Genomic DNA, 57,671 nt, shown 5'->3' on the forward strand with positions numbered 1-57,671 from the left:
GAAGACGGCCGGGGCGATCAACCCGCGGCCCGTGATCGAGCGGGCCGTTCGAGCATCGATATCCTCCTCGAGATATCCCGCTCGTGTGGCGTACGTCCAGAGTCCGACCAGGGTGACGCCGACCAGGACGATGTTGACGGCGTACAGGGTCCACGCGAACCGCGTCCCGTACAGGCCGAGCATCTCCGTCGGGTACGGGAGGAACGACACCGTGAGCAAAAAGAGGAGGTTCAGCCACAGCAGTACCCGATCGTGGCGAACGATATGCCGGAAGAGGTTGTGGTGGCCGATCCAGTAGAGACCGACGACGACGAAGCTCAACAGGTAGCTGAACACCAGCGTGTCCTGCTCGATCACCGCTGCCGGTAGCTCGTCGGGCGCGACCGACGGGACCTCGAACTGCAGGATCAACAGGGTGAGCACGATCGCGAACAATCCGTCGCTCAACGCGTCCATGCGGTCCGTATCCCGCCCGCCGACCGTTTCGATCATAGCAGTACGACGCGCCGGGGAGCCGAATAACCCACCGGCCGCGAGGGGCGAGGCGCGTCGGTTCATCGCGACCGCACCCGAGAGCCTCGAACGAGCGGCCACGGCCCTCGTCGATCTGTGGTCTCCTGTTGCTACCGCTAACGGAGGACGAACGGCTCGCACGTAGATTCAGCGATGGTTCGTCGAACGTCGACCGGGGAGCACGCCGGTTCCGGTCACCGAAGCACCTCCCGTGGGTTTTCGAACACGACTTGTCGGATCGTCTCCACATCGATCCCCATCCGATACATCTCGAAGATCGTCCGTTTGTAGGCGAAGACGTCGCTCCGAAGGATCCCCGCGCTGTCGGTCTCGACCAGAATCCGATCGGGCCCGTACTCGGCGACGACCTCGGCGACGTGGTGTGGTTCGACCCCGAGGAGCCACGGATAGCTGACGGTGAAACTGCAGTAACAGTCCGTGTTCTCGAGGACGTAGGGGGCGATCCTCGGATCGGCGTGCGAGAGCACCAGTCGGTCGTCCGGCAGGCCCGCCTCGTCTTTCAGTTCGAGATCGATCTCGACGGCGTCGCGTTTCGGGTACTCGCCGGAGAGCACGGGCTCTCGCTGGAGGGAGAGGTCCAGCTCGTAGCCGGGGATCGAGCCGTGGACCCGATCCGGGAACTCGACATCCCTGAGATCCGCGGGCGTGTGCAGGATCGCCGGCAGGTCGTGATCGGCGGCGACCTCGAGCTGGCGTCGGGTCACGTCCTTCTGTCCTTCGAGGTCCCAGCCGGCGACGTGCTGTGATTCGGTGATGCCGATCTCGCCGACGGCGGCCACCTCGTCGAGTTCGCAGTACTCGGGCATGACCTCGAGCAGGTCCTCGTAGTCCTCGACGCGAGCCCCGGTGTGGATCCCGATTCCGACCGCGGCGTCGAAGGGGTGTGCCTCCCGGATCGGGGCGAGGCGGTTGAGCGCGTCGTCCCAGAGATAGCGGACGTCCGCGGCCGCGACGGGTTTGTACGGCGTCCAGTAGTAGGCGGCGGCCATCATCACCATCGAGTGACAGCCGCTCAGCGCGAACTTCTCGCGGTCGTTCCACGAGAGCGTGTGCGCGTGGTTGTGGACGTCGATCCACGGGATGGTCGTCAGCTCTGCTGGAAGGTCGACTGGCGCATCGCCCTCGCGGTGGTCGAGGTCAGTCGGGCGCCGTGTCGGGTATCGGTGGGCCATGGGGGTGTACTCGTCAGGCGTGCCGGCAGGTGTTGTGTAGCTCGCCGATGCCCTCGATGCCGACCGTCACGGCGTCGCCGTCGTCGAGGAGGACCCGTGGATCGCGGAAGTAGCCGACCCCGTCGGGCGTTCCAGTGTAAATGAGATCCCCCGGTTCGAGGGTGAACGCCCGGCTACAGAACGCGACGAGTTCGGCGAGGTCGAAGATCAGCTGGCGGGTGTTCGACTCCTGGAGGCGCTCGCCGTTGACCTCGGTCCAGATGTCGAGATCGCCACTATCGTCGACCTCCTCGGGCGTCACGACGTGCGGGCCGATCGGGCCGAACGTATCGAGGCTCTTCCCGCGAACCCACTGTTCGTCGGCCATCTGGAGGTCCCGCGCCGAGACGTCGTTGCCGATCGTGTAGCCGGCGACGTACTCCAAGGCCTCGCTCTCGTCGACGTTCCGGGCCCGGTCGCCCATCACGACGACGAGTTCGCCCTCGTAATCCACTTCGGAGGTCAGCGCGGGGTCCCACTCGATCGTCTCGTCCGGTCCGATGAGCGACTGGGGGAACTTCGAGAACAGCACGGGCTCGTCCGGGGCGTCGAACCCGCCCTCGTCGGCGTGATCACGGTAGTTCAGGCCGACGCAAATGACCTTCTGGGGGTCCGTTATCGGCTCACGCCGGGTGAGATCCGCCGGGTCGTAGAGCCCGACACCCGTTTCCCGCGCGTACGTCGCGGCGAGTTCGACCTTCTCACGCCACTCCCACTCGGCGGTGATCGAACGCAGGTCCCGTGGGAGGGCGATCCCCGCCGCATCGGCCGCTGCGTGGAGATGAACGACCTCCTCGCCGTCGATGAGGCCCCCCCACGTGCCGTCCGTCGTCTCGGATTCGAACTGTCCGAGCCTCATGCGCGTCGCTCACTCCTGGGACTCTGTCTCATTGTTCTCCGTACAGTGTGTCGTATGGGTCCATATTCTTTACCATGTGGTAGAACGCCGACGAACGGCCGTCAGCGCGTCCAGCGACGGGGAAGGAGACTGCACGGGTCGTTCGTCGGGGTCCGACGGTCGAGCGGACGGGTAGTATAAACCGTTGAGCCGCTAGTTACGCTACATGGCTGGCTCGGAGAAGCGTTCCTCGTCGGAAGGGACACGGGAGGCGATCATGGAGGCGACCTTTCGCGCCCTCAGCAAACACGGCTATACGGACCTCCGGATGCGGGACATCGGCGACGAGTTCGAACTGACGCGACCCGTGATCCACTACCACTACAACAGCAAACACGAGCTGATCTCGTCGTTCCTCGAGTATCTCATCGCACAGTACAAGGACGACGTCACGCTCGACGACAGCGAGGACCAGTGGAAGCGACTGGAGATCCGGATCGATCAGTGTATGTTCGGGCCCGACATCGACGGGTTCGACCACTGGGAGCGGATGAAGGTCTACCACGAACTCTTCTCTCAGGCCCAGCACAACGACGCGCACCGCGAACTGTTCAACGAGCACTACGAGCAGATGGTCATCGGGCTCGCCGACGTGATCCAGGCGGGGATCGAGCAGGGGACGTTCGCCGACGTCGACGCGATGGAACTCTCACAGCTCCTGACGGACGTCATCCACTCGGCGCGGGCCCGTCGGATCTCGCTGGGCCAGAAGGACGCGCCCGAGCGGGCACGTGCCGCGATCGATGCGTTCGTGCTTCCGAGCCTCGTCCCGAACGTCCACGTCGAGATCCCCGCGACCGACCCCTGAGAGCCGGACCGAATCGAATCGGAAGAGGGATCGGTTCACTCGACGGTGATGTCGGGGAGCTGTTCGTCGATGTACTCGATATCGACGTCGAGCCAGTCGGGAACGCGGAGATTCTCGCCGAGTTCCGAGACGTCCTCGTCGAGGGTGACGCCCGGACCGGTGGTGGCGAACTCGAAGATCGAGCCGCCGGGTTCGGTGAAGTACATCGACCAGAAGTAGTCGCGGTCCTTCCGCGAGGTCGTGATCAGGCCGGCATCGCGGAACCGATCGCTCCACTCCTTTTGTTCCCACTTCTCGCCGGCGTCGAACGCGATGTGGAGGAACGTGCCCGTCCCCATGACGCCCTGGGGGGCGTTCGGCCGGATGAGCACGTCGACGAACTCAGCGCCCGTTCCGTCGCCGGGCGCCTGATAGCGCACGCGGTCGCCCGCCTGTGGCTCGTCGTGTCGGCCGACCCGGTTCCAGTCCATCGTCTCCAGCGCTCTGAACGTCCCGGCGGGGTCGTTCGAGTGAACGGTGACGCTGTGGAGCCCTCGAACGCCGTGTTCGGCGGGAACGGTGCCGCCGTCCCACGCCTCGATGTCCGATTCGCCGGTGACGAGTTCGAACGGCGTCCCGTCGGGGTCGCCAAAGCGGATCGCGGTCTCGTCGAAGCGTTCCTCGACGGTGTGTTCGACGTCGTGGTCGGTCAATCGCTCCGTCCAGTACTCGACCGACCCCTCGGGGATGACGAGTCCGGTCGCACTGAGCTGTCCCTTGCCGAGACTCCCCTCCGGCATGTCCTCGATCGGAAAGAACGTCACGATCGAGCCCGCCGTCCCCGCCTCGTCGCCGTAGTAGAAGTGGTAGATCTTCTCGGGGATGTCGAACCGAACGGTCCGTTTGACGAATCGCAGTCCCAGTACTTTCCGGAAGAAATCCAGGTTCGCCTGTGCGTCGCTCGCGAACGCGGTCACGTGATGGAGGCCGGTGATCTGTCCCATGATATCACGGTCTTACCAAGTGGTAAATCTATAAATACCTACCGCACGGAGGGAGGGTATGAGTGGTACACGGACCACGGGATCCGGGACGGCGGGGCGCGACCCCCCCGCGTTGCTCGGCCGGCTGTTGTTCGGCGGCATGTTGGCGGCTGCAGCGATCAACAGTTTCCGGGGATTGGAGGGACAGATCGCCTACGCGGAGTCGAAAAACATCGAATACGCGGAATATCTGGTCCCGTTCTCGAGCGGCATGCTCGCGTTCGGGAGCCTCGGGATCGTCCTCTGGCGGTTCCCGAGACTCGCGACGGGGGCCGTCGTGACGTTCTTCGCGGCGGTGACCCCGACGATGCACGATTTCTGGACCGCATCGGGCCAGGAGAGGCAGAACGAACTGAACCACTTCATCAAGAACGGTGCGATGCTGGGGGCGGCGCTCGCGTTCCTGCGGCGTGCGTCCCGCCAGTCGTAGCGAGAACCGAGCCGATCAGGCCGTTTTCGATCGGTGCCACTCCCGAGCGAACAGGTCGAACGAGATCTTCGCCGTACCGAGGATGACGGGTCCGATGAACAGACCGATGGGACCGAGGACCGCGATACCGCCGAAGATTCCGACGACGATCACCGCGGAGCTGAGTTCCCCGCTCTTGCCGATGACCGCGGGTCGGAGATACGTGTCCGACATGCTCACGAGCGTCCCGTACCCGACCAGCATCAGGGCCGCCACCGGCCGGCCAACGACGAGGAGATATATCGTGAGGGGGACCCAGGTTCCGAACACGCCGATGAGGGGAAGCAACGCGAGCACGAACGTCGCGACCGTGAGAAAGACGACGCCCGGCACCTCCAGCACCCAGAACCCGATCCCGAGCAGTATCGCCTGAATGGCCGAGACGATGACGTTCCCGATGACCGACGCCCACATGAGACGATCGAGCCTCGTGAACAGCTCGTTTTTCACGCCGTCACTGATGGGGACGATCGTCTGGAGCCACGCGACCAGTCGATCGCCGTCGCGAAGCAGGCCGAAGACGACGAACAGCGTCACGGTGATGCCGATCGCGATCGAGGGAATGCTGCCGATGATCTCGACCGCTCCCGAGAGCATCCCACCCACCCCGTTATCGACCTGTTGCTGGTTTTCCTCGTACGCCCGAAGCACGTCGCTCGAGTCGATCGAATAGCCGCTGCTCGCGAGGCGCTGCTGAATCGCCGAGGTGCTCAGCCCCTGTTGGATCAGGGTCTCCGTGAGCTCCGACGCCTGTTGAACCGCGACAAGGAGGACGTAGAGCACCGGAAGGATGAGCGTCAGAAGCGATGCGACGATGAGCGTCAGCGCCGATGCGGTCGAGCCGACGGCGCGCTTGAGCACGTTGTGGAGCGGCGCGAGCGCGTAGGCGAGCACCACGGCGAGCAGGATATACTGGAGGTACGGTAACATGAGCAGCACCGCGAGAATGCCGCTCGCGAGCGCGATGAGCCCGAGTGCAGACCGTTCGGTGAGTCCGTGGCTCGTTCCGGTCATACTAGAGCGGTGCCCGTCCTCGGTAAAGAGCGTATGTCGTACATCGCTCGATAGGTTATCTAGTCGACATCCTTCTCGAAGCCACCGACGGGGCGGTAGACGGAGCGGTGAGTCACTGACGGGAACGATACTGCGCGACGACGGCGTCGAGGTCGAGTCGCTCGTGGAGCCAGACGGCGAGTGCGAACGTCCCGACGCCGATCCCGACGCCGACGAGGGTATCCGAGAAGTAGTGTGTCCCGAGATAGATCCGGGAGACGGCTATCGCTACCGCCAGGACGGCGACGGCGCCGAAGGGTAACACGGAGGAGCGACGAGCGGTCATCGCGTAGATCGCACCGGCGGCCGCGTGTCCGGACGGTAACGACGAGGTGACCGTTTCGGCCCCGCCGGTCACACAGACCGGGCCCGGGGGGAACGGCCGCTGGATCGTCCACATCATCGTTCCGACGACGACGCCGGCGAGTGCGAGCGCGAGCGTGGCCGAGCGGAGTTCGTCGGTCCACCCGGCGAGATAGCAGATCCCGAGGAACACGAGCGCCGCGGTGGCCGACCCGAGGCCCGTGACCGACGTCATCGCCTCCGTCAGGAGCGGGGTTCGCACCGCCAGCGTCAGCTCGACGATCCGGTGGTCGATCCAGACGACGAACTCCAGCAGTTCGGCAAGGACAGCGTCCATGCCCCGACGCTACGGGCCGTACCGGATTAGTCTCACTGATCGGCGCATCAATGCGACAGCGGGCCGAACCGGCGCGTTACTCGGGCCCATAGAGATGTGGAGGTCCAAACGCGCGGTCACGGCTATCGGCGCAACAGGACCACCAACACGGCGAGGAGGACGACCTGCGCGACCTTGTCGACGGCGTCCAGCGTGCCCATGTCGGCGGGAAAGGACTTTCCCATTCCCACGAAGTTGACCCAGTACCAGAGGACGATCTGGACCAGTACGAACGGGATGCCGACGGCGTAGACCGCTCTCCGGTGGAAGTCGACGAGCACGAGGGCGACGGCCCCGACGAAGCCGAGGCCGGCGAGGACGAAACTGATACCGAGCGTCGACGGGAAGAACCACGCCCCGATCAGGAGGTGCACGCCCGCCGAGACGAGGGCGCAGAGGATGCCGAGCCAGTGGAGGCCGTCTAGCGTGTCGATGCCGAGCGCCATCCCGCGGGTCTCTGTCGTGCTCATACCCCCCACCACGGGATGGGGCCACATAGGTACTGTCAACGTACCGCTCGACGTCGGGATCGTGTACCGAGGCACTGCGCTCACGGTCACGGTCGGAGAATCGACCATTCATTCGGTAGTTTCGCGTGCTCGTACCACCGTCGTTCACGCCGTGACCGTGCGGGTACACCGGCCCGGACGTCCGCCGGATCTCGCGACACACCCATCCCCTCGGTCATCGACGGCTACCTAGACCGTACGCTTAATCACGATCTCCGTGTAGCGGACGCCGTGGACGACAACGACCGCTCCATCGTCGGCTTCGTCATGATCGGCCACATGATGGTGCACACCTACGAGCTATCGATCCCGATTCTCATGACGATCTGGCTGCTGGAGTTCGGAACGACGGCGGCGGTGCTGGGCGTCGCGGTCGCCGTCGGGTACGGGCTCTTCGGGATCGGCGCCCTGCCGGGTGGCCTTCTCGTCGACCGGTTTGGCTCACGGATCCTCATCAGCGCGTGTCTCGCCGGGATGGGACTCGCATTTCTCGCGTTGAGCGTCGCGCCGGGTGTCGGTGGGATCACGATCGCGCTGGCGCTCTGGGGCACCGCGGCGAGCGTCTATCATCCCGCAGGGCTCACGCTCATCAGCAACGGGGTCGAAGCACGCGGGCAGGGGTTCGCCTATCACGGCATGGCCGGCAACGTCGGCATCGCTGGCGGCCCGCTCGTGACCGCGGTCTGTCTGCTCGCGTTCGACTGGCGAATCGTGACGGCCGCCCTCGCGCTTCCAGCGGTCGTCGCTGCGGTCGTCGGGATGATCATCGAGTTCGATTCGACCGCCGCGGTCGACCTGACCGCTGACGCGGACACGCGGGGGCTCCCGACGTCGGTCGGCGAGTTCGTCGGCGAGACACGGCGCCTCTTCACCTTCGGGTTCCTCCTGCTGTTCATCATCGTGTCGCTCAACGGCCTGTACTACCGCGGGGTCCTCACCTTCCTACCGAACCTCCTCGGTGAGTTCCTGACGACGGCGATCGGTGACGTCCGACCCGGGCTGTTCGCCCCCGACAGCCCACTCGCCGAGGAGTTCGACCTCTCCCAGTACCTTTACGCCGGCCTGCTCACGGTCGGCATCGGGGGCCAGTATCTGGGCGGTCGCCTCACGGATCTGATCGAGCCGGATCGAGGGTTGGCCATTATGGCGCCCGTCTTGGCCGGTATCGCGGTGCTGTTCGTGCCAGCTGCTCAAACGGATCTCTGGGGGTTGCTGGTCGTCAGTTTCGTCCTCGGGTTCGCCTTGTTCGCGGTGCAGCCACTCACGCAGGCGACGATCGCGAAGTACTCCCGGCCGGAATCGAGGGGGCTTTCCTTCGGGTATACGTATCTCGCCATCTTCGGGATCGGGGCCCTCGGAGCGGCGATCGTCGGAACGGTCCTCACGTACGCGTCCGTCTCGGTGATGTTCCTCGTGCTTGCAGGGTTTACGGCGACCAGCGGTGGGATCGCCATCTGGCTCGTAACCCGCCAGTAGGACCCGAGCGATCCCTCGAGAACGGCCGGCCCATTGCAACCCTGATCGAGCCCGCTGCGATCCGCCGGTGAACAGCGGGCCTCACGCGTTTCGGTTTCGTGTAGCGGTGTAGCGAACGGTCACGAGCGGCAGTCCGAGAACGTAGATCCGCTGGTCCGCGAGGACGGCAGCCTCGTTTCGATCGCCATCGTCTGCGGGCGTGTCGCGGTGTGCCGGTGACACGCGAAAGCGCTGGCTGGCCGGGAGCCTGAACGCCCCCACGCCCGTGTGAAGATACAGCCCCCCGTCGGGACAGTCGGTCGTCAGTGCAACCCCGTCTCCGTAGTGGTCCAGTCGGAGGACGGTCGCGAGGTTCGCACCCGGAAGCGGAACCGCAATATTGACGAATCGCTCGTCGTCTTCCACGTAGCTAGCGTAGATAGCCACGAACACCCCCTCCCCGGTATCGTCGTCGGTTCGAACCCACACTCGTGGCTCGTCCCGTGGATCGGTCGACGCCGCCGGCTCGGCCAGCGCGAACAGCTCGCTAGAGACACGCTTCGCATCGCCGCCGGGACCCGGGAGGTTCAGTTGTTCGATTCGACTCGTCCACCGACTAGCGACGCGCGCACCGAGCGAGTAGGGGAAATGCCACGTCGCGGTGACCGTCATCTCGAAGGCGGCCGTCTGCTCGTAGAGGGCGCGGACGTCGGGGTGAACGACCTCGGGGTCGAACCCGGGGCGGGCGTAGCTCTCGAGCGACGCCATTTCGCCGTCGACGCGGTCGCCACGGACCCCGTTGCGCTCCGGCCACGTCGGATCGATATGCCGATCGCCGCGAAGGGACGAAAGCGGGATAGCACGGGCGCGACGGTGCGCCGATCGAAGCGCATGACCAGCAGCGAGACCGAGGCACCCGAGACCGAACGCCACGGCCCGAACCGACGGCTTGGACACGGTCATAGTACCACCTATTCGGAGTTAAGCCCCTGGTTTCCGGGGCTCGTCGAGGGTTCCAAACCGGTTCCGATCGCACGTTCACGGACGGCGAGAACTCAGCTGACGAACTCCGGACGGAGGCGCAAAAACGGCCCTCGACGAGGACGGACCCGGAATGTACGCCGAAGCGGATCTCCTTCTCGCACTCGTCAGGGACGACGATTGGCGTGGCGATGCCACCGAGGCGGTCTCTCGAGAGCAGCGGGACGGACTGTGGACATCGCGGTTCGCACTTATTGAACGGTTCTCGGTCGCGTATCGCGAGGATCAAGCCGTGCGTGGAGTGAATCGCCGAGCGATACGACTCGTTTCCGCGGTCGCGATCAACGATCAATCGACGTGCCCAGACGGCGGCTGAGGCCGCTGATCTCCACGGGCGGGTGTATCCGCATTGTCGACGAGCGACGGCCGCCAGTTACCACGCCTACCAGGGCGGTGCACCCGTACTACTCCAATCGCTGATGGGGCGGAGCGATCTCGCCACGGCACAAAGGTATCCCCGGATCTCGGGGACAGCCACAACTGACGCGCTCCTGGAGACGCGTCATCTAACTCCTCGCCACCGGACTGACTAGCGAGTAGGTGATTGATAGTACGCGATATGTGGCTGATTCCGGCGTTCACGTGGGGAGGAGCCGTGGTCAATACGACGGTTGCTGCGTCGCCGTCCGCGGGTGTTGATAACTCGGTCGGGGAACGAGGTGAGCGGAGATACCGACTTGCAGACACCGCAAGGACGTCAATGGCTGCAAGACCGTCACTACATAGCTATCTAACCTTTCGTGCCGCATTCTGGTCTGGGTGAGATCGATGGCAATCGAAGATCCACTAAACAAAACGGAATACGAAACGCTCTCCCAGGGAATCCACGGCGGGGTACTCCGGCCTGGAGGCGACGGCTATGACGACGCCCGGACGATCTGGAACGCGATGATTGACCGGAAGCCAGCCATCATCGTCCGTCCTACTGGGGCGGCCGATGTGATCACTGCGGTCGATTTCGCCCGCGAACACGACCTCCCCCTCGCTGTCAAAGGTGGTGGCCACAACGTCGCCGGCAGCGCCGTCTGTGACGATGGCCTCATGATCGACCTGTCGCCGATGTCGTCGGTGCGGGTCGATCCCGCAGCACAAATCGCCCGTGTCGGGCCCGGGGCGACGATGGCCGACCTCGACCACGAAGCGCAGGCCTTCGGCCTCGCCACGCCCGGCGGCGTCATCTCGACTACGGGTGTCGCTGGAATCACGCTTGGAGGTGGACTCGGTTGGCTCAGCCGCAAATACGGCTTGACGGTCGACAATCTCCGATCGGTCGATGTCGTCACTGTAGACGGGGAAGTAATAACCGCAAGCGAAGACGAGAATGTGGACCTCTTCTGGGCGATCCGCGGTGGGGGCGGTAACTTCGGGATCGTCACGTCGTTCGAGTTCGACCTCCACGAGATCGGCCGGAACGTGCTCTTCGGTCCGATCGTCTACCCGTACGAGGATGCCCCTGACGTCCTCGCCCACTACCAGGAATTCACCCGGGACGCACCGCGGGACTGCTGCGTCTGGGCGAACAGTGTGGCGGCACCGCCGCTCCCGTTCCTTCCGGACGACGTCCACGGCACCACGGTCCTGATACTCGTCCTGTTTTACACTGGCGACCTCGAAAAGGGCAAGACAGTACTCGAACCGCTCCGTGAGTACGGCGATCCCATCGCCGACGCCGTGGCGCCGACTCGCTATACGGAGGCCCAACGCATGCTGGATGACCTGTACGTAGAGGGGGCTCGGAACTACTGGAAGGCGCCTAATTTCACGGAATGCACCGAGAAGACGATCGACACCATCACCGAATACGCGGACCGATTCCCGACACCGTACTCCGAAATCCTCATCCACCAGGTCGGAGGCGCCGTCAACGACGTCAAGTCGGATGCGACCGCATATCCGCATCGGGACACGGAATTCATCGTGACTGTTGCCGCGCGCTGGGAGGATCCGGCGAGAGACGACGAATGTATCGCATGGGTACGGGAGTGCCACGATGCTCTTGCCGACGGTGCGACCGGCGGGACATACGCGAACTTCGAGGGCGATCGCGAAGGCCGTGAGCAGAACGCCTACGGCGAGAACTACGATCGGCTCGCCGAGCTGAAAAGCAAGTACGACCCGAAGAACGTCTTCCGGCTGAATCAAAACGTGAAACCAGCAGACTAGAAGGGAACTGGTAGAGATCTACGCTCTATCTGCACGTCGATTCTGTCGGAATTTGTGCTACCCACTCCGTAGATGAAGCGATGAACTCGGGAAATGCGGCCTGAAGCCCACTAAGAATTCGGGCGTCATCGAGAGACCGCTCTCATACACCCTGTTCGAACACCTCGTCGAGACCCTTCGGATGCTCACAGTCGACTACCTCGTCTTCGTCGAGTGTCTCGTTCCCTTGATCGTCGATCTCCGGCGGCAGAGGGTGAATTTCGGTCTCCTCCAAGGCCCCGTCGTATTGGATTCGAATCCGTCGTGGTGGCTGGTTCTCGAGCAGTCAACACGTGCTGGATCCACCTCCGTATTTAGCACACCATCTCTGACACTAATTCATAGGGATATTGTAGAAGTTCATAGATTTCCTCACTCGGAATCAAGGGATTGAGTCGGTCGATGGACCACAGGAGTTTCCGATTGGCTACGATAATCCCTATCAGTAGTTCGATCTGAATCCGACGAATACACGGCGCGTATCGTCACCGTTCTGGATGCACGAAAACGGTGAGCGGAGTCGTTACGATACTGTGATGTACGTCTTCGTAGTCCCGACACCCTCGATTTCTTGAAGCTGCGACGTGATTGTCGGGAGCAGATCGGAGAGTTCCTCCGTTTCGACTTCGACGATGACGTCATATTCACCGGCGATGGCGTGTGCTTCGATTACACCGTCGATCTTGGTGGCCTCCGGGAGAATAGCCGGAGTGGTCCCCGCTGCGGTGATCACCATGACGTATGCCTTGACCATGGATGATATATGTTCCCAATCCACATCAATAGTGAACCGAATGCGACGAATCCGATCGATCAGTTCTCTGCAGTCAGCAGACCGTTCTCGACTATACGACTAGGTTGTACTCCGGCAGGGTACAATCATCTCTGACCTTCTCACCTCGTGGACCGTCTCTGTGCCCCGAAGTCGCAGAACTGCGCGATACGACACACGGTATCAGGACCTCCACGGTGCTGCGGCAACGACGTTCTCGGTGCTCGCGATCACTACACGATCGGTCTACGGCTTGGGCTGGCGGTCGAATGTCAGTCCTGACTCCGTGACACGGTGCGTGTTCCTCTCAACGCGGGAATGGAGTGATGCGTCAGGGCGGTGGGATAGTCCGCCCGCCTGCTCGCGTTTCGCGGTCACATGGATCTCTGATCTCTGGCGTGGTCGTCTCGACCCTATGAGCATTCGCAGGACGCCTCGAAGCCCGCCGAGCACGAATTCCCGCTTGTAGCCCCAAATCGACTGCGGCCTTGCCGACGTGGTACTGGCGATCGGTTAACGCTCCGAGCGTTCCCGGTACGCACGTTTGGTAGTTACCGACAGAGCGAACCCCGGTTGGAGCTTCCTCCGAAAGCCCCGAGGGAACGCCTTCAACAGCGGGATCGGGCCGACGATTTCAGACACTGATCTGTTTTCACTCGGTGACTATATCACGTGGCACGTTATCATATATCGTAGTGTTCACCAATGACACGAGAATGGACCATCAAGGGGGACTACGTCGAGGCCTGCAACTGCGACGTCGCATGCCAGTGCGTATGGCTAGAGCCGCCGGACGACGACGTCTGTAACGTCTCGTTAGCGTGGCACATCGAGGAGGGGAACTACGGCGACGTCGATCTGAACGGACTGGACGTCGGTATGCTCATCTCGACCGAGGAGGGCGTCATGTTCGGCCCCGAAACGGAGTGGGACGTCGTGCTACTCGTCGACGAGACGGCCGACGACGACCAGCACGCGGCTATCGAGGACATCTACTTCGGCCGCGCCGGCGGGATCTGGGCGCCCGTCGCCGACACGCACGTCAGGTCCGCCGACGTCGCGACCGTTCCGATCAGCTTCTCGCGGGACGGATCGGACTTCTCCGTCGAGATCGGGGACGTCCTCCAAATGGACGCGAGCGGCGCGGTCGGGTTCAACGAGGAGGTCGGCACGATCTCACCCCACCCGCTGACGAAGAGCCACGAGGTCCAGACCGGCAAGTCGACGACGGCCACCGTCTCCTACGACGACCGGTTCACGTGGGACGTCTCGGGGAACAACGCCTACCTCGGCGACTTCGAGCTGGCGAACGCCTGACGACGGAACACCGATTCAGACGATCAGAGATGAACACGTATGACTCGTTTCGGGACCGAATCGATCCGCGGCGCGTCCCCATCGTCGTGCTCGTCACCTACGTGATCGCGTTACTCGCATGGGCGGCACTCATCGGTCGCTGGCTCCCGATGCCCGGCGGGGAGATGAACGCACGGATGCACACGTCCGATCCGGGGGTGCCGGAGGCGATGGCGCTCTCGAACGGGATGACCGGTATCGTCCTGTACCTGCTCATGTGGGGCGTGATGATGATCGCGATGATGTACCCCTCGTCGGTCCCGCTCTTCCGGCTGTACTCCACAACGCTCGCGGGGACGACGACCGCGGGCAAAACGGCGCGGATCGGAGCGTTCATCGGAACGTACGCGCTCGTCTGGACGCTGACCGGCATCGTGCCACTCGCCCTCAATCGGGTGGTGTCTGTCGCGACTCTCACGAATGCCCACGGCGGACTCCTGATGGGAGGGACGCTCCTACTCCTGTCGGGATACCAGCTCTCCCCGTACAAATACCGGTGTCTACGGTACTGCCGGTCGCCGCTCGGGTTCCTGATGGGGCACCACCGGCCGGGGGTCCGTGGTGCCGTCCGGATGAGCTGGCGGTTCAGCGTCTTCTGCGTCGGGTGCTGTTGGGCGCTGTTCGCGTTCATGGTGGTCGTGGGTTCGATGAACCTCATCTGGATGGCGCTCATTGCGGTGGCGCTCTCGCTCGAACGGACCGTCGCGTGGGGTGAGCAACTGGCACGTGCGGTCGGTGTCCTCGCTGGCACGGCTGGGATCGCTCTCATCGCGATCTCGACGATATAGAGCCGTTCTTCAACTAAATACGCGCCCTGTATACGGTACGTCACTTCCCTCGATCGCCGACGATTCCACCGAGACGTATCGTCCCGCTCTCCTCGACAATCCAAGCACGCCGGGTGTGGTATCTCTTCAGACGAGCGCGTGATTTAAAATGACACATGGGGATTCGGTAAAAACGGTACGCGAGAGGTCACATCGGGATCGGAGTCCGACGATCACCTGCTCGTTACTCTCGGTACGCCTCGTGCTCTGGACCCCACTCGCTTCGCGGGAGCTCCTTCCAGAAGTAATCGCCGCGGGGTGGGATGTCGTCGGCGTCAGCCGGGTCGACCTCGTAGAGGTCACCGGACGCAAGACCCTCCAGAATCTCGGTCATGACGTTGTTGATTACGGTGACGAGCCTCCCGTTCGATGCGTTGCCGAGCTGGGACGCCTGCCCGCGGAACTCGAAGAGGACGCTGCCACGTCCCCGGACGCCGTGTGCATTCCGTGCGATGTTCGCAGTGGTCCCGCCGGGGTAGAGGTCCCACGTCGTATGACCGTAGCCCTCGGTTTGCTGGTAGGCGTACGCGGAGATCTGTCGCGAGAGATTCACCGCGTCCTCAGGGGCTGCCTCGTTGAGCGGCCACCGGGTTGACGCGTTGACCATCTCGCAGTCCTCGTTGCGGTAGGTGAACTGGTGGTGCCAGTCGGTGACGATGTCGGCGCCGACCTCATCCGCCTTGTCGAGCACCGCTTGGGTCTCCGGCGACGGGTTCTCGTCCGGAATCAGGTCGGGGTCGATGCCGTCGATATCGGCGAGGAGATCCGGATCGATGCCGAAGTAGTGCTGCCGGTTCGGGTCGACCGACCCACACTGATCCGGTCCGAAGTACGGACCATCATGGCAGACGTCCTCTGGCCGTGCGTTCGCCCGTGTAGGCGTCTCGTTGTCGTCTGCCGGTGCCCAGCCATCGGGGTTGTGTCGCGGGACGACGTGGAGCGTCAGTTCGTCGAGGACGTCATCGGTGCGGCGCCCGCCGGCGGCGAGCCACTGGAGAAGCCGCAGGACGGCCTCGGTCACGTGCTGCTCGTCGCCGTGTTGCTGGGTGACGTAGAAGACGTCGGTGTCGCCATCACCGGCGCGCATGTAGGGGATATCGCGGCCCTGCCACGTTTCGCCGATCGGCTCGTACTCGAGGTCGCTCCGGGCGTCGAGTTGCTCGAGCGTCCCGTACAGCTCGTCGTTGCTCGTGAAAGCGTTGTAATTGATGGTCGCTGTTTCTGGGACGAACGGCCCACCTGGCTTGATGAAGTCGTCCGGACACTCCTGTGCTGCTACTCGCCCGGATGCGGCGATTCCCACTGCCGTAGCCCCGCCGATGCTTTTCAGTACTTGTCGTTGTTTCATTATTCAAATTAACTCATATAGATAATGAATATTAGCTCTTATCATTGAAATAGCTGATAACGATCCGGGCAACGAATAGTCGAGTGGGCGTTCTACGTTTCGTCAGCGACGTACGTAACGAACAAACCACTACTCGTCAGCATCTACCTCGACGGCCCATTCGACGCTTTGTCACTCGCAGGGGGTTTCACCACGACCGTTCGTTCCACTTCCCTAGATAATTGCTATGACCGCAGATCTTCGCTGCCGGAGGTGATCGCGCACCAGTCCGGTCGGTTCCGGCGACGATCGACCGGAAGCGATTTCGGCTTCGCAGACACATACACTCATAATTCGCCTGGATCCCATTCAACAAACGCACCAATGTCACGCTACGATGATCTCTTCGACGATGTGGCCGCGAATGACTCAGTGTTCGCCGACAAGAGCGTCCTCGATCCCTTATCGGAGCCGGACGAGATCGTTCCTCGGACCGACCAGGAACGGGCGTTAGCGACGACTCTAACGGGTGTCACCGAGGGCTATCTCCCGACGACCGTCTCGATCTACGGCCCGCCAGGGACCGGGAAGACGATCACGACGCGACGGCTCTGCCGGGAGTTCGCCACCCGACAGAGCGACGTCGGTGTGGAGTACGTTAATCTCAAGGAGTGTCGGACGATCTTCAGCGCGGCCAACGAGATCCTGTTTGTCCTCGGCGGCGAGAAACGGGGTTCGTACGCCGGATTGGACGGCGTGTTCGAGGCGATCTGGGAACGGCTCGAGGCGTACCCCGAGTGGACGATCCTGATTCTCGACGAGATCGACCACATCCAGCACGACGCGAACTACGATCCCAGCGACTTCTTCTATCGCTTGCTTCGGGGGGAGGGCAAGCTCACGCGGGATCTCAACCTCTCGGTGTTCCTGATCAGCAACGAGCTGTTGACGGTGGATCTGCGCCTCGACAGTCGGGTCGAGAGCGCGATGGGCGGCGAGGAGGTGTTCTTCCCACCCTATACCGAGGAAGAGTTACGCGCGATCGTCGGCGCCCGGATCGACCGGGCGTTCGTCGACGGTGTGTTGAGCGAGGCGGCGTTCGAGCGCGGTATTGAGGAGGCCGCCCAACGATGGGGTGACGCCCGGAAGACGCTCCGGCTGTTCCGCCAGGCCGGCGAGCGGGCGAACGAGCGCGGCCTTGAGCAGGTGACCGTCGACTGTCTCGTCGACAGCCTCGAGGGGACCGAACGCGAGACGACGGTGGCAAAACTGCAGAGCCTGCCGCTGCGCCATCTGGTCGTGTTGGCGGCGGCCGTGGGGACACGGGATTCCGAGGGGACGATCATCCAGCCGGTTCGGACCAGCCGGATCCACGACCGCCTGAACCAGGAATCGACGGCCGAGCGGTTCCGCTTGGGTGAAAGGGCGATCCAGGGGCTCGTCGGCGACCTCAAGACCATGGGGCTCGTCGAGACGTGGGTCGAGTCCAACGGGCGGGACGGGCGCGCGATGTACGTCGAGATGACGTTCGATCCCGAGTGGGTCGACGAGGCCCAGACTGCGGTCGCAAATGAACTGGTGTCGGCGAAGGAGCGATGATAGCTGGATCGCCCAGTGAAGTCCGATATCGATCGTGGTCGCCATACGAAAACGGAGACTCGAGTTCGAGCGCGTATGCCACGAGGACAACTGTTCGTCGAGTCGCGTTCCATCCCTTGTCGTTGATCACCCATAGAACAGCAGCAGCGCAGACACGAGACCACTCGACTCGTTCGAGTTCGAGTGTCGACGATTCGACGCGAAGTATCCATCGTCATTCATCACCAACCTGCCTGGACGCGTCTGTGGCTTGCCGCGCGGTAGCGAGGGTGGTCCCGGACGGACGATCGCATGCGGGTGCGAGCCCACGAGGACAGTCTCCCGGCGAATCGGTGCGGTCGTGGCTCGGTCAGCCGGACGACAACTCGAAGAGCGGATCGCTTCGAACCGATGCAGCCTCCGAACCCGTACCTCGGGCTGGATTCGGCGTTCATGACTCCCATGTCCCTTCTTGGCGAAGCCCGAACGGCCGGCATCTAACAGGTAGTCATCGACCGCGTAGCGGGTTCGAATCGACCACCGACTCGGTCGAGTCGATAATCGATCAACAGCTATACGGCGTTGAACCTTCCGATAGCGTTCGATACCAACATACGGTCCGAACGGCTGCTGCGTGATGATGCTCGACGGCTGAGTACACACCCCGATCGGAGATCGTGCAGTCGGCCAGAATCGACCAGGTCGATAAGCGTCGCTATTCGGACGGTCTCTCGCTGAGCGATGCTAGCTGGGCGACGAACGATCCACATCCGGTTCGCGAACTCGAAATTGGGGTGATCGATACCGAAACCGAGTCGAGGAGGTGGATCGGACGATCGATCCACGACGACGCGATGGTCGACTCTACAGGGGTATCTGCAGTCCGGATCAGGGATTCAGACGGCGTGCCTCCGACCGCTACTTACTGGCGCCTGTTCACTTTCACCACGCTACCCTATCATTTATATTTATCCACGGTAAATAATAATTGAGAACCGCCACCGAACGATCTACCGTCACGACCCTCCAACCATGTCATCTCAATCACTAGACGACCCAGAAGAATCGGAAATCGATCGCGAAGGAGTTCTCTCGATACTCGAGGAAGCCATCTACGACGTTCGTAACCGGACGAAGGAACGGGAGGTCGAAACGCTCGATGACGAGCAGATGCTGATCAATTGGTACCGAACGCTCGGTATCCTCAGCGGGCAGTATCGCATGCTCCAGAAGGACGCCGATATTGACGCGATGGAGGAGAATATCGAGCTGTTGCGCGTGGCCGCCGACCAAGGAGACAGGGGGGGACGGTGATGAGCAAGCGTACTCTCGAACGCTGGATTGACGAACTGAACGACGACATCCTCGGTGATCTCGACCCCGGTGAATGGAGCCAGATCGTGCTGCAAGCGCAGGCGGCTGATAACGAACACTGGATCGATCGACTCGTCGAAACCTGTCCGCGATCCACCTACAGAGCGACTGAGAGGGCGTTCACCGATCGGGCGAGGTTGGCTCAGCGGATCGCCCGTCACGCGGTCTACGAACTCCATACGACGTATCTCCGCTACGCATTCACGCGGAACAAACAGTATTACATCGTGAACCTCGGTCATGAGCGCGATGAAGTGCCGTCAGACGAGGAATTCGAACGGATATACGAGGTGTTCGCTGAGTTACAGACGGTGTTCGCCAAACTCTACATCAGCTACCACGTACACCGACGGTTCGCAACCGAGGTCATCGGCGTCGATCTCGAAACATGGCTGGCCATCCATTACGAAGGGGCTACTGTCTCCGCGATCGTCGCGGACACGGTCGACGATCGGTCAAATATCGAACACGCCGAATCGTACTTCAACAGGCTGCTTGAGGCATATGGCGACACTCTCGACGCGGACCAGATACCACACGACGATCAGCGGGTGACGCTCAATGACGTAGCTGGGTTGCACTACGAGCGGTTAGCATCGATTTGGGAGGAGGCTATTACGGAGCTCCCGAACTGAGAGCGGAACACCGGTAGGGGAGTACGCCTCGAGACCTCGACTCATCTTGTTCAACAGTTCCCCGACTCGCCATCAGGTGGACTGACGATCACGATTCGGTCATCCCTATTGCCAGTTTACGCACACTAAATCGTTCTTTGGCTGCTAGTTGGCATACCAGTCGTTCGCCACGAGTATCACGGGTACAATCAGAATAAGCTAACGTCGATCCATACTGCTATACTGACTGGAAGGCCGAGAGGAGTCCCGTGACGGCTCCAACGGATCACTCGCGAAGCCCGTTGAAACCGATGGCTCACTCGAGGTCGGTGCGTTCGAACCGTCTCTCGCCGGTTCGCTCGTGACCGTCCGCGAGGGCGGCGGACAACAGTGCGTGCTCCGCTTTCCGGAGGTGTTCGTGGAGGGTGGCACGGCTGATTCCCAGTTCCTCGGCGAGCCCCTCGTTCGTGATTTCGCGCGGCCAGTCGTAGTAGCCACGCGCGAGCGCTTCGGTGACGACTTCGCGCTGGCGGTCGGTCAGCGGCGAGTCCGCGCCGGCTCTGAACTCCTCGAGCTTCCCGAGCGTGACCGTGCCGAATGTGCCCAGATCGTCGATGATGGCCTTGAGGTCCTCACGCCGGAACGCGAGGACGTTGTACTCCCGCTGCCGACCCGAAACGGTGTTCGATCGCCGGAGCGTGCCGTGGTTCCGATAGATGGCCGAGTACGCGCCACAGGACGGCTTGGTGACGAGCAGGTTCCCGTCGTCGAGGCGCTTGACGTGTTCGACGTGATCGGCGGCTTCGAGTTCCGATTGGAAGGTATCGGTATGGCGGCCCGAACGGAGGACGAACGTCACGAGCCCGTTCTGGACCTCTTCGATCTCGATCGGGACCGGACCGTCGACGTCCGCCGTGAGTCGCCGGAGGATACAGTCCCGGTGTTGGGTGAAGTGGACCGTCGCGAGAAACATCCTGGCGACCTGTGCCAACGCGACCCACGGTGAAAAACGTAGCTGCTCGGCCCGGTCGATGACGCCGTCACCGGGGCGTTGGTATATAAACAACCAACAGCTGTTGGGGGAATCCTTACTCGCCACTACGGTGTCTCCCGTACTGTACGATAGCACATGACACATAATCTCGGCGTCGACGTCGGCGGGACGTTCACCGACGTGATCGTCTTCGACGAGACGACGCACGAACTCACGATCGACAAGGTCCTCTCGACGCCGGCGAACCCCTCGGAGGGGGTTCTTCGCGGCGTTGAGGAGGCGACCGAAAAGGCCGGGACGTCGGTCGCCGAACTCGATCTCCTGTTTCACGGCACGACGGTCGTGACGAACATGCTCCTCGAGGAGACCGGTGCCCGGGTCGGACTCGTCACGACGGCGGGCCACGAGGACGTCCTCCACCTGGCGCGGGCGTGGACGCCCGGCCCGCTGTACGGCTGGATGGACATGGAGAAGCCGGCGCCGCTCGCCGATCTGGTGGACACGCGGGGCGTCGCCGGCCGGATCAGCTCGCCGGACGGCGAGGAGGCCGAACCGCTCGACGAGGCCGCGGTCCGGGAGGCAGTTCGGGACCTCGACGCGGCCGGCGTCGAGTCGGTGACCGTCGCGCTGTTGAACGCCTATCTCAACCCCGCACACGAACGGCGGGTACGGGAGATCGTTGCCGAGGAAGCCCCGGAGCTCCCGGTGTCGATCTCCGCGGAGATCGTCCCCGAATACGGCGAGTACGAACGGACCCTCACGACGGTCATCAACGACTACGCCCGGCCGACGGTGATCGGGTATCTCGACGACCTCGACGAGTCGCTCTCGGCGGCCGGCTCCGAGGCCACGATGAACGTCGTCCGCTCCGACGGCGGGTTGATGAGCTCCGGGGCCGCAAAAGAGCGGCCCGTCGAACTCGCGCTCTCGGGGCCCAGTGGTGGTGTCGTCGGGGCGGCGACCATCGCCTCGACGAAGGGCGTTCCCGACGTTCTGACCCTGGACATGGGCGGGACCTCGACGGACGTCTCGCTCGTCGAGGACGGGGCACCCGGGACGACGCGCCAGACGAAGGTCGGGTATCGGGAGTTCAAGTCCCGCTCGGTCGACGTCAATACCGTGGGAGCCGGTGGCGGCTCGATCGCGCGCGTCCAGCTCAACGGCTCGCTGCAGGTCGGCCCCGAGAGCGCCGGCGCCGATCCCGGCCCGGCGTGTTACGGCCAAGGCGGCGAGGAACCGACCGTCACCGACGCGAACGTCGTTTTGGGTCGGATTCCGCCCTCCGTCCAACTCGGCGGACGAATGGCGTTGGACAGGGAGGCCGCGCGGGATGCGGTCGCGACGATCGCGGACGAACGCGGGACGACCGTCGAGGAGGCCGCACAGGCGATCCTCGACATCGTCAACGAGAACATGCACGGCGCGCTCCGGGTTGTCTCGGTCGAACGCGGCTACGATCCCCGCGAGTTCGGGCTGGTCGCCTTCGGCGGTGCCGGACCGATGCACGCCAACGCGCTGGCGGCCGTGATGGACACCTACCCCCTGATCGTCCCGCCGGGGCCGGGCGTCATGTCCGCCTTCGGCTTTCTCACCTCCGACATCCAAAACGAGTTCTCGGAGACGTATCTCGAGACCGACGAGGACGTCGCGGGGGCCGACGTCGCCGAAGCGTTGGGCTCGCTCGAAGCCGAGGCGAGCGAGTGGCTCGCCTCCGAGGGCGTCGACGAAGCGGACCACGCCTTCGAGTACGTCGCCGACTGCCGGTACTTCCGTCAGGACATCCAGATGTCGATCCCGATCACCCTCGAGAACCTCCGGAGCGAGTCCGGGCTCGCGGAGATCAAGGACGATTTCGAGGCGCGTCACGACCGCCAGTTCGGGTTCTCGCTCGATGCGCCCCTTGAGATCGCGACCCTCCGGGTGATCGGCAAAGGAAGGCTTCAGGGCGTGACGATCGAGGAACGTTCCCTTACTGACGCCGATCCGAGCGGTGCCGAACTCGACTCACACGAGGTGTACTTCGACGGCGAGTACTACGACACGTCGGTCTACGACCGCGCCGAGTTGCGACCGGGTAACGAACTCACCGGGCCGGCCATCGTTACGGACGACGACTCGACGGTCGTCGTCCAGCCGGATCAGGCCGCGACCATCGACCGCTATGGCAACATCGAGATCAACCGAGGTGCAGGACAATGAGCGAGACGCCCGACTTCGTCGGCGAGCACGACGTCGATCAGACGACGCTCGACATCATCGAGAGCACGCTGTCGAACACCCGCTACGAGATGGACCGCGTGGTCGAGACGACGGCGATCAGTCCGGTCATCCGCGAACAGTCCGACCAGTTCCCGCTGATCGCCGACGCCAAGGGGCGGATGGTCATGGGCCAGTTCGGCTCGGCCATCGACACCATCCTCGCGAACTCGCCGTTCGACCGCGAGGACCTCGCCGAGGGCGACGTGATCGCGACCAACGACCCCTACATGTGCGCCGGTGCGGTCTCGCACACGCCGGACATGCTCCTGTTGCGCCCGGTCTTCTACGAGGGCGACCTCGTGGGCTTTGCGAGCCAGTGGGGCAACCTGATGGACGTCGGCGGCAAGACGCCCGGCAGCATGCCCGTGCAGGCGCGGACGATCTTCGAGGAGGGGATGCGACTGCCGCCGGTCAAGCTCTACAAGCGAGGCGAGATCGACAGCGAACTGCTCGACTCGTTCGCGCACAACACGCGACTGCCGGAGCACGCCGAGGCGGACATCAAGGCGCTGGCAGCGGGGACGAAAGCCGCAGAAACCCGCATCCACGAGCTCTGTGACCGCTTCGGCAAGGAGACGTACGTCGAGGCCTGTGACGCCATCCTCGATCGCACCCGCGAGGGGATGATCGACCTCATCCACGAGTTCGTCCCCGAGGGCGAGCGCTACACCTTCGAGGACTACGTCGACGACGACGGAATGGGCAACGGCCCCATCAAACTGCACCTCGAGATCTACCGCGAGGGCGAGACCGTGTATCTCGACTGGACCGGCACCGACGAGCAGGTACCGGGGACGGTGAACTTCCTGTTGAACGAGAAGATGTTCAAGATGTTCACCGGGGTCTTCCTCATCATGGCGTTCGACCCCCTGCTCACCTTCAACGACGGCTACTACGACCTCTTCGAGGTGACGCTGCCCGAAGGGTCGGTCGTACAACCGGAGTTCCCGGCCGCGCTGGGCAACCGCCTGCCGATGATGGCCCGGCAGTTCGACGTGCTACAGGCGACGTTCTCGAAACTCATCGACGGCTTCTCGGTCGCTGGCAGCTACGGTACTTCGCCGAACCTCGTGTATGCGGGGACGGACTCGGAGGGCAACGACTTCCAGATGCTCGAAATTCTGTACGGTGGGATCCCCGCGAGACCGGGTGGGGATGGCCTCGACGGGCACTCGTGGTGGCCGCTGTTTCGGACCGTGCCCGCCGAGTACCAGGAGGCCTACTACCCGCTGAGCATCGACGAGTACAGCACCCGCACCGACACCGGTGGCCCCGGCGAGTTCCGTGGCGGCCACGGCATCACGAAGGTCTACACCTTCGAGGAGCCGGGTGCGATCACCTTCCAGGACGACCGCGCGCACACCTACCCGTGGGGCGTCGACGGCGGTAGCCACGCCCAGACCAGCGAGAAGAAACTGATTCGGACCGACGGCACCGAAGAGGAGTTGCCCTCGAAGGTCGAGAACGTCGCCGTCGCGGCGGGCGATAAACTCGTCTTCAGTACCGCCGGCGGCGGCGGTCTCGGCGATCCGCTCGAACGCGATCCCGACGTCGTCGCTCGCGAGGTCGCCCGCGGGCTCGTCTCCGAATCGGCCGCTCGAACGGAGTACGGGGTCGTCCTCGACGATGGTCGCGTCGACGAGGGCGCAACCGACGAGCGACGGACCGAACTCCGCGCGACCCGCGAGGAGCCCGACGCGTTCGATTACGGCCCGCTGCCGGACACCGAAACGCTCGAGAAACGCATCGCCGACGAGCGCCGGGAGTTCGCCGACCGGCATAACTGAGCCGTCGCCAATCACGAGTCATGGACTGGCCACACGAGATCGACACCGAATACGACGAGGCGGATTTCGGCGCGAGCGTCGGCCTCGGCGATCGGCCGGCGCTGCTCGTCATCGATCTGATCAACGCCTTCACCGATCCGACGACCCGCCTCGGTGCGGACGTGAGCGACGTGCTCGACCGGACTGAACGGTTGCTCGCGGCCTTTCGCGAGCACGACCTCCCGCGATACTTCACGACCGTCGCGTTCGAGGACTCCTACGGCGACGCCGGACGGTTCATCGAGAAGGTACCCGCCCTGAAGGAACTGCGCCTCGGAACCGAGGCGGTCGCGGTCGACGAGCGGATCGCACCCATCGACGACGAGCGCGTGATCTTGAAGAAGTACGCAAGCGCCTTCTTCGGCACCGACCTGGGGACCGAGTTGACGACGGACCGCGTGGACACGCTGGTGCTCGCCGGCGTCACGACCAGCGGCTGTGTCCGTGCGACCGCGGTCGACAGCCTCCAGCACGGGTATCGGACGATCGTGCCCGCCGACGCGGTCGGTGACCGCGCCGAAGGGCCGCATCGAGCCAACCTCTTCGACATCGACGCGAAGTACGGTGACGTCGTCACGACCGACGACGTCCTCTCGCACCTCTCAGACAATGGATAACGACCCCGACTCCAACGACGACCGAGTCGAATCGACACCGACCACCCGCCGTGCGACGTGGGGGCGGCCATGACCACCACCGGCGCAGCCCTCCGAGAGCGCCTCGAAAGCGACGAGATCCTCGCCTGTCCCGGCGTCCACGACCCCCTGACGGCCGCCGTCGCCGACAGCGTCGGCTTCGATGCCATCTACATGACCGGCTACGGGACGTCGCTCTCGAAGATCGGCTATCCCGACGCCGGGTTCATCACGATGCCGGAGATGATCGACAACGCCGCGAACATCCAGGAGCGCATCGACGTCCCGCTGATCGCCGACGCCGACAACGGCTACGGCAACGCGACCAACGTCGTCCGGACGGTCCGCGAGTACATCAAGGCCGGCGTCGGGGCGATCCACATCGAGGACCAGACGTTCCCGAAACGCTGTGGGCACACGAAGGGTCGGCAGGTCATCCCACGCGAGGAGGCCGTCGGGAAGATCGAAGCCGCGGCCGCCGTCCGCGACGAGCGGGCCCCCGAGTTCGTGTTGATCGCGCGCACCGATGCACGTGGGACTGGCGACGGTTCGCTCGAGGAGGCGATCGGCCGGGCGAACGACTTTCTCGATGCCGGCGCCGACGTCGCCTTCGTCGAGGGTCCCACCGACGACGCGGAACTCGAGCGCGTCGGCCGTGAGGTCGACGGGCCGATCGTCTACAACTTCGTCGGCGATATGGGCTCCTCGCCCTACGTCGAGCTGTCGTCGCTCGAGGCCTGGGGGTTCGATCTGGTGGTGTTCCCGATCGCCTCGACGCTCTCGACGATCGCGAACGTCCACGCCGACCTGGCCACCTTCGCCGACGATCCCGTCGCGGCGATGCGGGACATCGACGATGGGTTCAACGAACGGCCCGTCGGCAGCCTCCACGAGTTTTCGGGCTTTCCCGAGGTCGTCGAGTGGGAGCGCCAGTTCCTGCCCGACGCCGAACAGGACAAATACGAGGGATCGCTCGGCGACGACCTCTGAACGGCAGTTCCGATCCCCGAAAGTACGATTCCCGGAATCTCCATTTTCGTATCTCGAAGAGACAGCGTACTGAATTCGAGAAGTGTATTATCGACCCACCGTAGCGACGCGCCCTAGTCGACTCGGTCCGATGCCGGTCGGGCAGGTGGTGACTGCCGGAGCGCCCACCCGACGGCGATCACGAGGACGCCGACCAGCACGGCCAGATACAGACGGATCGACGGCACCGAGTTCGGCTCCTGTCCCGATGGCGAGCGCGAGATCGAGTGGCGACCACGCGACGACGAGAAAACCAGTTTCGGGGTCAGTTCACTCCTGTCGACGGGGCATGGTCCCGTGGCTGGCACCAGGATCGGACCCACGAGGAGTTGGGACCAACTCACGTCCAGATCGATCATCGCGAGTGACCCGAGCCCCGACGTGGTGCTGTCCGCTTCGATGATAGGGTCCCGATGGCCGTCCTCGAAACCTGCTTGGACGCACTTCGAGAGCGGGAAACCGATCCCGAGCTACTCCTCGAACCGTGGAGTGAGAGTTGCGTGGATGGCGTTGTTGAAACCCCCCATCGACTGACAATACTCGTATGCTGAATACAGAGAGTGTATTCAGCATGGTGCTAAAGTGAAGATATATTAGCTTAACACAACCTATCATTCAATTCTGATTTATTATATATTTTATGTATTTTGGAGATGTGTATTTATTGCGTTGAGAGCATCTTTCCGGGCGTCGTCAAGGGCTTCTAAATAGTACTTAACATCTCCTTCACCTGCTTGCTTAACGAGGTCTCTCGCACTTTCGAAGTCATCGTGAATATCCGTAGGAAGTTGGTTTTCATCTATCCCTTCTTCTTCTAAGACTTCTTGGGTCTTTTCCAGGATGTCCTCGGTTTCATTGATGGGTTCTTCTACAAATTTAACTAACTCAGCAGAGGGTGGGATCAGTGAATAATACCAAATAATATCTGACACCTCTTCTTCTGAAAGACCACCGATATCAGAAACATGGGTATCAAATACTACTGTTGGTATATATTTGACAATTTCTCAATACATATCATATGAGTTAGGGTTTAATCGTAGTCCTGAACCTGCTGCTTCTAATTCAGATTTTAATGCGATTCTTAGATTTCATTTAGTTTCTCGTTTGTGATACCAACTTAGATAGTTGAGTTAGTAAACCAATGAGTGCACCAAAGAATGTCGCGGTAGCAAGTAAGAGCGTTCCCGCTTGAATCTCGGAAATAGTGAGTAACATATCCTACGGTGGACTCGTTCAATCAAAAAGCCTTATCGGTCAAATCAATCCTTTTATATCTCAGTATGTATTATTTAAAAGTATTCTTTGAGAATTCAAATATAAGTAAGACAGTTAGCTAGCTTGACCATCGTTGGATTGATAGGGTTCAGTGGCCGTGCTGAATGCGTGATCGGCGATGCACCATATACGAGTGATATGGATGCAGTAGTAGAATATTCATACAATTCTTATATCACCAAGTTTGGATCTTGGTCCGCAGCATTTGAAGCAGCAGGCGTGCCGGTTCTGAACTAGCAGGGATCGAACAACCCGATGTGGCGTGCTGGTAAGAGCATCTGATGCCGTTCGGAAGTGTATCGATGACGAGTCCCGGTATGCAACCGCCTCGAAAATTCGGGAAAGGGACGGCCGGATTTATCAGAATTGTGGGAAGGAGTCAAATGGTAGACGACTTGACGGGCACCACATAATCCCGATCATTTCAGGTGGCTGTAATGCTGCCCCACCGCTGATGACATTATGTGGCGGGTGTCACAGAACAATAGAGTCGTACACGCGAACGATTCTTAATCCAATTCTTGTGGATTGGTCGCTAGAGGATCTACCGGAAGATAGACTATCAGGTGCTGAATATATGCGTAACGTGGTGGGCAGACCAATCGGCCAATCAGAACTTACAGATTTCATGACGAGTGGCTAACTACGCGTACCTACGTTGTGTATTGTGGCAACTTAATCGAAGATCCAACGGGATCATGAAGTGTCCTGAAGCGTCTCTGTGAGGCTGCAGAGCTCGAGATCCCAACTTCGCCTAAAGGGCCCTGGTTATCTGCAAACGGGGACTTGCTATTTCACGCGGGGAGTACAAATGTCTGTAATTCTGAGAGAAACAGACTGCTGAATACAGTAGTTAGGTTTGGCAGGGTAGAACATTATCATCAATACCTCCAACTTTTACTTTCTCTTCTCGTACAGTACCTGAAGAATTACCCAAGAATTCGGCCTCAGCTTGAATAGGAGGCCAAACTTTGGTAGGGAAGAGTGGGTCTTCATTACTATAATCCAGTACTAGAATTCGGTATTCGTATCCGTGGTCAAGTTCAAATACTAAATCGTTCCACGGATTGTAGTCGCAACATCCGAATGGGTAGTCATCTAAAGAATAGGCATTAGGAATCTCATCAAAGACGGTGTATGGAAGAAGATCCCAATCTTCGGTGGGTGACTGTCGCTTCTTATACCTCACTTCCAATCGGTGTTGACCACCATAACAGGCCCTAAATATAATTTTTCTAACTTGCGGTAGTTCGGGTTCCTCTGGGTATACCGTTATTTTGCGCTTTTTCGTATCCGAGTGACAATTGTTTTTGACTTTCAGCGACACTTTTCTTTGGCCTGGTGATTGGTATGTGTGCGTCGGATTCCTTTCAGTTGAGGTCGTTGAATCTCCAAAATCCCATTTATATTTATTTATTTCTCCGCCAGACAAGTCGTAGAATTGAATGTTTTCACCGGCTATGATTTTTTCTTGTTCTGTTTTAAAGTTAGCCGTCGGCTTTCCCGGAGGAACTGTTACGACGTTACTCCACATCGTGTGCTGGCAGATACGTTGTTGTGCAGAAACTGCGTGCTCGAATTCCTCTAGAGGTACAGAAATGGGAACTCTAGTATAGGGACCAGAGGGTCCTATATCTGCGTTCGACGTGAATTTCGCACCCCTGACCTGATTGTTAAGGATAATTTCGATATGCGCGCCGGGTACGAATTTTGTCACGGGAATACTTCGTGCGTACGGCTCAAGTTCACATTCAGGGATATGTGGACTCGATAAAACATCAGTGAACTCCTTGACTGATTTCGCTTGAGATTCCTTCTGCTCGCCACAAGCAGTTGCTCTTGCCGTAATTTTGTCTCCCTTGATTAAGAGCGGAGTTACCTCTACCTGCACTCCATCCGAATTTGCTGCGAGGCCCGTTCCAATAGCTGCATCAGCCATCTCAGACCAAATTTCGACAAAGGTCCCCTGAGGAACTTCGACATATACGTAGCGAGAGCATGCGTACAACGTTTCCGGAATGACTGGATTGCTGGGAAGTGGTGAGGTATTCGGCGCTACGATCACTTCATTTGATAGTTCGCCCTCAACCCCACAGAGTTTTTGTTTCGCTGAAAGCGTTCCTTCAGTCAGTGTCGGGACAGGAATCGGAAAGACAGTGGTATTTGGCGGGATCACGTATTCCCCGAGGATTTCGTCATCGAGGAAGAGGGTCAATTCGCAACCAGTACGAACCTTGCTAATCAGCACTCTCTCTGCACCCACACAAATTCCAGCATCGTATTCAATATAGGGTGTCGGCGGATTAGTTTCTCCAACGGTTATTTCCGTAGAATCGCTATATAGCTCACATATATTAAATTCTTGATATGCACGGAGTGTTTCACCCTCTTTGAGTTCTGGAATGCCGAAATAATCCCCTTGCCTGACTGTCCAACAACTTTTGATAGAGTCACCTTCACTTCGTTCAAATGTTACATATGCACCCGGTAGAACGTCAGTTATTCTAACAAACGTATCGCAGCCCATCGCCGGTTCGATAGACGGTCTCGGAACCTTGTTCTCGGAATATTTTGGTGGTGTCCAAGAATGATTTGATTTATAACCCTCGCTGGTTTCGCCACATGCGGTTTGCCTAGCCGTTAACTGTTCTGAATCCCCTGTTGCTGGGTTCAAATCAACGTGAGCATAATCCGCCTGAAGAGACGCGGTTCCTGTGCCACGTGGCTCATCTGAATCTTCGCCCGTGACCTCGACTGATCCGCCCGCTACGATTGGAAACACCCCTACACATTCACTGCACTCGAAAACTGGTTCACTGAAATACAGATGTGAAAAATTATCGGCGTCTACTTTTTGAACTTTCACGGGGTCAGATTCCGGACTTATCTCATTATTTACCTCCTGAATTGCCGTAATATTCTGACCCGGTTCTAGCTCAATATTTTCATCTACTGCTGTCTCATGTGCCGAATACGAGGCAACACCCTCAGCGATTTTATTCCCATCAGCGAAGATCTTTACTGTCGAGCCCGGTTTTTGTAGTTCAGTAACGATGCTCGTACTACACTTCGAGACAGGCGGTTTCACTGCGATTTTTCCTAATGGCATATTCAACACCCACAGTAAAAGGCAACAGTTGGATATATGAAATTTTTGCATTCTTAACATAATATTCAATTATTGAGATAGAGGAGGTTTTCGACTTCGTATTTTGGAATCTTTCGGTCTTGTTGAAATCCTCAGCCGGTAACAGGTTCCAGTGGCCGTGTTGATTACATAGCGCGTATTAATTACGATCTCAGTGGATGATGTTGCTTCTACCTAATTCGCTGTTGCTTGAAACTTTGCAGCAACTAGCTCAGTCTTGTAACGCTTGGCCGCCTTGTAGGCAGCACCAACGGATTCCGCACCGGCTATGTGCTTGGTTTCACCCCTGGTTGCCTCGCGGATCGATCTGATTCGGACCTTCAACGCCAGCACAAGGCCGAGTTTGGCCTTCCACAGCCCCTCGCGCTCATTGCGATACAGCTTAAGCCGGCAGAATGGCCTTCAGCTATCCGAATACGTGTGACCGATACGCGCTCTCTATTCAGCACGGCTTCCGAAACCGATCACCGATTGGGGGGTTCAACACGGCCGCGTGGATCACTGCCGGTCCCGGAACACACGCTGTTGCGCCTTGATATCTGCAAGCACCCCTGCGCATCACTTTGGTTGAGACGGGTTCGTCGCGGTGTCGAGACGGGACACCTCCTCGGCGGCATCGAAGTCGTCGTCGAATGCGTAGAGGTAGCCGAGACCGTCTGCCTGCATGGAGGCGATAATACAGGCGTCGACGAACGAGAACCGTTCGAACTGCCCAAAGAGCGCTTTCGCCGTCGCGAACGCGTCCGAGGTCAGCGAGTCGAGATGGAATCGACTGTTCTCCTCGACACGGTCAAGAAAGTCGATGACAGCGTCGTGGCCGGCGTGCGTGGTCAGCCCATGTACCGCCTCGCGAGCACGTAATCGAGGATCATCGCCTCCGGAAGGTCCGCGGTATCGATCCCCCGGAGGATCGGGAGAGCGTCCTCGTGTGCACTGTCGCGGCGGTACGTCGCGGCGAAGAGGACGGTATCGATGAGTGCGCGCGGCATTTACGTGCCGTCGACGCCCCAAGGTCGTGATCGGTCGTGACGTCGGTCTCATCGTCGCCATCGTAGCCGTCGAAGTCGCGGAACGTGTCGCTGCGCTGCTGGACGACCTGCACACGGAGCGTGCCGTCGTCCTCGATCTGCCAGCGGAGTGTGTCTCCGTCGTCGGTATCGAGCTTCCGGCGGATACGGACGGGAATGGTCGCCTGATTCCCCGACACGTTGCTCTCGCAGCCAACGCCCTCCCTACGCATCCAGGAGAGACGGAGCGCACCCGTCATAAGAGATAGTCTGCACGAACACTACTGGTGGCCCGACAACGTGCAATAGTTATGACGGTTGCTACCGTTCAACTCCAGTATTCATGGTCGACGAACGCGGGGGAAGGGAGGAAACTGTGAGGGAACAGGGCGAACTCACCATGACACCCGAGAAGCTCACGCAGTTGCTCGACCTCCTTGGGGAATTAGAGACCGACATCGATCAGGTCCGAACGAGCCTCAAACGAGCGAAAGAACGCAACGATGAAGACATCCAGGAGATCTCCAATGCGAGAGGAATGTTCTCGACCCCGTATAGCTCTCGGGCGATCGTTCAAGGGGGGCGAGCTGAAGACGGTGTGATTGCGATCCGCTACTTCATCGACGAGGTGTACGACATCAACCGTGACGACTCTGCGACACCGTAATAGCACCTTCGATCTATAGAACGGATATTTCTGTTTATAATAACGTGAATAGAATACGATTCGGTTCAATTTATAGATATTAGACCGAGATCCATACTCTCTACAGGTGCGATGTGGGAAGAAATCATCCGATTGGGCATAAATATGGCTAAATGTTTATAATCTAATTCGTTGAACCGGTAGTTGTCATTACGACCCGAATAGAAGTTGAAGAGGGATAGAACTGTTCGTTCAGGACTGGGGATCGGGGTCTCCGTTCGTGTTTATTCACGGGTGGCCACTGAGCCACAGGATGTTCGATGGTACTGTCGGTGAGATCCATCGGAGATTCATTAACTGCACCTCAGTCACTGACTGCAATAACACCACTAGTTGCCTATATTACCATAGATATTGAAGTTCTTTATTGGAGGAAATAGCGTATGGAAATCACGACCACCCGTGCTCTCGCGCCGGAACAGGCAGAGACACGATCATGAGCAAGCGACACTTCACGCAGGATCAAAGCGGTCCTGACCATCAGAGGCGTCAATGACCGCTCAGGTGCAACGGTCGCCAACGCGCTCCGTGCTTCGGAGGCGCCACGTCGAACCCGGTAGCTGGGTGACACTCGAGCAGTTCTGGAACGCACAAGGAACGGCGTTCTTCCGGGCGCCGGAGAACGCGCGGATCAGGGTCCGCTACGGTGTCGGCTGGTTCGGTAATTCCCGCCAAGAGCAGACGCTAGACGGGAGGAACTACAAGCGGCTGTCAGTCGGGAAGGCAGGGATGATGCGCGCACGAATGCAGATCGAAGTCCGCAGGCCCAGCGATGTCACCTATGAGGTCCACGGCGGGGGCGTCGCCGTCGATTTCCCGGAGCGACGGTTCTGAACGAAAAAGAGTATTAATCATGACTAACGAACGAAACGCACGCGCGGCGGATTCCTCGAAGCTGTGGGCTCGCATACAGGCGATCCCGCAGAGTCGTTTCCCGCGAAACGCCGACTACGATCGAACCGCCCACGCCTACAAGAAGTCCTACGTGCGGCCCACTGCGTATCCGATAGCGGTGAGCGCCTGTACCGGCCTGATTCCCACACCACCCATCGACCGTCCTCGCGACCCAGGGCGCGGTGACGATCCCCCCGACGGGCCGGTACAGCCCCTCGGCCTCGGACATCAGACGCAAGGCGAACTGAAAGTTCCGAGAGAGATCGTCGCGTGGCGGTGGAGCCTCGAACAGGTCGGTGGCGGGACCATCGACAGCACCGAGACGTTCGCCACCGCGGGTCCCAATGCCTGCCGGGCGAGACTGATCGCGCCCGGTCCGGGCCGGTATCGCGTCCACCTGACCCTGGAGTTGACGACCGGAAAAGAGAGGGCGATGCGGTCGGTGCAGATCCGGCAAGATCGATTGGTCGTGTCCGTCGGGGACTCGTATGCGTCGGGGGAAGGGAATCCCGACCGTCCCCGTTCGACCATTCTAGGCAGTTCGCAGATCCCGGATGGGTCTACGATCCCGGGGAACACGAAACCGGAATGGGTGGAGCCGAAGGCCCACCGATCGTATCGATCGGGGCCAGCATTCGCCGCCAGGGACTGGGAGGACCGCGCCGAGGGCGATCTCGTCAGCTTCCTCTCGTTCGCCACCACGGGGGCGGAAATCGAGAAGGGATTGCTCAGACCACAAAAGAACTGGCAAACCGTCGGACAGCTCGAGGAGGCGAGACGGACGGTCGGCAAGCGACCGATCGACGCGTTGCTGATATCGATCGGCGGCAACGACGTGGGGTTCTCCACCGGCCTGAAGGAACTCGCCTTCAACATCGCTAAAAGCCGATCCAAGACGGTTGCGGAAACGGAGAAGAAGATCGAAGCGCTCGGGGAACGGTTCGACCGGCTCGTGACGCGGGTCGACGCCCTCAACCCCAAGCACGTCTTCATTACGGAGTATCCGGTCGCTCACTTCGATCGCAGAGCCGACGGGACCGTCGGGAGCGGCTGTGGGATACTCGGTGGGATCAGCACGTCCGATGCAAAGGAGATCAAGCGATTGGGCACCCTCCTCAATCGAGCGGTCGAGACGGCTGCAAAGAGACACGGGTGGACGTTCGTTGACGGTATTGCCGAGGACTTCACTGGGCATGGATACTGCCGGGGCGACGAGAAGTACTTCGTGACGTACTCCGAGTCGACCGAGAATCAGGGCAACATCAAGGGGACGCTCCACCCGAATGAAAACGGCCACCGTGTCTATGCCGATCAGATTACCGCTGCCCTCCGGCGAGAGGTTCGTACGCGAAGCGAGGACGATAGTGAGCGCGAGCGGACACCGATCGTCCGTGATCACCGGAAGGACACGGGTGATCGAAGCAAACGCGAGTCGGATCCGATCGTTCGTGACCACCGGACGAACCGCTCCGATCGTCGTGACAGGGGATCCGACCCGCGTGTTCGCGACCACCGGACGAACCGTTCCGAGCGACGTGACGACCAACAAGCGAGGAATCGTAAGCGCAGCGGGGATCGCAACCGTCGAGAGACGGGTGATCGACATGGGAACGTGCGTCGACGGTGAGAGGGGTACCACAGTCGTAGGCGACGAGAGATGGAATCCGGGGACTGAACGGTAGACGTACGCGTGTTCCGGAGGTTCGGGCGGCCCCGTAGAGTCCAGTCCGTGGGCGCCTCGATGGACGGCTCATGACAGGGATGACAAGCGTGAAATGGCCGAGTAGGCGCTCTCGGAACTCGACATCGGGCCGTCTAACCACGTCCTCGAAGTCGGCGTCGGCCAGGACGCGGATCGGCTGTCGGAACGATCGAACGTCTCTAGGACGATGGTCGCGCCAAAACGCGCCGAAACACGGGCTTTGGCACGCCGACCGAGTGCACGCTTTATCCTGCTTGGGGGGATACAGACACGTAGTTTCGCTGGATGCGAGTAACTGGACAGTCCCGTCGGTGCGTATATCGGTCGTTTCCCGCTCGAGACGCATCGGGACTGGACGGACCCGTCGAACCGGAACGCGATCGGGGAGTGCGGACGGCGGTCTACTCGTAGACGCCTTCACGGACCGAGATCACGGGACACCGCACCGATTCGATGATCTCCTGTGAGACGCTGCCGAACAGCGCCCGCCGAGCCGATGACTGTTTCCGGCCCCCCACCACGACGAAATCGGCGTCGCGGTCCGCAGCCATAGCGGCGACGCGCTCGGCCGGATCGCCGACCGCGCCCCGGATCTCGTAGGCGATGTCGGCCTCCCCGAGGGCCGTTGCGAAGGTCTGGATGAGCTCCTTTCTGTCGAGGACCCGTTCGATCACCTCGGGCCGATCGGCCGTCGTCCGGAAGCGACGCTGGACCCAGTCGGGCACGTCGCCCTCGATCCCCGGGTGGGCGGGCACGCCCTCCTTGAACCGGGTTTCGAGGAGCGACCGCGTCTCCTCGCCCGCCTCCTCGAGGGCAGCCCGGTACGTCTCCTCGGTGAGGACGTGCGCGATCACGACCGTCGCCTCCGCTGGAGCAGCGACGTCGATCACCGCCTTGGCGAACGCGTCGATGCGGTGTTCGTCCCGCTCGCCGAGTGCCACCAAAAGCGTGTCCAGTCCCATGCGTCTAGTTGCCCGCCCATCATATTATGTCCTTCCCGGATCGGTCGACGGCACCGGCTCGACGACGTGTCCCACGGGCCGTCCCGTCCGCCGCATCGAAGAGCTGTAACGGTAAAGACTCCGTCTCAGTCGTCACGCTCCCGTGGTGCGCGTCGAATGGTGGACACGCGCTCGTCCCGGTCGGCCGTAATCTCGTCGGGATCGCGGTCGTACTCGAAGAAGCCGGCCCCGACCTCGATACCCGTCTTTCCTTCGGCGAGACGGTGCTCGTACGACGGATTGGGTGTCTCACGGTCGCACAGATCCGGATAGATGTCCACGGCGCTCGTTCGAAACAACTCGAGTCCGGCGATGTCCACCGTCTCCAACGGACCGATGGCGGTCGTCCGCATGGCGTACCCGTCACGGATCGCCCGGTTGACGTCCTCAAGGGAGGCAATCCCTTCCTCGACGATGTGGAGACACTCTCGAACCACGGCGTGCTGGATCCGGTTCCAGACGAACCCGGGGACGTCGCGCTTCACCAGAACCGGATCGCGATCGACCTGCTGCAGAAAGCTCCGGGTGCGATCGACGGTCCGGTCGCTCGTCCGTTTCCCGGGAATGACCTCGACCGGACGCAGCAGGTACGGTGGATACCACCAGTGACAGCCGATGATACGGTCGGCCACATCGGATGCCTCGGCAGCGACGTCCGTTATTGGCAGCCCAGAGGTGTTGGAAGCGAGGATCGCGTCCTCGTCGGCCTCCGTCGCGAGCCCGGCGAACAGCTCCCGTTTCACACCGAGATCCTCCGCGATCGTCTCGAGCACGAGGTCGGACTCCGCAACGGCCTCCTCGCGATCAAGCGTGTAGTCGACGGTCGCGACGTCGGCCTCGAGGTCGAGATCTGCAAGTTCCCGTTCCACGAGAAACCGGGCGGCGTTCCGGATCCGTTCACGAGCCCGATTGAGGTTCACTTCTCGGTGATCGACGACGGTGACGTCGATCCCGGACCGAACGAACTGCACGGCGAAGCCGTGTCCCATGGCGCCCGCACCGACGATCGTCACCTCGTCAAAGGTTCCCATGATCTACGGTGCGATCTTTCGTCGTATAAGGATTGGTGACATCCCGAAGGAAGAGACGGGAGAAAAACGCAGGAAACGAGGTGTGTGACGGTACGCGGTATCTCCATCCACGAGGTCGACTGTGACGCTTCCACCGATGTGGTTCGATTACATCGACGGCGTACGGACGGTGGCCGACGAGGCGACCTTCGAGCGCGCGCGAACCGGGCTGCTCATCGGACCGAGTTCCGCTGCCGCATTCGAAATCGCCGACGAGTACAACGTGGAGCGGGAGGCTGTCGTGTTGAGGATGGTGTGTGATAGTGGCGATCGGTATTTCGATGTGTTCAGCGGGAGCTGAGTACGCTCACCTGTTACTCCTCAGCGTCGTCTCACTGTCTGGGATTACGAACCGTGATTCGTGAGTCGTAGAGACGCCAACTGAATGCAAGCGCGCCTCAGACGAGGAGTGTCAAGATCAGGACGCCAGCCACGCCGAACTCGGGGTTCCCCATCCAAATCGGGGAGATAACGACGAGAGCGTTGTAGAGTCGAACGAGAAGTACGAGACAACAGTGGTGACGAGTTCGCCGAACAGACCGGCGAGCGTCCCGATTGGATCGAAGCTACGCGCATTGTTTTCGGCGCTCGCCCTGCTGTCACCCCGTCGAAATCGCCTGGTGTCCGGGATTCGAGGCCGAGTGCCTGTGCCTTTAGGGGCGATCATCGGTGCCTCAGTTAATAGTCAGTATCTGATCTGATTCGGCATCGCCCATCGTAATCCGATACTCGCCTGGGAGCACTTGCAGTTCCTCCTGTGAGAACATATCACCCGGGACGGTGGCTAGCGGAGCAATAGAAGCCTTGACCTTCACGCGCGTAGACTTGCCAGAATCAAGTGACACTCTGTCATAGCCGATCACCTCCTTCATCGGTGAAGGGATCGCGCCGTGGCGTCGTTCGGCGAATACCGGCACGACATGGTCACCGGGTCGATCGCCCGTGTTCCTCACCCGCACTGAGACGGTGAATTGGTCGCTCGCTGCGTTCTGCGAGACGGTTGCGGGCGCGATCGAAACGTCATCTTACTCGAACTCGGTGTACGAGAGGCCGTGCCCGAACGGGAAGAGCGGTTCTTGGGATGAACTCGGGGGGTCCTCACCAGATCCGAAGATCGCCGTGGGGTAGGCGTTATGGACATTGAGGAGCTGTCCCGTCCCTGTTGGCCACGTGAATGGGAGCCGGCCGCCAGGATTCACCTCGCCAAACACCACGTCTGCAACAGCACTACCTCCTTCAGTGCCCGGCAGATAGCCCATGATCGCGGCCGGTAGACGATCAAATACGTCGCTCCCCCGCGGTCGACCGGCAAAGAAGACACCAGCATACGGCGTTCCTGCATCCTCAAGCGTTCTGACAAGGCGCTGCTGAGCAGCGGGCAGCGCGAGCGTATCAGTGTCACCGTGCTCCTCGGCATACGGTCGCTCCCCAAGCACGACTACAACGGCATCGGCGTCGGACGCAGCCTCGTGCACCGCGTCCTCGTTTTCGAACTCATCGATGCCTGTTGGCTCATGGACAACTGTCGTTGAATCGGAGACTGCTTCACGGATGCCCTCAAGGGGCGTGATAGCAGGTGGAAGCGTCTCTCCAACACCCTGCCAACCGAGCGTCCATCCGCCCATCATGTTCGCGACAGAGTCGCCGCTCGGTCCCGTGACCAGCACTGTGTCGACATCGGGATCGAATGGGAGCGTCCCGTCGTTCTGCAGCAGCGTCATCGAATCCGCTGCGCTATCGTAGGCGAGGTCACGGCCCCGCAGACGACCTCCGCGGCCGTCTCAGGGTCAGCGTAGGGATCGTCGAACAACCCGAGCGTCTCCTTGAACGCCAATATGTTACTAACAGCGTCGTCGATGCGCTCGGTTGGAACCGCACCGGCCTCAACCAGATCCCGAAGGTGCTGCTGGAACGTCTCAACGGAATCCGTCTCCAGCCCTGCGGCGGGTACCATGTACATATCGATGCCTGCGTTGATCCCGAGTCGAACGGCGTCTTTCACGTCCGCGACGAACTCGTGAACTTCGACCATGCGGTAAAAGTCGTGCCAGTCACTGACGACCATCCCTTCGAATCCAAGCGTGTCACGGAGGATGTCTTCGAGCAGTTCCTCCGAAGCATGGGCGGGGACGCCATTGACCGATCCACTGTTGACCATCACTGTCTCGGCACCGGCCGAAATGCCCGCATGAAACGGTGGTAGATGGATGTTCCGGAACGTTCGGTAAGGGAGTAGGGCTGGTGTCCTGTCGTTTCCGTTCCGGGGTTCGGAATAGCCGGCGAAGTGTTTGAGCGTCGCACCAGCGCACTTGTGCCCATTTTCCGAAGTTTCGTACCCGCGGACTTTCTCCGCAACCATCTGAGCGCAGAGGTATGGGTCCTCGCTGAAGCCCTCCCAGAACCGACCCCAGCGCGGATCCCGTTGGATGTCGGCAACCGGTGAAAACGTCCATGGGTATCCCGTTGCCCTGAGCGTCGACGCGGTATGCTCGGCCGTCCGGCGGGCGTACTCTTCGCTCCACGTCGTGCCTAAGCCGTTGTTGTGCGGGAAGATCGTGGCGCCATCGAGGTTATTGTTACCGTGAACGGCGTCGATGCCGAACACGGGAGGGACATCGTGGGCCTGTGTCTCAATCGCGGTATCGAGTAGTTCGTTGACGTCTTCGGCGAGCTGGCTCGGGTCGTCGGTAGTCGCGTACATGAGTGACCCGGGCTGGTATGTCTCAAGGAACGACGCTGCGTCATCACCTACTTCGACGGCCGAAACCTGCGTCATCTGGCCGATCTTCTCCGCCAGACTCATGTCTTCAACCAGTTTCTCTACCTGCTCGCTGGTTTCCTTTTCCCGCATCTATTCCAGCGAGAGGTAACCGCTTAGCGCAGTCGTCAGGCCTATTCCTCCGGTCGCTGTCAGAACCCGACGCCGTGTCGGATCCACGTCCCCTTCGGTATCCGTCTTCTCGTTCATGATGGATTTGTCTAACTACTATGTGTTAAATATTGACTTATATTGTAAAATATAATATATATCTATTCGGTTGTAAGAATCTCGGTCTGTATTTAGGTGAAACCAGATCGATAAACAACAGTTACTTCGATCGAACAGGTGGGGACTTCGGAGACAGTGGCGTAATCACTCAATTCGCTTATTTTGCACAGTCCTTGAGGAAATTGAATGAGATCGCGCTCGTCACGCGGGGTGCGAGCGAGTGCGATTCGGTGGTGGTCACGCAGTTCGTCCCGGTATTCTTCTGCAGGGATACTATGCGTCCCACCTCAAGGGACAAGAACGACTGGATTGGGAGTTTCACATACTGATCGACTCCTGGATCGAGTAGGTAGATCAGCGCCTCACCGTCTGAACTAGTCTCCTTGAGCGCTTTCTCGCCGGTCCCGGATCCGTAGCGCTGCCAGAGACCCCGGAAGCCTATCATCGGCGGTGATCCGTTCTCAACGACAGGATGGATCGACGGATACCGTATGGTCCAGATCCAGTTGATGTAACGGGTTAGGCTCTCCAGACCGCGTCAACGGTCGCCTCCTCATGGACGATTTCCCGCAGTGCACTGACCACCGCGGCAGGGTCTTCCGTTTGCCAGATGCTTCGCCCGACAATTAGTCCGCGCGCTCCGGCATCCATCGCGTCCGAAACATCGCCAAGCAGGGCGCGGACCGATCCGGAGGACGGTCCACCGAGTATCATGAGCGGTACTGGAGCGGTATCGACGATCGGCTTGAAGCTCTCTACATCGCCTGTATAGGGGACTTTGAGAATATCTGCGCCGAGTTCCCACCCGATACGGGCTGCGTTCGCTACGTACTGCGGGTCGGTCTCGAACCGAGAGGGGATCTCGTTACCCCACATGACCGTCTCGACGATATGGGGAATGTCAGTCCCACGCAGCTCCTCTGCGAGATCGGTAATATACTCGACGTTGCGCTCGAAGGCGCGGCGGTTCTGTCGTCCGAAGGCGAGGACTGATTTCACGCCGACCGGATCGATCTCACAAAGATGATCGGTGGAAAACGCACGCTGCTGGACCCAGGTTCCGATATCCTCCCCGGGTTGGCTCGATGGGGAAACGAAGTCCGCAGTGAGGAGGACGTCCGTTTTGCTACGGGCAAGGATATCACCATAATGTTCGGCGAAATGCGGGCCTACGAGGACGCCATCGGGCCGGCCCGCCAGGACCGATTCGAGCGTCGACTTGGGGTCCTCGAACTGCTCAACGGCACCCATGTTGATGCCGTGATCAAGCGCGACAACGACGCTCCTCTTGGACGGCGTATCAAGGAGATCCCACGTCGTATTCATACGTCTTTCCCCGGGCGAACGATCTTCTTCAATCCTTTAGCGTTGGCCATCCGATCGAACGCCGTTGGCAGATCACCGAGGCTAATCTCCTCAGTAATGAGCGTATCTGAATCGATACGCCCCTGCTTAAGCAATGAGACGGCTCGCTCGAAATCCTCCGTGGTGAGCGCGTAGGTCCCGCGTAGATCGATCTCGTTGAAGTAGATGTCAAAGGGATTGAGCTCCATCGTTGCGTCCTGATCTGGGACGCCGAAGATCAGCGTATTGCCTCCTTTCGCAGTCATGTCATAGGCCTGTTCGATAGTGGGAACCTTGCCGACAACCTCGACGCCGATATCAGCGGGTCCGATTGTCTCCTTGACGAACTCCACGGGATCTTCGTCAGTCGGATCAACAACGTGATCCGCTCCGAGTTCGCTTGCCAGTTCGCGTCGATCGTCGTCGATCTCGGAGACGACGATTGGACTAGCGCCGCGATTACGGAACGTCTGTAAGAGTAGGAGTCCGATGGGGCCGGCCCCAATCATTGCGACGCTATCGCCTTGTTCGATGTCGGTCTGTCTCACCCCATGTACGCAACAGGCCAGCGGCTCGGCCAGCGCTCCCCGTTTAAAGGGCATGTCTCCGATGTCCTCGACGTTTGTCTTCGGAACGCGGACGTATTCAGCGAACGCCCCGTCGAGAATGGTTTCGCCTGCACCACCGATGACGGTATTGTTCTCACAGAGATGTGTCTCGCCGCGTTTACAATACGAACATGCATTACAGGGGATTGTCGGGTTAATCGCAACGCGGTCGCCCGATTCGAACCCCTCTGCGCGGGAGTCGACAATCGTGCCGGCGCTCTCGTGGCCCAGTACCAGCGGGGTATCGACAGCGAACGATCCGTGGTACATATGGAAGTCTGTCATACAGACCCCACAGGCGCTGACCTGGACGAGTACCTCCCCGTCCTCGGGAGTTGGTTGTTCGCGTTCCTGTACTTCCATTTCTCCGACATCAGTAAGTGCTGCGGTTTTCATTGTGCTGTCACCGGTTGTTTGTGGATAGCTGCGTCCGTTTCGCCCTGTGATTTGATCGTCTGTCCTTCGTGATCAAAGAGGTGGAATGCACTCGAATCAAACGTGTACCGGAAGTCCTCACCGGGTGCCGGTTCATAACTTGAGTCAACGCGAGCCGTCCATTCCTCTTCGGCGACCGTGAGATAGAGGTAATTGTCACTTCCCATTGGCTCAACGACCTCAACCGGAGCTGACTGAACGCGGTCACCTTCGGTCTCATCGGTCACATGTCGGATATCCTCAGGTCGTACGCCTAAGATCAGCCGCTGACTGGTTTCGAGCCCGAGACGTTTCTCGAAGTTTCCGAGCGGATACGACAGAATCTTCTCGTCGGCGTCCGCGACGAGATATTGGCTGCCGTCTCGCTGCTTGACGGTTACGTCGAGGAAATTCATCGATGGCGAGCCGATAAAGCCCGCAACGAATCGGTTCGCCGGATGATCGTACACTTCGTTTGGCGACCCGACCTGTTGGAGTTGTCCATCGTTGAGAACAGCGATGCGATCACCCATCGTCATAGCCTCCGCTTGGTCGTGGGTAACGTAGATGGACGTCACGTCGAGCTCCTGTTGGATACGGGTGATCTCCGTCCGCATGTGGGTCCGAAGCTTCGCATCGAGGTTCGAAAGCGGCTCGTCGAACAAGAACGCCTGGGGTTCGCGGACGATCGCTCGTCCAAGTGCGACGCGTTGTTGCTGCCCACCGGAGAGTTCTTTTGGCTTGTCGTTTAGAAGCTCCGTGATCCCCATCATTTCGGCGGTCGACTCGACGCGCTCGTTGATCTCCTCGTCTGGCAGGTCGGTCGACAGTTGCAGGCCGAACCCCATGTTCCGTCTGACGGTCATATGGGGATACAGCGCGTAGTTCTGGAACACCATCGCGATGTCCCGATCACGCGGATCGAGGTTGTTCACTCGCCTGTCGCCGATCGTCACGTCTCCGCTCGTGACCGTTTCGAGCCCGGCGATCATCCGTAGGGTCGTGGATTTCCCACAGCCGGATGGCCCGACGAGCACGAGGAACTCCCCGTCCTCGATCTCGAGGTCGAGGTGATCGACGGCGACGAGATCGCCGTCGTTGAACGTTTTCAGTACGTCGTTGAGTGTGATTCGTCCCATGGTTCTAGTTGAATTTGATGTCGTACGTATCGACGAACGTCCGCAGTTGATCGTACGTCGGTGGGTCGCCGTTTCGAACGAACCAGCCGGCGAGTGCGTTGCCCAGGATGAGCTGCTCGCCGCCGGCGAGGCCGTTGAGCTGTGCGAGGATCAGCCCGGCGTTGAAGTGATCGCCGGCGCTAGTCGTCATGATCGGATCCGTCGTTCGGGGGATGTCCGTTCGGAAGGTCTCGTCGCCGTCGACGAGGACCGACTCGACGGGGGAGTGGCCGACAAAACGGCTCACGCCGAGTTGCTCGCGAGCGACCGTCGCCGCGCTTCGAAGCGACCGTTCCTGATCCTCCGACGCCGAGAGGTTCGCTAGCGCCATCGTCTCGCCGCGGTTCGCGCTAAACGTAACCGGGACCGTCTCGTCGAGGCGCCGAAGCGAGGTTAAGCCATCACGGAGATGCTCCCTCGACAACTGGCGGATGTCGGCCGGATCGATGAATACCGAGTTCGGTGGGTCCGACAGAAGCGGCCAGAGATCCGTTCGGAGGCCGTCCCAGATAGTCGGCATCATCGGAAGAAACGCCCAGTAGCCGAGGCCGAGCAGGTCGGTACCGTCGACCGTCTCGGCCACGGTCTCTACTCCGACCTCGGAGCAGATATGGTCCCAGTCGACCGTCGAAAGCGAGCCGGTCTCCTGAAGCATTAGTTTCCCGTCGTTGAACTCGACGGCATCCGTAATCGTCGGCTCGCCGAACGAGTGTAACTCGTATTCGCCGAACTCCTCACGGAATTTCTCGTGTATCGGCTGGCCGAACGCGCCGATCAGCGTCGGCGTGTGTCCGAGCGTCCCGAACGCCCGCGAGAGATGGGCGGCGTGGCCACCACACCGGGTGCCGACCTGCAACCACTCGTTGGTAAACGACGTATCCGAGGCGGCCGACGTCCGGATCCGGTCGCCCAGCTCTTCGAGGTGATCGAGCCGGTCGTACTCGTCCGGGCCGTGTCGTTCGTCGACCATCTGACGGACGTTGTCGACCATCCCATCGAAGCCGAACGTCACCTCGCTATCGGCGAGTTCGTCGGGCAGCGACGCCAGACAGGTGGCGAGGTACTCCGCAGTCTCCTCGTCCATCGACTGTGACGGCTGGCGTGTCTCTCGCTCGTAGACCGTCAGCCGCCTGCTTCCGTAATCCTCGAGCGTTGCCTTCCAGCCACCGACCGTTTTCGTTCCCGGTTCGTCGTCGATATCGAGTTCGAGATACGCGCGCACGTCGAACGGCGAATAGTAGTAGCCGGTGACGACGCCGCGCTTGACGACCGGTTCGCTAGTTTCGGTACCGTAACTCTCGAACTCGACCTCGAAGGATTCGACGGGTCGCGATTGAGTCACCTTCTTGAGATCGGCCAGACAATCGCGCATCCGGAGGTAGCGTTTCGGGAATGTGACGTCCTCTTCGGCCCCTCGAACGGGTTTCGCAAGCGACCAGATCGAGACGTCTAGAAACCGATCGAGGAGGAACGCGAGCTCGGGGTTCGTGATCCGGAACCCCTGCTCTTGGGTCGCCATGCTGGTCGTGGAGGTGTCCGTCCAGAAGAACGCCTCCCGCCGGTCGCTCGTGACGACCATCGATTCGTTGCTCTTGATGCCCCGAACCCGGTCGACGTCGTCAACGATCCGCGTCGGCAACTCGACAGTGTCCCCGTTGATGTGTTCATCGTCGAGGTTCGAGACGACGAGCTGGGTACGGACGTCCGTACACGCGGCCAGGTCCTCGCGGAACGTCTCGATCTCCCCGAGTGGCGCCAGCATGAAGACGCTCTCGTTCGCCTCCGTGATCACGTTGCGAACGTGCTTCTTGATCGACGCCCGGCTCTTGAACAGATTGACCCCACCGTGGATCCCCTCGATGGTCTGGTAAAGTTCCTTCAGTTCGTCTTCGGCGTCTCTGAGCCGGTTGACCAGCGGATCGATCGTCTCGGTCGGATCGATCGCATAGGCCTGCTGGGGATAGTCGTCGATGATCTCGACGAACCCCTCGTCGCGGAGATCATCGACGACGTTGTAAACTCGCTGTTTCGGGACGTCACAGTTCTGCGCGATCTCCGTCATCGTCTGTTTCCCGTATCTGATCAGCGTGAGATAGACCTCCGCTTCGGAATGGGACATTCCGACGTTTTCCTCCAGAGTCGCCCGGAGATCGGTCCGTCCGAGCGAGGGGCGCGATCCGCTCATGATTACTGTTTCATCGCCCCCATTGTGAGACCGCTGACGAGGTAGTTCTTCACGATCAACCCGAAGAGGACCATTGGCGTCAGGATGACGATACCGATCGCCATCACCTGCCCCCAGAGAGTACCTGTTTGTGTGACGAGCTGTGCGGCGGCGACGGGGATCGTCTGTGTCTCATTGTTGGTGAAGATGAGCGCGAAGAGAAAGTCGTTCCATGCGAAGACGATCGAGATGATCGCGGTCGCGCCGATGCCGGGCAACACCAGCGGCAATGCGACCTTATAGAACGCCTGCCACTGGGTGGCACCGTCGATACGTGCGGCCTCTTCGAGGGCCTCCGGAACCTCATCGAAGAACGACCGCATCAGCCAGATGGCAAACGGGAGGTTGAACGTGGTGTACGCGATCACCAGCCCGAGCCGCGTGTTCAACAGTCCCGCGAACTGATAGAGGAGGTACAGCGGCACGATAACGACCGCGATCGGTGCCATCCGGGTGCTGATGATCCAGAACGCGAAATGCTTCTTGCCCTTAATTCGGAGCCGGGAAAGGCCGTACCCACCGAGTGTCCCAAACGTGATGGCGATCGCCGCCGATGCGATCGAGACGATGGCGCTGTTGAGGAGATATTTCGTCAACGGGTTCGACCCGAACAGGAGCTCCTGGTAGTACTGCAGCGTCGGCTCGAACAGGAGCTGCGGTGGCATCTGGAACATGCCGGAACGGACCTTGAGCGAGGACAGGAACATCCAGACGATGGGAACGAGCGTCCAGAGAATGAACAGCCCCAGGATGGTGTAGATGCCGAATCGCTGGAGGTACTCGCGCACGCCCGCGCCGTCTTGGCCCGGATGGGTAGCGTTACTCATCGCCGGCACCCCCCATGACGGATTCGACGAAGAAGATGCCAAGCAGAATCGTTGCCACGAGCATGACGGTCCCAAGGGCTGCGCCGTACCCGAGGTTGTAGAAGCGCAGCGCCTGTTCATAGACGAAAAAGCCGATGATCTTCGTCGAGCTGGCGGGACCGCCGCCCGTGGTGATGAAGATCTTCGTGAAGTACCGCATCAGGTCCATCGACCGCAGCAATAACGCGATAGCCAGCGCCGGCGTCAGCATCGGGAGCGTCACATACCGGAACTCCGACCAGAACGTCGCACCGTCCACACGGGCGGCCTCGTACAGTTGCTGTGGAATCGACTTGAGCCCGGCCAACACGATCAGTACGACGAGAGGCGTCCATTGCCAGGTGTCCATGACGATGACCGCGATCAGCGCGCTCGGGCGCGATCCGAGCACGGGTCCCCCCGTGGCGAGCCCGACCTGATTGAGCAGCCACGTGTAGAGCCCGAACGAGGGATCGAGGAGGAACTGCCACAGCAGTCCGACGACGACGGGGGCGATCATCATCGGCATGATGATGATCCCTGTCAGGACGTTCTCGCCGCGTGAGACGCGGTCCAATAGCACAGCGATCGCCGTACCTAGCGTGATTTGGATGGAAAGGGCTCCGCCGACGTAGAGCACCGTTACCTTCCACGAATTGATGACGGCATCGTTAAACATCGCTCGGTAGTTCTCAATTCCGACGAACATGGTCTGCTCGCCCGGGAGAACGGACATCTGCATGACCGAAAGCCAGAGCAACGCGACGAGCGGGACGATGCTCAAGATCCCGAGGACGATGACGCTCGGCGCGAGCAGGAGCGTCTCGAACGAGACCGGTAGCCGCTGGACGAGTCCGCCGGACTCCTCGGGCTCTTCGCCCACGTAGACGTTCGATTGTTGTGTTGCCATACCTTCTAATGATTTATTGCAAGGTGTTCGACCAACCGTCGTCAACGGCTTGCATCGTCTCCTCGGGCGATTTGTTACCAGCAATCATTCCCGAGAGTTCGGAGTAGAGCACCTCGTTGAGTTCCAGCCATCGCGGCGGTTTCGGTCGCATCCCGACGTAGTCCGCGGTCCAAGCCTCCTGGACTGGCGGAACGACGTTGGGGTACTCGCTTTCCTCGGTCGGTTGTTCCGCAGCCTGCTGGACCTCCTCACGTTCGTAGACGGAGTGGCGCGTCGGTGTCCCGCCCGCCATCTCGAGCGCGCGCATTTGGACCTCCGGGGAGGTCGCCCAGACGAGGAACTCCCACGCGGCCGCCTTCTCGGCGTCCGTGGAGTAGCCGTTGATAGCGAGGCCGGCCCCGCCATAGAGATTCACGGGCCGGTCGGATCCCTGGGGGAGCAACGCCCACCCGACGTTTTCGCTGACCTGGCTATCGTCCGGGTTGGCGAACATGGCGTTGAATTCGTGCCACTCGGGCGTCATCGCGATTTCGCTCTGGGCGAAGGCTTGACCGACACCGTCCCACGTCCACGACGTCGACCCAGGGTGAGCGATGTCAAGCAGTCGATTGTAGAACCGTGCGGCCTCGACGCCGTTTTCTCCCGAGAAGTTCGGCTGGGGATCGTCGGGCCATTCGTCGTCCATCCGACCGGAGAATCCTTCGACATCCTCGCCCCCATAGGCCCAGAACACGTTGTGGAAGTCACACTGTAGCGAGTCGTGTTGTTGAGCCTGATGTCCCGTCCCGTATTCGACTTCGTCGACGTTCTCGTTGATCCATTCGGCCATCTGATAGTACTCTTCCCACGTCCGTTCCCGGCCAGGCTCGAAGGGGAAGCCGAGATCGGATTCCGCTTGGTCCCCGTAGTTCTCTACGATGTCCGTCCGATACGCCCACAGCATGGTCGGACAGTCGTACGGAAGGCCACGGAGGTACTCCCCATCGCCGAAATACCCACACGCATCGAGGTGACTCTCGATGAAGTCGTCGATGCCGTTCGGGATATCCGCGTGCTCGTCGGACTCGATGTACGGATCCAACGGCTCCATGTCCGGATAGTACCGTGAACTGACGACATACGGGTCCGCGTAGAACACCTGAATGTTCCCGGACTGGCTGTTGATGTCGCTTGCCAGCCGCTCGGAGTAGTTCTCGAACGGGGTGAGGGTGATATCGACCTCGATCCCGGTTTCCTCGGTGAACTCGTCGATGATCTCGTTGATCGCCACGCTGGGTGGCGTCGACTCCGAAATGAAACTGATCGAGGAAGCCGGCTCTACATCCGATGGCGCGGACGCTTCCCCGTCATCGCCACCGCCCATACAGCCCGCAATGGACGCGATCCCGATCGCACTCCCTGTCTGAATGAATGTTCGCCGATCGACGCGTCGGTTGCCATGCCTTGTCATGTCAAACTCTACTGGACAACTATAATCATGCTCATTAATAAACTTTATTTCCATTATAATCAAATAGCTCATAGAAGTCTATAGAGGCTATACGCTGTTTTAACTTCATATTTCGTGGTGTAAAAATAGAAAATAAGATTTCATGATGTGTATTAAATATTCTCGGTCGTTCAGCCCCTACATTTTTATTGTATGGTAGTTTTTGACAGCCTGATGCGTTCAGCAGTACTCGCGGACATCGGAGAGTTCCAGATCGAAGAACGGGAACGTCCTGCTCCCGGTCCCGACGAGGTTCTGGTCCGGATACGGGACGTGGGTATCTGTGGATCGGACGTTCACTACTACGAACACGGACGAATCGGCGACTACGTCGTCGAGGGCCCGCTCGTTCTCGGCCACGAAAGCGCCGGCGAGATCGTTGAAACGGGCGAGGCAGTGACGGGGCTTGCCGTCGGTGATCGCGTCACGCTCGAGCCGGGCGTTCCGTGTCGTCGGTGTGCCCACTGTAAGCGTGGGGATTACCACCTCTGTGAGTCGGTGACGTTCATGGCGACGCCGCCGCATGACGGGGCCTTTACCGAATACGTCTCGTGGCCGGCGGACTACGCCTATAAACTGCCGGAGAACGTTTCCACGCGAGCAGGAGCGCTCTGTGAACCGCTTTCCGTCGGTATTCACGCCTGTCGACGCGGTAATGTCGGAACAGGTGATACGGTGCTCATTACTGGGGCCGGGCCGATTGGCCTGCTCACGATGGAGGCCGCCCGTGCCGCGGGGGCGACGGACATCCTCATTACGGATGTCGTCGCTGAGAAACTCGAGTTCGCGAAACAACGCGGCGCTGATTACGCGATCGATGTGAGCTCAACCGATCTCACGCCTGCCGTCGATGAGGCTACTGACGGGATCGGCGCTGATGTCGTCATCGAAGCGTCCGGAGCCGAACCGTCCATCCAATCGACGCTCGATGGCGTTCGGCGCGGTGGCACTATCGTCTTCGTCGGGCTCGCAAGCGAGGCGGAGATTCCATTGGATGTCATCGATATCATCGATAACGAACTCGACGTCCACGGCTCCTTCCGCTATAAGAACACCTACCCCGCTGCGGTGGATCTTCTCGCCGACGAGGTCGTCGATGTCGAGGGGATCATCGACTTCGAAACGGGTCTCGAATCGGTCGATGAAGCGTTCCAGCGCTCGATGGAGCCCGAGATCGTCAAAGGCATGATTTCGATCAATGACTGATCGCTTCGAGTATCGGTCTGAGCGCATGTCGCGAATCGGAACGGCGCGATTACACCAGATCTAGAATCCCATGTCTGTTTTGGATACATTCCGTCTAGACGGAGACACAGCGATCATAACCGGTGGAAACCGTGGCATCGGAAAAGGGATCGCCAGAGCGCTTGCCGAAGCTGGTGCTGACATCGTTGTAGCGAACCGGGATGCGGACTCAGGGGCTGCAGCCATCGAGGAAATCACCGCCGAGACCGGCGTCGATGGGGTAGCCATCCCAGTCGACATCACCGACGAAGCGAAAGTGGAAGCATTAGTTGAACAGGTGTCCGCCGAATTCGGTTCTATCGATATTCTCGTCAACAATGCTGGGATTACCTATAACGTTCGGGCCGAGCAGATGGAGCTCGACGACTGGGAGCGGGTTATCGACATCAATCTGACCGGTGTATTCCTCTGTGCGAAGCACGTCGGGATCGACATGATCGAAAACGACGGCGGTTCTATCATCAATATCTCGTCGATCTCCGCGTACATCGCCAATCATCCACAGCCACAGGTCGGCTACAACGCATCGAAAGCCGGCGTGGAAGGCCTCAAAACGCAGTTAGCGTCCGAATGGGCGAAGTACGGAATTCGTGTCAACAACATTAATCCCGGCTATATCCGGACGGATATGGTCAAAGACGTGCTTGAGAACGATCCGAAGATGGCGGCCGAATGGAAGCGGGAGATGCTTCTCGAGGATATGGCGGACCCGGATTCGATTGGAGCGTTAGCCGTCTATCTATCGTCCGACGCGTCTTGGTATATGACTGGCGAGTCGATCTCCATCGATGGCGGATATACGGTTCGCTGAAGTCCTTCTTCCGACTAGGTGGGTTCTTACGATGACGACGAAGATCGTCTATGGAGTCACCTGATCGGCTGTTAGGGTACTAAAACCGGCCGGGGAAGCCGGTCGAACATTTCATCGGTACCAAGCAGTTCGTTATAACTGCTGGCGTGGTCCGATATCGCATCACACATCATAACTCTTGCTATCGATGTCCTGGTCCAACCGATTGGCAAATCGACGGCGAGGCCGGCCCGCAGACGTGGTATCGAGGTGGTCTCGGCCATCGGTTGCAGTGCCGATCGTCAACGAAGATCTATCGACAGCGATCCTGCCAGCGCTCCACGCGAAGAAACGGGGATGGCGGAGCGGGGAGGGTCGCTGCGTTGGCGATGCGCAACGCAGACGAGGAGAGAGGAGGACTGATGCTCGCCGCCACGACCGGCCACGCGTGTAGAGCCGGGGGCGGCGATGATCAACGAAGCGTGAGCGACGGATACGTCCTCGATGGCGCTCGAGTCGATTTCGGCCGATAGGTGGCCGAGTATCGCTCGTACGCTCGTTTCGCAGCGGCTTGCTTTCGTTCACGGTCGCAGTGTGGACGCCTGCGAGAGTCCCCGTATTCGTATTCGCCGATAGCCTGGTTTTGGGAACGAGGGTACCCTCATCGACGTGTCCGTCCCCTGACGTACCGTATTCGACTACGACGGCCTGCCAGCACTCGGGCGCAGCCAGCCGATCCAGGGTTTCTCGCACTGCGCGTCCTGATGGCGTATTCACGCGGTAGTAATGGGGCTATGGAATGGACTGGGTCCGACTGTGTCCGCTCGACGGGACCAGAACGGGCGTCGATACGGGACGTGATCACTCGGTGATCCGCTACTCCCAGAACTCCGGGACCGTCGCGTCGATCTGATAGCCCTCGCCCTGATTGCTGTCGGACACAATCGTTCGGCGATCGCCGTCCATCGACAGCGGCCCCATGACGTTCGTTAAGAGGATGTCGCGGGTCTCGGTCCGGTGGAGTTCGTACCACTCGTCGCCGTCGACGCTCGCGAGCACGACCGAATCCGCCGCGGTATCGTTCATCGGCGAGTACCCAAACGGCATCAGACACAACTCGCGGCCGTCCTCGAGATCCTCGCGGATGTGCCAGCGTCGCCGAGCGTACATCTGCATGACGTCGTCGTCGGGATCGGTCTCGATCTCGACGTGGACCCGCTCGAAATCGCCCGCCTCTTCGGGTGTGTCGTCGGGGCCCTCGCGCTCCCAGCGAAGGATCCCCTCGGGCGTGCCGTCACTCCCGAGAACGACACAGTCTTTGAACGCGGCGACCTGCGTAACCATCGTGATGTCGCCCCGGTCGTCGATTGCCTCCCAAGAGTTCCCGAGGTCGTCTGCCACCAGTCGTCGCTAACCAGCACGCGCGGTCCGTCGCGTCCATAGACGCGGCCATCCGGGTCGACCCAGACGGGCTGGCCGGCCTCTCGCTCGTCGTGGACCTCGAGATCGTAATGGGTGTACGGCCGTCCGTCTCCCCCTTCCGGCTCGGGGTGTTCGGCATCCGAATCGGTATCGTCGGACTCGGTATCCCCGCTGACCGACTCCTCCGACGGCTCGTCCCCTGAACTGCCAAGGCAGCCCGCGAGCGCGACACTCGACCCTGTCGCTGCGACTGAGAGGGCGATAAACTGTCGTCTGTCCATACGATCAACAGCCGGTTGGATGATGGTTGTAAACTAGTTGCTAATTAGACATTACTATCTATGCGATAAATAATTCTCATCCTACCGGTGGATGAACCGGCATGGGTAGACGATCGTCCCCGAGAAAAACTCATTCCTCAGCCTCCTCGCTCGCCTCGACCCACTTGTCTCGGTCCGCTTCCCCGTAGCGATCATCAAACAGGCGCGTTACCCGATGGTGATCGTAGGCTTGCCGAAGTCGATCCAGGTCAGTAGTGAGTACGATCAGTGTTCGACATCCGGTTCTTCCGAACGCCGGGCGTCGACGCCGATAGATCCCCCGACCGCCAGCCCGCCGAGTCCCCATCCGTTCGGGGTTTGTCCACCCGCTACACGATATCGAACACCGACGAACGGATCGGGTGTGCTGAGTCCGTATCGTAGACATCAAAAATGTAACTTATAGCAGTAATTAGATATCACCAATGGTTTTAATAGAGATCATTTGATTAGAAGGTGATGTAGAGGTGTCTGTATCATATTCACGTACCATTCGTTCAAGTCGCTCTTGAACTCGTATCCTCGATCATAGCGGGGAGAGTCGTCGGTGATCGACAACACCCAGTCCGGGCCGGATAGCGCGCTGTATGCGGTGCATTGATCGGATCTCAGCGGAAAAAATAGCGAGTACCCACCGTCGCTGGAATCAACATAGTTGGACAGTGTGTGTCACACCTCGGAAGCGGTTCCGCTGGATGACTCAGTCATCTTCTGCCACCTCGACGACACCTCTTCGATTAGCCCGGTCGAAATCGGGCCGGATGGATGATCACAGCATGACGGGGGACGATGAATTACAGACATACTGACGTAATAGACGTGCTGAACTAGCGCGGCCGGAGCCCTACCGAGAGCGACCCTCATACGAGTGACCGGAGGAGACCAGGATCAGTTCGTCCACCGATACTGGACACCCGTTCTACCGTCGGGCGGACCCGATCACACCATCGTCGGTGGCGACGAATCGGATTGGATGTCGAGTCCCCGTAAAGCGGGGCACAGAGCCGGTCTCAGTAGTGTTTCGTCTTGAGTTCGATCACGTTCGCCGTGTTCTGGAGTGCGGGGAGGAGGTCCCGCTCGATGCGATCGGCGCCGAAGTCGTGTTTCGGGCCGGCCACCGAGATCGCGGCGTTGGGCATCTCGTCGCTCTCGACCGGAACGGCGACGGACTTGACACCCCGGACGCGCTCTTCGTCCTCGATGGCGTATCCCTGCGATCGGATCGACTCGACTTCGTCCTGCAGCGCGTCACGGTCGACGATCGTGTGTTCCGTCGCCTGGGGAAGGCCGCGCCGATCGACGATCCCGTCGATCTCCGCGTCGGACTTCCGTGACAGCATCGCCTTGCCGAGCGCCGTCCAGTGCATCCGGGTGTACTCGCCGGTCGGCGCGTTGTTGAAGATAGCGCCAGTCGGCTCCGTCCGATACAGCATGACGCGATAGCCACGTTCCTCACAGCCCATGGTTGCGACTTCGCTGGTCGTCCGTGCGAGCTCGTCGACCTCGTTTCGACCCGCCTGGTAGAGGCTGTTCTCGTGTCGTGCCCGCCCACCCAGGTTCAGGAACCGGAATCCGAGTCGATACTCCCCGTCCTCTCGCACCACGTAGCCGATGTCCTCGAGCGTCTTGAGATAGACGTGCACCGTGCTCTTCGGCAGCTCCATATGGGTCGCGAGCTCCCGGACGCCACACCCATCGAGTTCGCTCACCTCCTCGATGATGTCGAAAGCGTTTACGACCGCCTGAATCCGATTCGGTTCGTTCGATGAGTCCTCGGGCATTGGCTACGCCCATGGTGAGCTACCCAATAACGTTTTTCACCCTCGTCCAACACTACTGGACGGTCTTATCGAGAGCCAGCAATAGTGATGGTCGGTAACGGGCCAGGGTCAAACTCACGCAGAGGGTCGCGACAGAAGGCCGCTCAGCGGACATCGAAACGCGCTGTGAGTCATCCGACAAGTCGAGACACTGACGCTGGCCGAATGGCCGCCGGCGGTGGCGAACCGAACGAGAGAACTCTACTGGAGGGGCTGTTCGGTTTGTTCGAGCAACCCGCGCATGTACCCGATGGCGAAGAGTCGGCCCAGCATGTGATAGCCCGGATTCGAGTTGTCTTCGCCGGCCATCGTTGGAACGTGATCGGGGCGCATCGGCACGTCGTCGTCGACCGCGTCCTGATACGCCCGCATCGCAGCGAGCATGTCGTTCGGCCCCTCGTCGTGCCACGTCTCGACGAAGTCGTCGGCGTCGCCCTCGACGTCGCGGAAGTGGACGAAGTTGATCCGGTCGCCGAACCGGCGGATCGTCTCGGGGAGGTCGACGCCCATGGCCGCGAAGTTGCCCTGACAGAACGTGATACCGTTGTACTCGCTCTCGTAGCACTCGAGAACGCGCTCGTAGGCCGCGGGGCTGTTCACGATGCGGGGGATATCGCCGAGGGACTCCCGTGGCGGATCGTCCGGGTGAAGACCGAGCTTTACCCCCGCTTCCTCCGCGACCGGCCCCACCTCCCGGAGGAAGTACTCGAGCGCCTCCCAGAGCTGCTCGCGTGAGGTCTCGACCACCGGCTCCACGCGATCCCTGTGCATCCGATCGTTGGAGTAGGCGGTCACGAGCGACCCGCCGCGGGCCTCGACGTGGGACTCCGTCCGTGCCCAGCGGATCCCGACCATCCAATCGTAGCAGACGACGGGGATGTCGAGACGGCCGCAGTCCCTGAGAAACTGCTTGAACACCGCGATGTCCTCGTCGCGGCCCTCGAGTCCGAGCCGGATGCGATCGGTCAGCGGGACGCTTCCCTCGATGACGCTGATTTCGAGGCCGGCGTCCTCGTACCAGTTTTTCAGGTGCAACAGATCGTGGTAGCTCCAGGTGGTCTTCCCGTCACCGATCTCGAGGGTGTGAACGACGGCGCTGGTCACGCCCATCTGCTTGGCGAGCTGCCACCTCTCGTCGGGCTGGGGAGGGAGGACTACCGCTAGATCGACCATGGCCTGACGGATTGCGACCATGGGTAAATAGCTTTCTCTCGAAGCAACCGGGCACGGGTTTCGGGGAGGGAGCGCGCTGAGTTTCGCATCTCGCGGAACGTCCGGGACCCATCGGACGAACAGGGGCTCGGAGGGGGACAAGATAGAAATAGCCCGTCGAACGATCCCTTGACGAGCCAGTATGAGCGAGCTGTTCGAGGGCAAGACGGCGATCGTCACGGGAGCGTCGAGAGGGATCGGCAGCGGGATCGCGACCAAACTCGCCGAACACGGCGCGTCGGTCGTAGTCAACTACCGATCGTCCGACCGACGAGCGGCGGACGTGGTCGACGGAATCGAGGAGACGGGCGGAACCGCCGTCGCCGTGCAGGCCGACGTGAGCGAGTACGCCGACGTCGAGGCGATGGTAGAGGCGACCGTCGACCGGTTCGGCTCCCTCGACATTCTGGTGAACAACGCGGGGATGACGAAGATCGATCCGGCAGCGGAGATCGATATCGAGGACTGGCGACGGGTCATCGATGTCGACCTGACGGGCGTGTTCATCGGCTGTCAGGTCGCGGGGCGCCGGATGCAGGACCAGGCTGACGGCGGGGCCATCGTCAACATCGCGTCGATGATGGGGGAGATGGGATACCACATGCGAGCACCGTACTGCGCGGCAAAGGCGGGCGTCATCAACCTCACGCGAACGCTCGCCGTCGAGTGGGCAGCGGACGACATCGCCGTGAACGCACTCGCACCGGGGTTCATCAAGACCGACATCACGGACCAGACCCAGGAGTCGGCCGGGTACACCGACGACGACATCCGGCGCCGAACGCCCATGGCCCGGTTCGGCACCGTCGAGGAGATGGCCAACTGCGTCAGCTTCCTGGCGAGGGGCGACACCTACGTCACCGGCGAAGTCCTCCGGGCCGACGGTGGGTGGACCTCCGACGCATGGCGATATCACGAGGGACGGGCGTGACCGGCCGCGGGACCGCCAGCCGTTCGATCACCACCCGTCGTGGTCGAGTGCGAGAGAGATCAGCGAGGGATCCGCGACCCCGAGCGAGCGCAGCGTGGTAGAGGAGGGGTTTGCCATAGAGGAAACCTTTTTACCGGTGAGACGGGACCGTTGTGATGAATTATGTCAGATGGAGGTCCGGGAATCGATAGGCGCTCGGTAATCAAGGGTATCGGCGCGGGAGCGATCACGGCGACTGCGGGCTGTTCGAGCCTCAGCGGCGGGGGTGGTGACGGTGGCGGCACCAGCATGACGATCGCCAGCACGTTCGAACCGGGTCACATTCTGGTTCAGGCCGCCGAGAACTTCAAAGAGCAGATCGAGGAGGAGTCCGGTGGCGACATCTCCGTCGAGATCAGTCCCGGCGGGTCCTACGGGTCGGAAGACGAGATCGGGGAGATCGTGAGCGAGGGTGGCGTCGAAGCCCACGCGGCGGGGAGCTTCCCGTACTACCAGTTCGCCCCGGAGTACTGGTTCTTCGGCTGTCCGTTCGTCCTCCCGGACTACGACCAGTTGCTCTCGGTGCTCGAGAGCGACGAGATGCAGGAGGCCCACGACGCGCTCATCGAAAACGGGAGCCAGCGTCCGATCGGCCAGCAGATCTATCGCGGTG

53 protein-coding genes and 2 pseudogenes (2 of these 55 cut by a window edge) are annotated in these 57,671 nt (G+C 60.6%); 23 read left to right on the forward strand and 32 right to left on the reverse strand.

Features of this window, described 5'->3' with window-relative positions:
• The 3 genes from QRT08_RS15310 to QRT08_RS15320 form a co-directional block, all read right to left on the reverse strand.
• Nucleotides 1-492, reverse strand: partial view of a TMEM175 family protein gene (locus QRT08_RS15310; protein ID WP_286046840.1) — the 5' portion only. 129 nt of this gene lie to the left of the window's left edge; 492 of the gene's 621 nt are visible here — the first part of the coding sequence; its start codon is at nt 490-492; its stop codon lies off the left edge, out of view.
• Between the two features lie 215 nt (nt 493-707).
• Nucleotides 708-1,706, reverse strand: coding sequence for a TatD family hydrolase (locus QRT08_RS15315; RefSeq protein WP_286046841.1), 999 nt, complete (start codon nt 1,704-1,706; stop codon nt 708-710).
• Nucleotides 1,707-1,719: 13 nt separating this feature from the next.
• Nucleotides 1,720-2,604 carry a fumarylacetoacetate hydrolase family protein gene (locus tag QRT08_RS15320; RefSeq protein ID WP_286046842.1) on the reverse strand — a complete coding sequence of 295 codons (885 nt, stop codon included), beginning with the start codon at nt 2,602-2,604 and terminating at the stop codon, nt 1,720-1,722.
• A 205-nt stretch (nt 2,605-2,809) separates the two neighbouring features.
• On the opposite strand from QRT08_RS15320, the gene QRT08_RS15325 reads away from it, so the two are divergent.
• Nucleotides 2,810-3,451: a TetR/AcrR family transcriptional regulator gene (locus tag QRT08_RS15325; RefSeq protein WP_286046843.1), complete on the forward strand. Its 642-nt coding sequence runs from the start codon at nt 2,810-2,812 to the stop codon at nt 3,449-3,451.
• Nucleotides 3,452-3,486: 35 nt separating this feature from the next.
• Here the strand turns inward: QRT08_RS15325 and QRT08_RS15330 are convergent, their stop codons facing one another.
• Nucleotides 3,487-4,434 carry a VOC family protein gene (locus tag QRT08_RS15330; RefSeq protein ID WP_286046844.1) on the reverse strand — a complete coding sequence of 316 codons (948 nt, stop codon included), beginning with the start codon at nt 4,432-4,434 and terminating at the stop codon, nt 3,487-3,489.
• A 58-nt stretch (nt 4,435-4,492) separates the two neighbouring features.
• On the opposite strand from QRT08_RS15330, the gene QRT08_RS15335 reads away from it, so the two are divergent.
• Nucleotides 4,493-4,903 carry a DoxX family protein gene (locus QRT08_RS15335; RefSeq protein ID WP_286046845.1) on the forward strand — a complete coding sequence of 137 codons (411 nt, stop codon included), beginning with the start codon at nt 4,493-4,495 and terminating at the stop codon, nt 4,901-4,903.
• A 15-nt stretch (nt 4,904-4,918) separates the two neighbouring features.
• On the opposite strand, the gene QRT08_RS15340 is transcribed toward QRT08_RS15335, so the two are convergent.
• The 3 genes from QRT08_RS15340 to QRT08_RS15350 form a co-directional block, all read right to left on the reverse strand.
• Nucleotides 4,919-5,956: an AI-2E family transporter gene (locus QRT08_RS15340; protein ID WP_286046846.1), complete on the reverse strand. Its 1,038-nt coding sequence runs from the start codon at nt 5,954-5,956 to the stop codon at nt 4,919-4,921.
• A 112-nt stretch (nt 5,957-6,068) separates the two neighbouring features.
• A complete protein-coding gene (locus QRT08_RS15345; protein WP_286046847.1) occupies nt 6,069-6,635 on the reverse strand; it encodes a phosphatase PAP2 family protein in 567 nt (188 codons plus the stop codon).
• A gap of 122 nt (nt 6,636-6,757) precedes the next feature.
• Complete coding sequence (locus QRT08_RS15350; RefSeq protein WP_286046848.1) at nt 6,758-7,144, reverse strand: DUF7475 family protein; 387 nt, start codon at nt 7,142-7,144, stop codon at nt 6,758-6,760.
• 270 nt (nt 7,145-7,414) lie between these two features.
• Here QRT08_RS15350 and QRT08_RS15355 point away from each other — a divergent pair, with 270 nt between their 5' ends.
• Complete coding sequence (locus QRT08_RS15355) at nt 7,415-8,659, forward strand: MFS transporter (RefSeq protein WP_286046849.1); 1,245 nt, start codon at nt 7,415-7,417, stop codon at nt 8,657-8,659.
• A gap of 81 nt (nt 8,660-8,740) precedes the next feature.
• Here QRT08_RS15355 and QRT08_RS15360 read toward each other — a convergent pair whose 3' ends face one another.
• A complete protein-coding gene (locus QRT08_RS15360) occupies nt 8,741-9,406 on the reverse strand; it encodes a hypothetical protein (protein WP_286046850.1) in 666 nt (221 codons plus the stop codon).
• A gap of 1,041 nt (nt 9,407-10,447) precedes the next feature.
• Between QRT08_RS15360 and QRT08_RS15365 the strand changes: the two genes are divergently transcribed.
• Nucleotides 10,448-11,842 (forward strand): FAD-binding oxidoreductase, encoded by a 1,395-nt coding sequence (locus QRT08_RS15365; protein ID WP_286046851.1) that lies wholly within the window; start codon nt 10,448-10,450, stop codon nt 11,840-11,842.
• Between the two features lie 142 nt (nt 11,843-11,984).
• Here QRT08_RS15365 and QRT08_RS15370 read toward each other — a convergent pair whose 3' ends face one another.
• Both QRT08_RS15370 and QRT08_RS15375 read right to left on the reverse strand, forming a co-directional pair.
• On the reverse strand, nt 11,985-12,116 hold the full coding sequence (locus tag QRT08_RS15370; RefSeq protein WP_286046852.1) for a hypothetical protein: 132 nt from the start codon (nt 12,114-12,116) through the stop codon (nt 11,985-11,987).
• Nucleotides 12,117-12,404: 288 nt separating this feature from the next.
• Complete coding sequence (locus QRT08_RS15375) at nt 12,405-12,635, reverse strand: Lrp/AsnC ligand binding domain-containing protein (RefSeq protein ID WP_286046853.1); 231 nt, start codon at nt 12,633-12,635, stop codon at nt 12,405-12,407.
• Between the two features lie 723 nt (nt 12,636-13,358).
• Between QRT08_RS15375 and QRT08_RS15380 the strand changes: the two genes are divergently transcribed.
• A complete protein-coding gene (locus QRT08_RS15380) occupies nt 13,359-13,970 on the forward strand; it encodes a DUF1326 domain-containing protein (RefSeq protein WP_286046854.1) in 612 nt (203 codons plus the stop codon).
• 29 nt (nt 13,971-13,999) lie between these two features.
• The gene (locus QRT08_RS15385; protein WP_286046855.1) at nt 14,000-14,797 is read left to right on the forward strand and encodes a DUF2182 domain-containing protein; all 798 of its coding nucleotides are present in this window, start codon (nt 14,000-14,002) and stop codon (nt 14,795-14,797) included.
• 223 nt (nt 14,798-15,020) lie between these two features.
• On the opposite strand, the gene QRT08_RS15390 is transcribed toward QRT08_RS15385, so the two are convergent.
• Complete coding sequence (locus QRT08_RS15390) at nt 15,021-16,184, reverse strand: M14 family zinc carboxypeptidase (protein WP_286046856.1); 1,164 nt, start codon at nt 16,182-16,184, stop codon at nt 15,021-15,023.
• Between the two features lie 363 nt (nt 16,185-16,547).
• Between QRT08_RS15390 and QRT08_RS15395 the strand changes: the two genes are divergently transcribed.
• From QRT08_RS15395 to QRT08_RS15405, 3 genes are all read left to right on the forward strand, one after another.
• Entirely contained in the window at nt 16,548-17,762 is a 1,215-nt protein-coding gene (locus QRT08_RS15395; protein WP_286046857.1) for a Cdc6/Cdc18 family protein, read from the forward strand.
• Between the two features lie 1,011 nt (nt 17,763-18,773).
• Nucleotides 18,774-19,055, forward strand: coding sequence for a DUF8136 domain-containing protein (locus QRT08_RS15400; protein WP_286046858.1), 282 nt, complete (start codon nt 18,774-18,776; stop codon nt 19,053-19,055).
• Complete coding sequence (locus QRT08_RS15405; RefSeq protein WP_286046859.1) at nt 19,055-19,750, forward strand: hypothetical protein; 696 nt, start codon at nt 19,055-19,057, stop codon at nt 19,748-19,750. The genes QRT08_RS15400 and QRT08_RS15405 overlap by 1 nt, the downstream gene beginning before the upstream one ends.
• Nucleotides 19,751-20,045: 295 nt before the next feature.
• On the opposite strand, the gene QRT08_RS15410 is transcribed toward QRT08_RS15405, so the two are convergent.
• Entirely contained in the window at nt 20,046-20,720 is a 675-nt protein-coding gene (locus QRT08_RS15410; protein WP_286046860.1) for a helix-turn-helix domain-containing protein, read from the reverse strand.
• A 138-nt stretch (nt 20,721-20,858) separates the two neighbouring features.
• Here QRT08_RS15410 and QRT08_RS15415 point away from each other — a divergent pair, with 138 nt between their 5' ends.
• From QRT08_RS15415 to QRT08_RS15430, 4 genes are all read left to right on the forward strand, one after another.
• A complete protein-coding gene (locus tag QRT08_RS15415) occupies nt 20,859-22,922 on the forward strand; it encodes a hydantoinase/oxoprolinase family protein (protein ID WP_286046861.1) in 2,064 nt (687 codons plus the stop codon).
• Nucleotides 22,919-24,769: a hydantoinase B/oxoprolinase family protein gene (locus tag QRT08_RS15420; RefSeq protein ID WP_286046862.1), complete on the forward strand. Its 1,851-nt coding sequence runs from the start codon at nt 22,919-22,921 to the stop codon at nt 24,767-24,769. The genes QRT08_RS15415 and QRT08_RS15420 overlap by 4 nt, the downstream gene beginning before the upstream one ends.
• A 20-nt stretch (nt 24,770-24,789) precedes the next feature.
• Nucleotides 24,790-25,425, forward strand: coding sequence for an isochorismatase family protein (locus QRT08_RS15425; protein WP_286046863.1), 636 nt, complete (start codon nt 24,790-24,792; stop codon nt 25,423-25,425).
• Between the two features lie 69 nt (nt 25,426-25,494).
• A complete protein-coding gene (locus QRT08_RS15430) occupies nt 25,495-26,433 on the forward strand; it encodes an isocitrate lyase/PEP mutase family protein (protein ID WP_286046864.1) in 939 nt (312 codons plus the stop codon).
• Between the two features lie 677 nt (nt 26,434-27,110).
• Here the strand turns inward: QRT08_RS15430 and QRT08_RS15435 are convergent.
• Nucleotides 27,111-27,404, reverse strand: coding sequence for a hypothetical protein (locus QRT08_RS15435; protein ID WP_286046865.1), 294 nt, complete (start codon nt 27,402-27,404; stop codon nt 27,111-27,113).
• 454 nt (nt 27,405-27,858) lie between these two features.
• On the opposite strand from QRT08_RS15435, the gene QRT08_RS18915 reads away from it, so the two are divergent.
• Both QRT08_RS18915 and QRT08_RS18920 read left to right on the forward strand, forming a co-directional pair.
• Nucleotides 27,859-27,987 (forward strand): homing endonuclease associated repeat-containing protein, encoded by a 129-nt coding sequence (locus QRT08_RS18915; protein ID WP_369684855.1) that lies wholly within the window; start codon nt 27,859-27,861, stop codon nt 27,985-27,987.
• 25 nt (nt 27,988-28,012) lie between these two features.
• The gene (locus QRT08_RS18920; protein WP_369684854.1) at nt 28,013-28,393 is read left to right on the forward strand and encodes an HNH endonuclease; all 381 of its coding nucleotides are present in this window, start codon (nt 28,013-28,015) and stop codon (nt 28,391-28,393) included.
• A gap of 210 nt (nt 28,394-28,603) precedes the next feature.
• Here the strand turns inward: QRT08_RS18920 and QRT08_RS15440 are convergent, their stop codons facing one another.
• From QRT08_RS15440 to QRT08_RS15450, 3 genes and pseudogenes are all read right to left on the reverse strand, one after another.
• Nucleotides 28,604-30,859, reverse strand: coding sequence for a PKD domain-containing protein (locus QRT08_RS15440; RefSeq protein ID WP_286046866.1), 2,256 nt, complete (start codon nt 30,857-30,859; stop codon nt 28,604-28,606).
• Nucleotides 30,860-31,456: 597 nt separating this feature from the next.
• Nucleotides 31,457-31,887 (reverse strand): annotated as a pseudogene (locus QRT08_RS15445) (type II toxin-antitoxin system VapC family toxin).
• Nucleotides 31,888-32,138, reverse strand: a pseudogene (locus tag QRT08_RS15450) (AbrB/MazE/SpoVT family DNA-binding domain-containing protein).
• A gap of 110 nt (nt 32,139-32,248) precedes the next feature.
• Between QRT08_RS15450 and QRT08_RS15455 the strand changes: the two are divergent.
• From QRT08_RS15455 to QRT08_RS15465, 3 genes are all read left to right on the forward strand, one after another.
• Nucleotides 32,249-32,572, forward strand: coding sequence for a hypothetical protein (locus QRT08_RS15455; RefSeq protein WP_286046867.1), 324 nt, complete (start codon nt 32,249-32,251; stop codon nt 32,570-32,572).
• A 603-nt stretch (nt 32,573-33,175) separates the two neighbouring features.
• The gene (locus tag QRT08_RS15460) at nt 33,176-33,445 is read left to right on the forward strand and encodes a hypothetical protein (RefSeq protein WP_286046868.1); all 270 of its coding nucleotides are present in this window, start codon (nt 33,176-33,178) and stop codon (nt 33,443-33,445) included.
• Between the two features lie 19 nt (nt 33,446-33,464).
• Nucleotides 33,465-35,132: an SGNH/GDSL hydrolase family protein gene (locus tag QRT08_RS15465; protein WP_286046869.1), complete on the forward strand. Its 1,668-nt coding sequence runs from the start codon at nt 33,465-33,467 to the stop codon at nt 35,130-35,132.
• 476 nt (nt 35,133-35,608) lie between these two features.
• Here QRT08_RS15465 and QRT08_RS15470 read toward each other — a convergent pair whose 3' ends face one another.
• Together QRT08_RS15470 and QRT08_RS15475 are read right to left on the reverse strand one after the other, a co-directional pair.
• Nucleotides 35,609-36,169: a universal stress protein gene (locus QRT08_RS15470; protein WP_286046870.1), complete on the reverse strand. Its 561-nt coding sequence runs from the start codon at nt 36,167-36,169 to the stop codon at nt 35,609-35,611.
• Between the two features lie 125 nt (nt 36,170-36,294).
• The gene (locus tag QRT08_RS15475; protein WP_286046871.1) at nt 36,295-37,239 is read right to left on the reverse strand and encodes a 3-hydroxyacyl-CoA dehydrogenase family protein; all 945 of its coding nucleotides are present in this window, start codon (nt 37,237-37,239) and stop codon (nt 36,295-36,297) included.
• A gap of 121 nt (nt 37,240-37,360) precedes the next feature.
• Between QRT08_RS15475 and QRT08_RS15480 the strand changes: the two genes are divergently transcribed.
• A complete protein-coding gene (locus tag QRT08_RS15480; protein ID WP_286046872.1) occupies nt 37,361-37,579 on the forward strand; it encodes a hypothetical protein in 219 nt (72 codons plus the stop codon).
• 373 nt (nt 37,580-37,952) lie between these two features.
• Here the strand turns inward: QRT08_RS15480 and QRT08_RS15485 are convergent, their stop codons facing one another.
• From QRT08_RS15485 to QRT08_RS15535, 11 genes are all read right to left on the reverse strand, one after another.
• The gene (locus QRT08_RS15485; RefSeq protein WP_286046954.1) at nt 37,953-38,150 is read right to left on the reverse strand and encodes a hypothetical protein; all 198 of its coding nucleotides are present in this window, start codon (nt 38,148-38,150) and stop codon (nt 37,953-37,955) included.
• 153 nt (nt 38,151-38,303) lie between these two features.
• Complete coding sequence (locus tag QRT08_RS15490; protein WP_286046873.1) at nt 38,304-38,999, reverse strand: glycoside hydrolase family 3 protein; 696 nt, start codon at nt 38,997-38,999, stop codon at nt 38,304-38,306.
• Nucleotides 38,996-40,129, reverse strand: coding sequence for a glycoside hydrolase family 3 protein (locus QRT08_RS15495; RefSeq protein ID WP_286046874.1), 1,134 nt, complete (start codon nt 40,127-40,129; stop codon nt 38,996-38,998). Before QRT08_RS15495 ends, QRT08_RS15490 begins: the two co-directional genes overlap by 4 nt.
• A gap of 295 nt (nt 40,130-40,424) precedes the next feature.
• A complete protein-coding gene (locus QRT08_RS15500; RefSeq protein ID WP_286046875.1) occupies nt 40,425-40,712 on the reverse strand; it encodes a hypothetical protein in 288 nt (95 codons plus the stop codon).
• Nucleotides 40,713-40,786: 74 nt separating this feature from the next.
• Complete coding sequence (locus QRT08_RS15505) at nt 40,787-41,593, reverse strand: class I fructose-bisphosphate aldolase (RefSeq protein ID WP_286046876.1); 807 nt, start codon at nt 41,591-41,593, stop codon at nt 40,787-40,789.
• Nucleotides 41,590-42,615 (reverse strand): zinc-dependent alcohol dehydrogenase family protein, encoded by a 1,026-nt coding sequence (locus tag QRT08_RS15510; protein ID WP_286046877.1) that lies wholly within the window; start codon nt 42,613-42,615, stop codon nt 41,590-41,592. The genes QRT08_RS15505 and QRT08_RS15510 overlap by 4 nt, the downstream gene beginning before the upstream one ends.
• Entirely contained in the window at nt 42,612-43,772 is a 1,161-nt protein-coding gene (locus QRT08_RS15515; RefSeq protein WP_286046878.1) for an ABC transporter ATP-binding protein, read from the reverse strand. Before QRT08_RS15515 ends, QRT08_RS15510 begins: the two co-directional genes overlap by 4 nt.
• A gap of 4 nt (nt 43,773-43,776) precedes the next feature.
• Nucleotides 43,777-45,996, reverse strand: coding sequence for a TrmB family transcriptional regulator sugar-binding domain-containing protein (locus tag QRT08_RS15520; RefSeq protein ID WP_286046879.1), 2,220 nt, complete (start codon nt 45,994-45,996; stop codon nt 43,777-43,779).
• Between the two features lie 2 nt (nt 45,997-45,998).
• A complete protein-coding gene (locus QRT08_RS15525; RefSeq protein WP_286046880.1) occupies nt 45,999-46,862 on the reverse strand; it encodes a carbohydrate ABC transporter permease in 864 nt (287 codons plus the stop codon).
• Nucleotides 46,855-47,790 carry a carbohydrate ABC transporter permease gene (locus QRT08_RS15530; RefSeq protein WP_286046881.1) on the reverse strand — a complete coding sequence of 312 codons (936 nt, stop codon included), beginning with the start codon at nt 47,788-47,790 and terminating at the stop codon, nt 46,855-46,857. Before QRT08_RS15530 ends, QRT08_RS15525 begins: the two co-directional genes overlap by 8 nt.
• Before the next feature lie 13 nt (nt 47,791-47,803).
• Nucleotides 47,804-49,312, reverse strand: a complete 1,509-nt coding sequence (locus QRT08_RS15535; RefSeq protein WP_286046882.1) for an ABC transporter substrate-binding protein — start codon at nt 49,310-49,312, stop codon at nt 47,804-47,806.
• A 141-nt stretch (nt 49,313-49,453) separates the two neighbouring features.
• Here QRT08_RS15535 and QRT08_RS15540 point away from each other — a divergent pair, with 141 nt between their 5' ends.
• Nucleotides 49,454-50,485, forward strand: a complete 1,032-nt coding sequence (locus QRT08_RS15540) for an NAD(P)-dependent alcohol dehydrogenase (RefSeq protein WP_286046883.1) — start codon at nt 49,454-49,456, stop codon at nt 50,483-50,485.
• A gap of 70 nt (nt 50,486-50,555) precedes the next feature.
• A complete protein-coding gene (locus QRT08_RS15545; protein WP_286046884.1) occupies nt 50,556-51,335 on the forward strand; it encodes an SDR family NAD(P)-dependent oxidoreductase in 780 nt (259 codons plus the stop codon).
• Between the two features lie 855 nt (nt 51,336-52,190).
• On the opposite strand, the gene QRT08_RS15550 is transcribed toward QRT08_RS15545, so the two are convergent.
• The 3 genes from QRT08_RS15550 to QRT08_RS15560 form a co-directional block, all read right to left on the reverse strand.
• On the reverse strand, nt 52,191-52,715 hold the full coding sequence (locus QRT08_RS15550) for a hypothetical protein (protein WP_286046885.1): 525 nt from the start codon (nt 52,713-52,715) through the stop codon (nt 52,191-52,193).
• Nucleotides 52,716-54,066: 1,351 nt separating this feature from the next.
• A complete protein-coding gene (locus QRT08_RS15555) occupies nt 54,067-54,837 on the reverse strand; it encodes an IclR family transcriptional regulator (RefSeq protein WP_286046886.1) in 771 nt (256 codons plus the stop codon).
• 240 nt (nt 54,838-55,077) lie between these two features.
• On the reverse strand, nt 55,078-56,049 hold the full coding sequence (locus QRT08_RS15560; RefSeq protein ID WP_286046887.1) for a mannonate dehydratase: 972 nt from the start codon (nt 56,047-56,049) through the stop codon (nt 55,078-55,080).
• A gap of 181 nt (nt 56,050-56,230) precedes the next feature.
• On the opposite strand from QRT08_RS15560, the gene QRT08_RS15565 reads away from it, so the two are divergent.
• Both QRT08_RS15565 and QRT08_RS15570 read left to right on the forward strand, forming a co-directional pair.
• Nucleotides 56,231-57,019 (forward strand): SDR family NAD(P)-dependent oxidoreductase, encoded by a 789-nt coding sequence (locus QRT08_RS15565; protein ID WP_286046888.1) that lies wholly within the window; start codon nt 56,231-56,233, stop codon nt 57,017-57,019.
• A gap of 162 nt (nt 57,020-57,181) precedes the next feature.
• Nucleotides 57,182-57,671, forward strand: the 5' end (the start) of a protein-coding gene (locus QRT08_RS15570; RefSeq protein WP_286046889.1) for a TRAP transporter substrate-binding protein. It continues 533 nt past the right edge of the window; 490 of the gene's 1,023 nt are visible here — the first part of the coding sequence; its start codon is at nt 57,182-57,184; its stop codon lies beyond the right edge, outside the window.

The organism is Halalkalicoccus sp. NIPERK01 (genome assembly GCF_030287405.1).
In the GTDB taxonomy this organism is placed as follows: domain Archaea; phylum Halobacteriota; class Halobacteria; order Halobacteriales; family Halalkalicoccaceae; genus Halalkalicoccus.

Excerpts from the sequence above, each read along its gene's own strand:
- QRT08_RS15315 (WP_286046841.1), bottom strand. The coding sequence starts at position 1,706 with ATGGCCCACCGATACCCGACACGGCGCCCGACTGACCTCGACCACCGC.
- QRT08_RS15320 (WP_286046842.1), bottom strand. The coding sequence starts at position 2,604 with ATGAGGCTCGGACAGTTCGAATCCGAGACGACGGACGGCACGTGGGGG.
- QRT08_RS15325 (WP_286046843.1), top strand. The coding sequence starts at position 2,810 with ATGGCTGGCTCGGAGAAGCGTTCCTCGTCGGAAGGGACACGGGAGGCG.
- QRT08_RS15330 (WP_286046844.1), bottom strand. The coding sequence starts at position 4,434 with ATGGGACAGATCACCGGCCTCCATCACGTGACCGCGTTCGCGAGCGAC.
- QRT08_RS15335 (WP_286046845.1), top strand. The coding sequence starts at position 4,493 with ATGAGTGGTACACGGACCACGGGATCCGGGACGGCGGGGCGCGACCCC.
- QRT08_RS15340 (WP_286046846.1), bottom strand. The coding sequence starts at position 5,956 with ATGACCGGAACGAGCCACGGACTCACCGAACGGTCTGCACTCGGGCTC.
- QRT08_RS15345 (WP_286046847.1), bottom strand. The coding sequence starts at position 6,635 with ATGGACGCTGTCCTTGCCGAACTGCTGGAGTTCGTCGTCTGGATCGAC.
- QRT08_RS15350 (WP_286046848.1), bottom strand. The coding sequence starts at position 7,144 with ATGAGCACGACAGAGACCCGCGGGATGGCGCTCGGCATCGACACGCTA.
- QRT08_RS15360 (WP_286046850.1), bottom strand. The coding sequence starts at position 9,406 with ATGGCGTCGCTCGAGAGCTACGCCCGCCCCGGGTTCGACCCCGAGGTC.
- QRT08_RS15365 (WP_286046851.1), top strand. The coding sequence starts at position 10,448 with ATGGCAATCGAAGATCCACTAAACAAAACGGAATACGAAACGCTCTCC.
- QRT08_RS15375 (WP_286046853.1), bottom strand. The coding sequence starts at position 12,635 with ATGGTCAAGGCATACGTCATGGTGATCACCGCAGCGGGGACCACTCCG.
- QRT08_RS15380 (WP_286046854.1), top strand. The coding sequence starts at position 13,359 with ATGACACGAGAATGGACCATCAAGGGGGACTACGTCGAGGCCTGCAAC.
- QRT08_RS15385 (WP_286046855.1), top strand. The coding sequence starts at position 14,000 with ATGAACACGTATGACTCGTTTCGGGACCGAATCGATCCGCGGCGCGTC.
- QRT08_RS15390 (WP_286046856.1), bottom strand. The coding sequence starts at position 16,184 with ATGAAACAACGACAAGTACTGAAAAGCATCGGCGGGGCTACGGCAGTG.
- QRT08_RS15395 (WP_286046857.1), top strand. The coding sequence starts at position 16,548 with ATGTCACGCTACGATGATCTCTTCGACGATGTGGCCGCGAATGACTCA.
- QRT08_RS15400 (WP_286046858.1), top strand. The coding sequence starts at position 18,774 with ATGTCATCTCAATCACTAGACGACCCAGAAGAATCGGAAATCGATCGC.
- QRT08_RS15405 (WP_286046859.1), top strand. The coding sequence starts at position 19,055 with ATGAGCAAGCGTACTCTCGAACGCTGGATTGACGAACTGAACGACGAC.
- QRT08_RS15415 (WP_286046861.1), top strand. The coding sequence starts at position 20,859 with ATGACACATAATCTCGGCGTCGACGTCGGCGGGACGTTCACCGACGTG.
- QRT08_RS15420 (WP_286046862.1), top strand. The coding sequence starts at position 22,919 with ATGAGCGAGACGCCCGACTTCGTCGGCGAGCACGACGTCGATCAGACG.
- QRT08_RS15425 (WP_286046863.1), top strand. The coding sequence starts at position 24,790 with ATGGACTGGCCACACGAGATCGACACCGAATACGACGAGGCGGATTTC.
- QRT08_RS15430 (WP_286046864.1), top strand. The coding sequence starts at position 25,495 with ATGACCACCACCGGCGCAGCCCTCCGAGAGCGCCTCGAAAGCGACGAG.
- QRT08_RS15440 (WP_286046866.1), bottom strand. The coding sequence starts at position 30,859 with ATGCCATTAGGAAAAATCGCAGTGAAACCGCCTGTCTCGAAGTGTAGT.
- QRT08_RS15455 (WP_286046867.1), top strand. The coding sequence starts at position 32,249 with ATGGTCGACGAACGCGGGGGAAGGGAGGAAACTGTGAGGGAACAGGGC.
- QRT08_RS15465 (WP_286046869.1), top strand. The coding sequence starts at position 33,465 with ATGACTAACGAACGAAACGCACGCGCGGCGGATTCCTCGAAGCTGTGG.
- QRT08_RS15470 (WP_286046870.1), bottom strand. The coding sequence starts at position 36,169 with ATGGGACTGGACACGCTTTTGGTGGCACTCGGCGAGCGGGACGAACAC.
- QRT08_RS15475 (WP_286046871.1), bottom strand. The coding sequence starts at position 37,239 with ATGGGAACCTTTGACGAGGTGACGATCGTCGGTGCGGGCGCCATGGGA.
- QRT08_RS15485 (WP_286046954.1), bottom strand. The coding sequence starts at position 38,150 with ATGAAGGAGGTGATCGGCTATGACAGAGTGTCACTTGATTCTGGCAAG.
- QRT08_RS15490 (WP_286046873.1), bottom strand. The coding sequence starts at position 38,999 with ATGACGCTGCTGCAGAACGACGGGACGCTCCCATTCGATCCCGATGTC.
- QRT08_RS15495 (WP_286046874.1), bottom strand. The coding sequence starts at position 40,129 with ATGCGGGAAAAGGAAACCAGCGAGCAGGTAGAGAAACTGGTTGAAGAC.
- QRT08_RS15500 (WP_286046875.1), bottom strand. The coding sequence starts at position 40,712 with ATGATAGGCTTCCGGGGTCTCTGGCAGCGCTACGGATCCGGGACCGGC.
- QRT08_RS15505 (WP_286046876.1), bottom strand. The coding sequence starts at position 41,593 with ATGAATACGACGTGGGATCTCCTTGATACGCCGTCCAAGAGGAGCGTC.
- QRT08_RS15510 (WP_286046877.1), bottom strand. The coding sequence starts at position 42,615 with ATGAAAACCGCAGCACTTACTGATGTCGGAGAAATGGAAGTACAGGAA.
- QRT08_RS15515 (WP_286046878.1), bottom strand. The coding sequence starts at position 43,772 with ATGGGACGAATCACACTCAACGACGTACTGAAAACGTTCAACGACGGC.
- QRT08_RS15520 (WP_286046879.1), bottom strand. The coding sequence starts at position 45,996 with ATGAGCGGATCGCGCCCCTCGCTCGGACGGACCGATCTCCGGGCGACT.
- QRT08_RS15525 (WP_286046880.1), bottom strand. The coding sequence starts at position 46,862 with ATGAGTAACGCTACCCATCCGGGCCAAGACGGCGCGGGCGTGCGCGAG.
- QRT08_RS15530 (WP_286046881.1), bottom strand. The coding sequence starts at position 47,790 with ATGGCAACACAACAATCGAACGTCTACGTGGGCGAAGAGCCCGAGGAG.
- QRT08_RS15535 (WP_286046882.1), bottom strand. The coding sequence starts at position 49,312 with ATGAGCTATTTGATTATAATGGAAATAAAGTTTATTAATGAGCATGAT.
- QRT08_RS15540 (WP_286046883.1), top strand. The coding sequence starts at position 49,454 with ATGCGTTCAGCAGTACTCGCGGACATCGGAGAGTTCCAGATCGAAGAA.
- QRT08_RS15545 (WP_286046884.1), top strand. The coding sequence starts at position 50,556 with ATGTCTGTTTTGGATACATTCCGTCTAGACGGAGACACAGCGATCATA.
- QRT08_RS15555 (WP_286046886.1), bottom strand. The coding sequence starts at position 54,837 with ATGCCCGAGGACTCATCGAACGAACCGAATCGGATTCAGGCGGTCGTA.
- QRT08_RS15560 (WP_286046887.1), bottom strand. The coding sequence starts at position 56,049 with ATGGTCGATCTAGCGGTAGTCCTCCCTCCCCAGCCCGACGAGAGGTGG.
- QRT08_RS15565 (WP_286046888.1), top strand. The coding sequence starts at position 56,231 with ATGAGCGAGCTGTTCGAGGGCAAGACGGCGATCGTCACGGGAGCGTCG.